Below are 57,371 nucleotides of genomic sequence, written 5' to 3'. Positions count from 1 at the left end.
TGATGGCCAAATCCAACGAGTCCGGCATGCAGACCTTCGACCAGGCACTGTATAGACTCTATGCCGAAGGGGCGATTACCTATGAAGACGCCCTGGCACATGCCGATTCGGCCAACGATCTGCGCCTGATGATCAAGCTGGGGGCCGACGCCGCCGGTTCAGACAAGCTGTCATCCACCGTCGACAAGCTGTCGATCCAAGGCGATTAAACGGTATCGGGAGGGCTGTGGTCCTCCCGATATCTTTCCTGCCGTACGCCCTGAATCAGAACATGCCGCATCCAGCGGCACTGTTATTTCACTCAAGTTGTTGTTAAAGCTAATAAATGTTCTCGCGAATGGGTCGCCTTGGCATTTGAGGCCAATCCGGCCCGATGCGTATACTCGCGGCCTCGGTGATGTGTCCGGAGTGCACCGACGCTGTGGTAATCGCCCGCCCCGCAAGGGAAGCGGTGAGTTGAGGCATGGGTCGGTCCGGCCATTTCCAAGTCCACAGGCGGAGAGATAATAATCATGCGAAACAACAATACCCTGTCACGCGCCATTCTGGCGGCAACCCTATGCGGCCCCGGAGCGGTCATGGCCGGCGGCTTTGCACTGAATGAACAAAGCGCGAGCGCGATGGGTGTGGCCAATGCCGGTACGGCGGCCAACCCTGAAAACGCCACCACGGTGTTCTTCAACCCGGCCGGTATGAGTCAGCTGTCCGGTACCAATGTGTCCTTTGGTGCGGCTGTGCTGGATATCGATGCGGAAGTGAAGGATGGCCAGGCAAGCGCCACGAACAATGTCGGAGCGCCCGTCAGCGGTAGCGACGGCGGAGATATTGCCGATCCGGCCTACCTGCCCAACATCTTTGTCACCCATGAAGTGAACGACACGGTGGATGTCGGTATTGGCCTGCACGCCCCATACGGTCTGAAAGCCGACTACGACGATGATTTCGTCGGGCGCTATTTTGCCGACAAGACCGAGCTGACCGCCATTGCCCTGAGTCCGTCCATCGCCGTCAACAACGGTGAAGGCTTCTCCATGGGGATTGGCGTCAACATCATCTACGCCAAGGGCCGGCTGACCAAGTTCCAGGACTACAGCAACTATGGTCTGCCCCAGGAAGGCTACTTCGACACGGAAGGTGATGACATCGGCGCGACCATCAGCTTTGGTCTGTTGTACGAACTGACGGACCGCACCCAGATCGGTCTGTCCGGCCAGACCGGCACCACGCTGAATCTGGAAGGCGATTCCACGCTGACCAACTTCCCGCAGGTAACCGCCAGCGGCGTTAACCTGGTCACTGCGAAGGAAGATGCCAACGTCCCGTTGGAGATTCCCGAGAGCCTGACCTTCGGTATCCGCCACAAGCTGACCGATACCGTGACCCTGCTGGCAGGAGCCACCTGGGCCAAGTGGAGCCGTTTCGAGGCGCTCGATATCGAGAGTCGTGAAGACGGTGGCACCATCTCGGCGGTCGGTGGGCCGAAATACGGCGATAACAACCTGATCGGTCACGTGTCCGAGAACTGGAACGACACCTGGCAGGTCAACGTTGGTGGTATCTGGCAGGCCACGCCGGCCTGGGCCTTCAAGGCGGGCTACGCCTACGACGAATCTCCGGTGGATGACAACTACCGGACAGCACGTATCCCGTCGAACGACCGCCAGTGGCTGACCCTGGGCACCCAGTGGAACGATGCACAGAGTGGCTGGACGGTCGACGTGGCCGCCGGCGTCCTGCTGTTTGACGATGTGGACGTGAACGAGCAGGAATACACTGTGGACGACGAGCCGGTCGGCAACGGTGCGAGCTATTCCGCGACCTACGAGCTGAGCGCCTGGAGCGCCGGCGTACAGGTCAGCAAGGCGTTCTGATCCGTCCAGCCTGACAGGAAAGCGGGCCGCATGGCCCGCTTTCTTTCCTTTCTTCCTGCTTAACCCCTTCGCGCCTGACCGCTATACTCGGGGTCCTTTCGTTGTCCGGGTGAATCGTGCGGCTTTCAAGTCTCTGGCTACCAATCCTGCTGGCTTTCAATGTGGTGCTGTTCGGCCTCGCACTCGGCTGGGGATCGGCCAGTTTCAATCCGTTGGGCGTGATCGCCGGCGATGCTCCCCAATGGCAGACCGCCATTCTCTATGACCTTCGCCTCCCGAGAGCCGTGGCGGCCTTCGTGGTGGGCGGCATGCTGGCACTGGCCGGTGTGCTGATGCAGGTGCTGTTGCGCAATCCGCTGGCGGAGCCCTACGTGCTGGGCATTTCCGGCGGGGCCGCGGTCGCGGCACTCGGCGCCATTACGCTGGGGTTGCAAGCCTGGTGGGTGTCCGGGAGTGCATTCGTGGGCAGTCTGGCCAGCATGCTGCTGGTTTTCCTGCTGGGCGGCGGTCGCGGCTACGGTCGCGGCGATCGGCTCCTGCTCACCGGCGTGGTAATTGCCGCCGGCTGGGGAGCCTGCATCAGTCTGCTGCTGGTGCTCGGGCCGGATCAGTCCCTGCGGGGGATGCTGTTCTGGCTGATGGGGGATCTCTCCCGGCCGGTGGCGCCCTGGTGGGGGCTGCCGGTCCTGGCGCTGGCGCTATTGGCGGCCTGGATGATGGCGCCGGCGCTGGATCTGCTGGCCCGTGGCGATGACCAGGCGGCGGTGCTGGGCGTGGAAATTCATCGCCTGCGGGCGGTCTGCTATATCACCGCGTCATTTCTCACCGCCTGCGCCGTGACCCTGGCCGGGCCTATCGGCTTTGTCGGTCTGGTCGTGCCTCACCTCATGCGCCAGTGGTTGGGAGCCGGGCATCGGCGGCTGGTGCCTGCCAGTCTGTTGGCCGGCGGCGCACTGCTGATGCTGGCCGATACCTTCGCGCGGACCCTGATCGCGCCTCGGCAGTTGCCCGTGGGCGTACTGACGGCAGCGGTTGGCGTGCCGTTGTTCCTGTATCTCCTGCGACGCCGGGGAGACAGCTAGATGGCTTCTTTGCAGTTGGATGGTCTGGCCTTTGGGCGGGCCGGCAAAGCCCTGGCCCAGCCGTTGGATCTGCGAGCGGAAGCCGGCGAGGTCTGGGCGGTCCTGGGGGAGAACGGTGTCGGCAAGTCGTCACTGCTGCTGACCCTCGCAGGCCTGTTGCCGGCGGTCGCGGGCCGGGTCTGCGTTGACGGTGTGGATATCCGGCGTTGCCCGCGCAAGTTGCTGGCCCGCCGCATTGGCTTGTTGTTACAGCAGGCCCGGCTGGATTTTCCGTTTACGGTCACCGAAGCGGTCAGTGCCGGACGTTACGCCCATCGGCAGGGCTGGCAGGCACTCGGGGCCTCGGATACGCCGTTTATCGGGGCGGCGATCCAGGCGTGTGGCCTGGAGACAATGGCCGACGCACGAGTGGACCAGCTGTCCGGCGGCGAACAGCGGCGAGTGGCCCTGGCGACGTTGCTGGCCCAGGACCCCGGTGTGCTGCTGCTGGACGAGCCGGCCAATCACCTGGATCTGCGTCATCAGGCGCGTCTTATGGCGCAGGTCCAGACGCTGGCCCATGTTTCAGGCCGGCTGGTGTTCATGTCGGTGCACGACATCAATCTGGCCGCCCGCCACGCCGATCGCATCCTGCTGCTCTACCCCGATGGCGGTCACGACGCCGGTCCGGCATCGGCCATGTTGACCGAGGCGCACCTGGCCCGGGTCTTCAATCACCCGGTGGAGCAGGTCGGCGAGGGGGATCGGGCGCTCTGGGTTCCCCGATCGGCCTTGTGATCCTGGCGTTATAGCGCCGGCCGGTATCAGGCCGGCACTTCCACCTTGCGGCCGCGGTAGGTGATCGTCCGCGTCCGCCCGCTGTCCTCGGTTGCCTCTTTTTCAGCCGGAGGGGCCGGTTCGGCCAGTTCCTGTCCCCGGTACATCCGGCGCGGTGTGTCGTTGTCACCGGCGTCAGGCAAGTGTTGGCGAAGTTCGTTCCAGGTTCGGGTCAGGTGATTGGAGCGTGACTTTTCGGCGTAGTCCGCCAGGCGGTCTTCCAGGTGATCGTCGGTCAGGTGAAGCTTAACGCCGAATTCCGCCAGGATCAGCTTGCGGCACTGATGGACGAGCTTGAGCAGCCCGCGGTCCAGTAACCAACTGCGTTCTGGTGCTAGTGTCATCATGGTCGTTACCTCATTCAGTGGGTGCCCGGTTTATCGGCACCGTGGCCACTACATCGTGATCAGGATCGGAAGTGTCATGGACATCTCCCGTTTTCGACAATAGGACGCAAGCTAAAATTGTGCCGGAAACTAAACGATTGATTTAAAAGGGTCGTGATCAATCCATGAAGATGCAAAATGCACCGATATAACGCGGTGTTCTTTAAAGGTGCACGCCAATAGCGAAAGGCCTCGTGCCCGACATTGACCTGAGGAGGTTCTGGGCATAGAGTGCCCGCCAGAAAGATGACAGCGTTGTCATCAAGAATGATCAGCAGGCGGTGCTCGCACGGCGAGTGAAACGGGAACCTGGTGCAAACCCAGGGCTGCCCCCGCAACGGTAAATGGTAATGACAGGTACATGGCCACTGGATTCCGAGATCCGGGAAGGCGTACCTGATCTCCAGCCAGACTGGAATGCCATGAGCCCGGAGACCGGCCGTCTGCCCAGTGTGGCGCTTCCCGTGAAGCGCGGCACGTCGCATGCGGTGTAGCGGAGGGCTTCACCGGTGGTCCCTCCAGCTCCCTGTCTGTCGGAACCGCTCCCGCCCTCTTCTCACCGGGTACTCCTGTTTTCTGTTGAGGGCGCACACCCGTGAGAATGACTTCGAACCTGACCCTGGGCCTGATGGTGGGCTGTTTGGCCCCCGGTTTGTCGGCCGAAACCCTGAATCCCATCGTCGTCACGCCGACGCGGACAGCGCAGACCGTGGACGAGACCAACGCCTCGGTGACCGTGATCAGTCGCGAGGATATCGAGCGCAGTACCGCCACATCGGTGCAGGATGTCTTGCGCTCGGTGCCGGGGGTGTCCGTTACGGATACGGGGGGCGCCGGCAAACAGTCCAGCGTCTTTATCCGCGGCTCCAACTCCGATCATGTTCTGGTGCTGGTGGACGGCATGAAGGTGGGCGGTGCGACCGCCGGTACGGCGCAGTTGGAAAACATTCCGCTGGCCCTGGTGGACCACATCGAAGTGGTTCGCGGTCCGCGCTCCAGTCTGTATGGCTCGGAAGCCATTGGTGGCGTGATCCAGATCTTCACCCGCCGCGGCACGCTGGATCCCGAAGCCATCTCCGAAGTCAGTGCTGGCAACAACGGGACGGCACGGCTGACGCAACACTTCTCGGGTATGGCCGGCGACACACGCTACAGTCTGTCGGCCTCGATGTACGATACCGACGGGGTGGATTCCCAGCCGGCGAGCAATCAGCGGGACGACGACGGTTTCAATAGCAAGTCGGTCAGTGCCAGTCTGGATCAATCGCTGACCGAGGCACTCTCGGTCGGCCTCAACCTGATGCATGCCCAAGGGGAGAACGATTACGACAGCAGCTTCGGCACCCGCGACGAGCGCTACTGGAACGACTTTGTCCAGCAGTCCGGCCGGGTGTTTGCGGATTATTCGGTCTCCGACCGGGTCAGTCTGCACGCCCAGGTGGGCTTCGGTCGCGAGACCAATGAAAACCACATCAATCTGTCGCCATACTACGACTACGAGACGAAACGTCAGCAGTACCTGCTGCAAAGCGATATCGAGCTGACGGACTACCAGTTGCTGACGCTGGGCATCGAGCGCATCGATGAGTCGGTGGATGCCTCCACCGACTACACCGAGGATTCCCGTTATAACAACGCCGCCTTCGCCCAGTGGCAGACCCTGAATCAGCCGCTGCATGTGGAAGCCTCCGCCCGTTACGACGATAACGAAGCGTATGGCGAAGAAACCACCGGGGCACTGTCTGTGGGCTATATGCTGAGCGAAGTGGTCATGCCCTATGTGAGCTACGGAACGGGCTTCAAAGCTCCGAACTTCAACGATCTGTATTCACCGTTCGGAGCTAACCCGGATCTCAAGGCCGAGACCTCGGAAACCTATGAAGTGGGTATGAAGGGCAGTGCCGGGCGTCTGAGCTACGAACTGTCGTTCTATCGCACCAATTTCGACGACCTCGTGGTGTTGGATTCCCTGTATGTGCCCTACAACGTCGGGAAGGCTACGGCAAAGGGGAGTGAGCTCAGCCTGGCCTACACTGGCATTGGCTGGTCGCTGGAAGCCGGCGCCGGCTACACCCGGGCAACCGATGATGAGACCGGGAATCCGTTAGGGCGTCGCCCCAAGTGGAATGGCCGCCTGGCGGGCAGCCATACGTTCGGCCCGACCGAAGTCAACCTGGAACTGTTGGGGCGTACCGATTCCATCGATACTGCGGCGGGGGATGCGCACGTGCCCGGTTATGTGGTGGCCAACCTCAGCCTGGGCTATGCCGCGACCGAGGCGCTCAACCTGGGCCTGAAAATCAGCAACCTGCTGGATCAGGAAGCGGTCACGGCCTACGGCTACGCCGGGCAGACCCGCCAGGTGCTGGCGAGCCTGCGTTACACCTACTAACCCCGGTTTGAACAGGGGTGAGGCCTAGTGCGCCTCATCCCAGTTATCCCCGACGCCGGCTTCCACCAGTAGCGGCACTCTCAGTTCAACCGCATTGGACATGCGTTCGGTCAGACCCTGGGTGACCTTGTCCACGGCCGACGCCTTCACTTCCAGGATCAGTTCGTCGTGGACCTGCATGACCATGCGGGCGTCCTTCGCGTGTGCCTCCAGCAGCCAGTCCTCCACAGACACCATCGCCTTCTTGATGATATCGGCAGCCGTTCCCTGCATGGGCGCGTTAATGGCGGTGCGTTCGGCCGCCTGCTGCATCTGCTTGTTCTTGGCATTGATCTCCGGCAGATAGAGACGCCGGCCAAACAGCGTCTCCACGTAGCCCTGGTCGTGAGCCTGTTTGCGGATATCGTCCATGTACTGGCGCACGCCCGGGTAGCGGTGGAAATACAGGTCGATGTATTCCTGGGCCAGCTTGCGTTCGACGCCAAGCTGTCGGGACAGGCCAAAGGCGGACATGCCGTAGATCAGGCCGAAGTTGATCGCCTTGGCGCTGCGCCGCTGGTCCGAGGTGACGTTGTCGGTGGTGGTGCCGAACACCTCGGCGGCCGTGGCCTTGTGGATGTCCTTGCCGTCGGCAAAGGCTTTGAGCAGGCCTTCGTCACCGGACAGGTGGGCCATGATGCGCAGCTCGATCTGTGAGTAGTCGGCCGCGACCAGCTTGTAGCCGTCCGGCGCCACGAACGCCTGGCGGATGCGCCGGCCTTCCTCGGTGCGGATCGGGATGTTCTGCAGGTTGGGCTCCGACGACGACAGGCGACCGGTGGCCGCGACGGCCTGGTGATAGGACGTATGCACGCGACCCGTCCGCGGGCTGACCATTTCCGGGAGCCGGTCGGTGTAGGTGGACTTGAGTTTGCTCAGGCTGCGGTGCTCCAGGATCAGGTGCGGCAGCTTGTAGTCGTGGGCCAGCTCCTGCAGGACCGGCTCCGCGGTGGACGGCGCGCCCTTGGGCGTTTTCTTGACCACCGGCAGTCCCAGCTTCTCGTAGAAAATCGCCTGCAGCTGTTTGGGGGAACCCAGGTTGAAGGTTTCGCCGGCTTCCTCGTGGGCGGCCTTTTCCAGCTCGGCCATGCGTTCGGCGAGTTGTTGGCTGTGGCGTTTGAGGGTGGCGGTGTCGATCATCACGCCGCGCTGCTCCATGCGCGAGAGGACCGGCACCAGTGGCATGTCGATCTGCGTGTACACCTCTTCCAGGCGGCCTTCCTTCGCCAGGCGCGGTCGCAGGGTCTGGTGCAGTCGCAGGGTGATGTCGGCGTCTTCGGCCGCGTAGGGTCCGGCTTGTTCCAGATCAATCTGGTTGAAGGTCAGCTGTTTCGCGCCTTTGCCGGCAATGGACTCGAACGAGATCGTCGCCTCGCCCAGATACTTCAGGGCCAGGCTGTCCATGTCGTGGCGCGACGCGGTGGAGTTGAGGACGTAGGACTCCAGCATGGTGTCCTCGGCGATGCCCTCCAGCGTGATGTCGTGGTTGGCGAGCACGTTCTTGTCGTACTTGAGGTTCTGCCCGACCTTCTTCTGTTCGGGGTCTTCCAGTAGCGGCTTGAGCGCCCCCAGTACCGTGTCACGGGGCAGCTGATCGGGGGCGCCCATATAGTCGTGGCCAAACGGCACGTAGGCGGCTTCGCCCGGTTCGATGGCAAAGGAAACGCCGACCACTTCGGCGCTGCTGTAGTTCAGGCTGGTGGTCTCGGTGTCGAAAGCAAACAGGTCGGCTTGCTTCAGGCGCTTGACCCAATCGTCGAACTCACCCTGGTCGGTGATGACGCTGTAGCGTTTTTCCGGCGCGTCCGGCGTCGAGTCGTCGTCCACCGATTCCTCGCCATCGTCACTCAGCTCGGCGATCCAGGTCTTGAATTCGTACTCCTTGAACAGGGCCAGCAGCTTTTCGCGGTCGGCGTCGTCCGGCTTGACGTCCTGGATGCCGAATTCCAGATCCACATCGGTCTTGATTGTGGCCAGCTCCTTGCTCAGGGGCAGCTGATCGAGGGCGTTGCGCAGGTTCTCGCCGATCTTGCCCTTGATCTCGTCGGCGTGCTCGATCAGGTTGTCCAGGGTGTCATACTGCTGGAGCCATTTGACGGCGGTCTTGGGGCCGCACTTGTCAACGCCCGGAATGTTGTCCACCTTGTCGCCCACCAGGGCCAGGTAGTCGATGATCTGCTCCGGTGCGATGCCGAACTTATCGGCCACGCCATCCCGGTCCATGGCGGTTTCGGTCATGGTGTTGATCAGCGTGACGTGCTCGCTGACCAGCTGGGCCATGTCCTTGTCGCCGGTGGAAATCACCACGTCCACACCCTTGTCCGTGGCCTCGTAGGCCAGGGTGCCGATCACGTCGTCCGCCTCCACGTCGGGTACGATCAGCAGCGGCAGCCCCATGGCGCGGATGATCTCGTGGATCGGCGCGATCTGGGTGGCCAGGTCTTCCGGCATGGGCGGGCGATTGGCTTTGTAGTCTTCGTAGAGATCATGGCGGAACGTCTTGCCCTTGGCGTCGAAGACCACCACCACCTTGGAGCCGGGGAAATCCTGGTCGAGCCGGCGCAGCATGCTGATGACCCCCTTTATCGCGCCAGTGGGCTGGCCCTTGCTCGTGGTGAGGGGCGGCAGTGCGTGGAAGGCGCGGAACAGGTAGGAGGATCCGTCGACGAGAACGACTGGGGGCGTCTGTTTCTGGCTCATAGGTGCGGGATTCCGGAATCTGGTTGTGAAGATCGCTGTGTTGTGCAAATCTGCTGGGGGAGCCTTGATTTCAGGGCGCCCCAAGCGTCAAGCCGTTAAGGAACATAAGGTTAACATGAAAAAACCAATCGCCCTGCTGGTGGCCGCCATGGCCGCTGTATTGAGTGCCCAGGTCCAGGCCGAGGAAGAACAGCCGCAGCAACAGGCTCCGGTCCGGGCCTCGGAATACCAGCCTTCGGCGGATGCCCCGGAAGTGGTGATCCGGCCGGGGAAAGAAGCAACGTACTACGAGTACCGCGTTAACGGAGAGCTCAAGGAAATTCGTGTGAAGCCGAAAGTCGGACCGGTCTATTACCTGGTACCGGCCGATGGGGGCGGATTTATACGCCAGGATGGGTCGCAGCTGGTGGTTCCCAAGTGGATCCTCTTCCAGTGGTAGAAAAGCGGAAGACTCTCTGACGCCGAGTATCCCGACCGGTCGACGAACCGGTCGGGATAGGGCCTTTAGATGATATTGACCGCAATGACCTGTGACGGCTGGCTTTCCAGGCCATCGGTGTCGACGGTGGACACGGAAAACTCATAGGCTCCCGGCTCAAAACCTTTCAGCGGGAAGCTGGTTTCGTCTGAGCCGCTGACTTTGATGGATTGATACGCATCCTGGTACTTCAGCTTGTAGTAGATCCGATAGCCGCTGATCTCGCCCACGTAAAGCTTTGACCCGTCCGCACGTGTGGCTGGGGCAGCCCATTGCAGATTGGACGTCGCGGCTTCACGGGGTTTGCTCAGCGCGACCGCGTTGTCGGAGGTGTTCGACGATGATTTGTAAGCTGTATCCGAGGAAGATCCGCCACCCTTACAGCCGGAGAGAAACAGGGTCGCAAAAATGAAAGACAAAAAAAGGACGTGCCGAGGCCGGCTTGGCGTTGTGTAGTTCATTGATATACCTGACGTTTCTGGAGCCTTGATTGCGCTCCTTAGCTGATAGAACATGGCCCGCTTGGGCGAGCTCTCTTTCTAGGGACGACTCACTTTTCTGCGACGACGTCCTTCGTCGCTTAATGAAAATCCCCTCAAGAGGCACTGCGGAGAAGACTCCATCCTCGTACATCCGATCGCGGTCATTATGCGGATGGTCCCCGTCGTCTCAAGTGAACATTTTGTAGGTTTTTTGAACAGGCGTTCACTTTTCGCCGGAAGTTGTTTTTACGCCAGTTGGTTAGCGGCGGTCCTCCCATTCTTCGGCTTAGTATGATTATTCTAATTTTTGTGCGTACTGTCCGTGTTGTTAACGAAATTGGCCTGGCGGGATAACAACCCGCCGCCAGTCGCAACCAAGTCGTACAAGCAATGGAGAGGCACCAAGATGGGTAAACTGAAAAGTTACCAGGAACAGATCCAGGAGATCGTGGAAAAGGGCATCAACGCGGCTGAAGAGCGCCAGAAGAAGCTGGCTTCCAAGCCGTTCGAGTATGCCGAGAAGCTGGAAGCAGAAGCGCGCGAATACAGCGTGAAGTCGCTGCGCAAGCGTTATGACGATTACAGCGGCAGCCTGTTCACTCAGCTGCGCAGTCTGAACAGCCGTTTCGGCAGCTTTGCTGCGGATCTGGTCGCGAAGATCGAGAAGGAAACAGCCGAAGGCGCTGAGTCCGTATCCGAAGCGGCGGACGAGGTCTCCAACCAGGCCAAGGCGGTGAAGAAGTCCACCACCAGCACGGCCAAGAAGACCACGACCCGCAAGACCAGCACGGCCAAGAAATCCGCGACAGCCTCAGCCTGAGGTTGACGGATCGCTCTGTAAAAAAGGGTCGCTCAAGCGACCCTTTTTTGTGTCGGGTGGTTAGTCACCCGGTGACTGGGCGTCGGTGTTGGCCGCCGTGTCGCTTGGTGTGAGCTCCAGCGAGCGCTTCTCCCCGGTCAGCGTCTCGAGCCGCTCAATCTTGTTCTCGAAGGTGCGGCGGATCCGGTCGGTTTCCATGTTCTGTTGCCGGATTTCCTGCTCGATGTCCCGTTTCTGGGATTGCAGTCGTTCGATACGGGTGGTCAGGTTGTCCGGGACGTCCCGGCCGGCGCGCTCCAGATCGGCGGCCTTGCTCTGTTGTTCTTGCAGCTGACTGTCCAGGACAGCGATGTTACCGCGCTTGAGCTGAACCAGGCTCTGTAGCTCCTGCAGCTTGCGGCGCAGGGCGCGGACAGCGTCATCCGGATGGCTGTAGGTGCGCAGTAGCTGGGCGTCCGCTTCACGCTGGCTTTCGGCGCGTTGTTCCTGCTGCTGTTGTTTGGCGCGCTTGGCGATCTCCTCGTCGGTCGGTGCCGGATCGACGGTCTTTTCAACGCGGCCCTGGGAGTTGAGGATCTGATAGCCGCGCCTGGAAGCGTCGGAAGGAACGGTATTGCTGATCACGGTCCGCCCATTATCGTCTTTATAACGATACATGGTGCCCGCCTGGGCAGTCCCCAGGGCGGTACAAAGCAGGGCGGCAATCGCGAGTTGCGGAAGGTGTTTCATAAAGGCTTGATTCACCAGTTTACTGCGCCAGTATTCCACGGGATGTCCGCAGCATAACAGACCTGTCGGCAAGCATTGTAAAAAATGGTAGCTGACCGGTTTGCAACGCTTCCGGACGACACCCGGCCGCCATCATCAGATGCCGTACTGGTCCCGGTACTCGGCCACCTTCCGCGCGTTTTCCTGGAAGTCAGGCCGGTCGGCGAGATAGCGGATGACCTGATCCAGTTGAATGATGCTGACCACCGGCAGGTTGAATTCGGCTTCGACTTCCTGGATGGCCGAGAGCTCACCCTGGCCGCGTTCCTGCCGGTCGAGGGCGATCAGAACGCCTGCCGGTTCGGCACCGGCGTCACGGATGATGTCGATGGACTCGCGAATGGCGGTGCCGGCGGTGATCACGTCGTCGATAATCAGGACTTTGCCCTTTAATGGGGCGCCGACAATGTTGCCGCCCTCTCCGTGATCTTTTTTCTCTTTGCGGTTGAACGCATAGGGCCGGTCGTCGCCGGTTTCCGCCAGCGACATGGCCGCAGCGGCGGCCAACGGAATGCCCTTATAGGCAGGCCCGAAGAGAATGTCATAATTCAGGCCGCTATTTTGCAGGGCAGACGCATAGGCACGCCCGAGCTGAAGCAAATCCGACCCCGTATTGAACAGGCCAGCGTTGAAGAAGTAGGGACTCCTGCGTCCGGACTTGAGTGTGAAGTCCCCGAAACGGAGGACGTCACGGCGGATGGCAAATTCGATGAAATCGCGTTGATAGTCGTGCATGGCAAGCATTCTGGCGGGGTGGATTCTTTCAAAACGGCGTAAAAACGGTATCATACACACAAACGTTTCAGGGAACATCTATGCGGGTAGTATCAATCAGCGTCAACGGCCTCGCGCAGGCTATTGACCGGGGTTTCTTCGACTGGCTGGCGGGTCAGGATGCAGACGTGGTCTGCGTTCAGGATCACCGCATGCGGGTCTATGAATTTGATGATCCCCGTTACGTACCCGAAGGCTATGAAGCCTATTTTATTGATGGTGAGGAAACGGAATACGGCGGCGTCGGCATCTACACCCGCCATTTTCCCAAGGCTATTATTTATGGGTTCGCCAACGAAATGGCGGATCGGGAAGGTCGGTTTATCCAGGCGGATTTCGACAAGGTCAGCGTGGCCTGTGTCCTGGCGCCCAGTGCGCTGGGTCGGGAGGAAGAGCTGATCAGTGACGAGAACGACCTGACGGTGCTCGACCACAAGGACGACTTCATGGAAGCGTTCGGCCAGCACATGCAGAAAACCCTGCGCAAACGTCGGCAGTTTATCTTCTGCGCCAACCTGCAGACGGCGCATCACGTTACCGATACCAGCCCGCGCTATCACAAACTGGATGTGTCCGGTTTCCTGCCCCATGAGCGTGCATGGCTGGACCGTCTGTTTGACGAGATGGGCTGTGTCGATGCCTTCCGCGAAGTGAACAAGGAAGGGGATCAGTTCACCTGGTGGCCGGAGTGGGCCGAGGGCTGGCGTCAGCATGCCGGCTGGCGGACGGACTACCAACTGGCGACGCCGGGCATCCGCAAGACCATTACCGCGGGCTGGATCGACGACGAGACCCGGTTTTCCGACCACGCCCCGGTCATTATCGATTACGACATTGATATCGGGTTCTGAGGGATTCACTCCCATCGGGAACGGATACAAAAAAGGCCAGCGATTGCTGGCCTTTTTGCGTTCAGGGTTTTGGTTACCCTTCCAGCGCTGCCTTCTGCAGTTCGAACAGGTGCTCGATGCTCTGCTTGGCCAGGGCCAGCATGTTGTCCAGCTCGTCCCGATCGAACGGCGCGCCTTCGGCGGTACCCTGGATTTCAATGAAGCCGCCGCGGTCAGTCATGATGACATTCATGTCGGTTTCTGCGGTTGAGTCCTCCGCGTAGTCGAGGTCCGCCACCGGCGTGCCGTCAAAGACGCCGACGGAAATCGCGCCCACCATCTGCACCAGCGGCGAGGCTTTCAGGCGACCCTTTTCCACGAGGTGGTTCAGTGCATCGACCAGGGCTACGCAGCCGCCGGTGATCGCCGCGGTGCGAGTGCCGCCATCGGCCTGGATCACATCACAGTCGATGGTAATGGTGTGCTCGCCCAGCTTGCTCAGGTCAACGGCGGCGCGCAGGGAGCGGCCGATCAGACGCTGGATCTCGACCGTGCGTCCACCCTGTTTGCCGCGGGCGGCTTCCCGACCCATGCGGCTGCCGGTGGAGCGGGGCAGCATGCCGTATTCGGCCGTAATCCAGCCTTTGCCGGCGCCTTTGAGGAAGCGGGGCACGTTGTTCTCGACCGAGGCCGTGCAGATCAGTTTGGTGTCACCGAACTCGATCAGGACCGAACCTTCCGCATGCTTGGTGTAGTTGCGGGTGATTCGGATGTCGCGCGTCTGTTCAGGGGATCGTCCACTGGGTCGCATACCGATTCCTGTGTTGGTTGAATGAAAGGATCTGGCCCGGACAGGGCGTTTGTGCCAGTTGTCGGGCATTTGAGAAGCCGGTCAGTGTACCATGACGAGGGCGTCGTCGCAGAGCGTTCGCGGTTGCTGCGAACAGGCTGCTAGAATACATCAACGTCAACGACAGTCCGGAGTTTTCATGATCCGAAGCATGACCGCCTTTGCGCGCAAAGACACCGAGGGAGAGTGGGGCTCGCTGACCTGCGAAATGCGGGCCGTGAACCATCGCTACCTGGAGCCCTCGTTCCGGCTGCCGGAAACTCTGCGGGAACTGGAGAACGGTTTTCGCGAATCCTTGCGACAGCGCCTCGGCCGCGGCAAGGTCGAGATTGGCATGCGCCTGCAGCTGGCCGAGAACGTCGCCGGCGGGCTCGAAGTCAACCTGCCGCTGGCCGAGGAAGTCAACGAAGCGGCCAACCAGATCAATCGGATCCTGGATAACCCGGCCCACATCAACGCGCTCGATATCCTCCGCTGGCCGGGCGTGCTGGAGTCGGCGCAGCAGGACATGGCGCCGGTGAAGACGGCAGCCAAGGCCCTGTTTGAGGAGACCGTCAACGAACTGGTCTCGGTCCGCGAACGCGAGGGCGAGCGCCTGCAGCCGCTGTTCGACAACCGCCTCACCGAGATGTCGGAGTCGGTGGCGGTCGTGCGTCAACGGATGCCGGAACTGCTGGAGCAGCAGGCTCAGAATCTGAAGGATCGCTTTGCGGCGGCGCAGGTGGAGCTCGATCCCGATCGCCTGTCCCAGGAAATGGTGATGCTGGCGCAGAAGTCCGACGTGGCGGAGGAGTTGGATCGCCTCGATGCCCACGTCAGCGAAGTACGCGACACCCTCAAGTCAAGCAAGCCCATCGGTCGTCGGCTCGACTTCCTGATGCAGGAGCTCAACCGGGAAGCCAATACCCTGAGCAGCAAGTCCATCGATGCCGATGTCACCCGTATCGCCGTCAACCTGAAGGTCCTGATCGAACAGATGCGGGAGCAGGTCCAGAACGTCGAATAGGGCGCGTGGTCCGTCAAAGGTGTCGAAGATCGTCAATCTCCGTATAATGCGGCGCCTCTCGTTATTCTTATTCAGTTATCTTGATTGCCGGAGTTGTATGCCATGAGCCAGGCTGCGGAAAAAGGCACCCTTTATGTGATTTCGGCACCGTCTGGTGCCGGCAAGACCAGTCTGGTGGCGGAGATGCTGACCCGGGACGCACGGCTGCGCGTCTCCGTGTCCCACACCACTCGCCCCATGCGGGAAGGCGAGCAGGATGGCGTGAATTACCATTTCGTCGGCCGGGACGAGTTCGAGTCGATGATCGGCCGCGACGAGTTTCTTGAGCACGCCAACGTGTTCGGTAATTACTACGGCACCTCCCAGGTCTGGGTCGAGGAGACCCTGTCGAAAGGTGAAGACGTTATCCTGGAAATCGACTGGCAGGGCGCCGTTCAGGTTCGCCGACTGCTACCGGATTGCGTCAGCATCTTTATCGTTCCACCGTCACCGGAAACACTGCGCCAGCGCCTGACCGGCCGCGGCCAGGATGCACCGGAAGTGATCGAGCGCCGCCTGCAGGAGGCGGCTGACGAGTGCAGCCACGCTTTGGAGTTCGACTATCTCGTGGTCAACGATGACTTCGAGGTGGCACTTGAGGAACTGCTGTCGATCGTCCGAACCCAGCGGCTGCGCGTCGAGGCCCAGGAACAGCGCCACGCGGACCTGCTGGCCGACCTGGTGGCCGGTGGTTCGGCGTATACAAATTGAGCATTTCCGTTTATACTGCGCGGTCTGCCTGAGGGCGGCTCCGGACGGCGCGACCCGTGATAACCGGGCCGGGGCAACTGTTATCCAATCACATTATTTTCGTTTTCGGGGAATTTATGGCACGAGTCACTGTTGAAGACTGTCTGGATCACGTCGATAACCGCTTTGAACTGGTTATGCTGGCAAGCAAACGGGCTCGTCAGATCGCCACCAAGGGCCATGAGCCGATGGTGCCGGAAGAAAACGACAAGCCGACGGTTCTCGCCCTGCGCGAAATTGCGGAAGGCAAGGTGGACAAGGCGCTCGTCGAGCAGGACGACGAAGAGTAAGTCCTCAGTCGCATTGAAATCTGCGCCGCTGCTCTTATAGTAGAGGCTACAGGGTCGTTATAAGTGAACGGTCCTGGCAGGGCAACGGAAGACCCGGGTGTAATGCATTCGGGTTTTTTTGTCGGAGTTTCATGCGGAATCGGCCGGTTCGAACAACGGGCATTCCCCTAACGTCTCTGGAGGCGCAGTGTCAGCAGGGGCTACGGCGATGACATCCGTCGATACGCTGGCGGATCAGCTGAGTACCTACCTCGATACACCTCGCATCAATCAGGTGCGAAGGGCCTACTATTACGCCGAACAAGCCCACGAGGGCCAGATGCGTCGTTCGGGTGAGCCCTACATCACCCATCCGCTCGCCGTTGCCAATATCCTCGCGGACATGAAGCTCGATCACCAGAGCCTGATGGCCGCCATGCTGCACGACGTGATCGAAGACACCGGTATTCCCAAGGATGCGCTTTCCGAACAGTTCGGCGAAGCCGTCGCGGATCTGGTGGATGGCGTTTCCAAGCTGACCCAGATCGAATTCCGTTCCCGCGCCGAAGCCCAGGCCGAAAACTTCCAGAAGATGACCCTCGCCATGGCCCGGGATATCCGGGTGATCCTGGTGAAGCTGGCTGACCGGCTGCACAACATGCGCACCCTCGGCCACATGTCGTTCGAGAAACGCCGGCGTATTGCCACCGAAACCCTGGACATCTACGCGCCGATCGCCAACCGGCTGGGCATGCACAGTCTGTGTACCGAGCTTGAGGATCTGGGCTTCTCGTTCCTGTATCCGATGCGTTCGCGCTACATTTCCAAGGCCGTGGAAACACTACGCGGCAGTCACCGGGAAATCATCGACGAGATTCGCGGGCGACTGGAGGAAAAGCTCAACGAGCGTGGGCTACCCGGACGCATCATGGGTCGTGAGAAGCACCTGAACAGCATCTACAACAAGATGAAGTTCAAGCACAAATCCTTCCATGAAATCATGGATGTCTACGCCTTCCGCATCATCACCGACACCACTGACGACTGTTACCGCATCCTCGGCGCCGTTCACAGCCTCTACAAACCGCTTCCCGGACGCTTCAAGGACTACATTGCCATGCCCAAGGCCAATGGCTATCAGTCCCTGCACACCACGTTATTCGGGATGCATGTGAACATCGAGATCCAGATCCGCACCGAGGAGATGGAGCACATCGCCAATAACGGGATCGCCGCCCACTGGCTCTACAAGAACGACAATTCGTCGGTGTTGGAAGTCAGCCAGCGCCGGGTGGATCGTTGGGTCAAGGGCCTGATGGAGATGCGCGAGCGTACCGATGACTCGCTGGAATTCATCGAGAACGTCAAGGTCGACCTGTTTCCGGACGAAATCTACGTCTTCACGCCCAAGGGCAAGATCCTTGAGCTGCCGGCCGGCGCCACGCCGATCGATTTTGCCTACGCCATCCACACCGATATCGGTAACGCTTGCGTGGCCTGTCGCATCAATCGCAACCTGGGCTCCCTGAGCCAGCCGCTGCAGAGCGGTCAGACGGTGGAAGTCATCACCGCACCGGGTGCGCGGCCCAATCCGGCGTGGCTTGGTTTTGTGGTGACCGGCAAGGCGCGCAGCAGCATTCGGCATTTCCTGAAATACCAGAAGAAGGCCGAGTCGCTGGAACTGGGCAAGACCCTGCTCAAGAAATCCCTGGCCGGCTTTGGTCACAAACTCGGCGATATCGGCGACGACCAGCGTCAGCGGGTCTGCGACCACAACCAGGCGTCCAGCTTTGACGATCTGCTCAGCGACATTGGCCTGGGCAATCGCATGGCCTATATCGTCGCCCGCCAACTGGTGTCCGGCACCGGCGAAGGGGCGCAGGACAGCGTTTCGGCTTCCGATCAGGGCATCGTCAGCCTGCAGCCCGACGATCATGGGCGAGGCACGATCACCATTCGCGGCACCGAGGGCATGGTTATTCGCTTTGCCAGCTGCTGCAAACCGATTCCGGGCGACCCTGTGGTGGGTGTGATGGAATCCGGCACCGGCATGGTGATCCACAGCGATACCTGCCGCAAGCTGCCCGAGAAGGGCGCCGACAGTTCTCCGCTGACCCACCTGAAATGGGCCAAGGACATCACCGATGAGTTCTCGGTGGAGCTGCGCGTGGAGCTGGAGCGCCAGCGGGGCGTGATTGCCGAGTTGGCCAGCGCGGTGTCCATGGCGGATGGCAATATCGAGCGCATCAACGTGGAAGAGCAGAATGCGCGGCTGAGCGTCGTCAGTCTGGTGGTTCACGTCAACGGCCGCCGGCACCTGGCCCGGATCATGCGCCGGGTGCGCAACATCCGCGCGGTGACCCATATCGGCCGGGTTCGCCACTGATTCCCCGGCCCCTTATCCTGACGGTTTCGCCGTGTTCACCGAAAACCCGTTACCGGTTGACAGGGACCGCGGATCCCGGTGAGGATCACTCCTTTTCCTTTGGCAAGCCCCGTTCGCCCGGGGCGATTGAGGCAAGAAAGCGATGACCAACAAATCCGTAATTCAGACAGAAAACGCACCGGAAGCCATCGGTACCTATTCCCAGGCGGTCAAGGCAGGTGACACCGTCTACCTGTCCGGCCAGATCCCGTTGGACCCGGCCACCATGGACGTGGTCAGCGGCGACATCAGTGTCAGCATCCGCCGCGTCTTCGACAACCTGGCGGCGGTCTGCGAAGCCTCCGGCGGCAAGTTGCAGGATATCGTCAAGCTCAATATCTACCTGACGGATCTGGGTAACTTCGCCACCGTCAACGAAATCATGGCGACCTATTTCCAGGAGCCGTATCCGGCTCGCGCAGCCATTGGGGTAGCAGCCCTGCCCAAGGGCGTGCCGGTGGAGATGGACGCGGTCATGGTCCTGAGCTGATCGCTCAGGACGGGCGAATCATTTCCCCATAGCCTGCCTTGTAGTCGGGATAGCGGAAGGTAAAGCCGCTGTCCCGCAGGCGGCGGTTGCTCAAACGCTTGCTGCCGCCCCGACGACTTTCCTGCGTTTCCCCTTCCGGCGCCGGGCATTTCGCCTGCGTGCGAATCCAGTCCGCAATCTCGTCAATCCGTACCGGCTCGGAATCCGTTCCCAGATAGCAGTTTTCCAGCGTGTCGCCCGCCAGCGACCGGCGAATCAGGTGGGCGGCCGCCGCCGAGGCGTCCTCTTCGTGAATACGGTTGGTGTAGGGCCCCGGTGACGTCGGGTTAAGGCGCCCTGTGAGTACCGACTGCAGGAAGCGCTGCCGGGTTGGTCCATAAATGCCGCTGTAGCGAATTACGGTCGCCGGCCAGGGGGCGTCCAATGCCATCCGCTCGCCTTCCAGAACGCGCCGGCCGTTGAAACGCTCCGGTTCGGTGGGGCTGGTTTCGTCCACCCAGCTGTCGTCATTCTGGTGATACACGCCGGAGCTGGAAACGAACAGCAGGCGATTGAGGGACTGTCCGTCTGCTTTCAGCGCCTCGATGAGATTCTGCAGGCCCAGTACGAAAGCGGCTTCATAACCGGCATCGTCGTAGCTGTTGGGCGTCAGGCAATAGACGACGGCGTCCAGCTCGGGCGGCAGCTGGCCTCGCAGGGTCGCCGGATCCTGCAGGTCCGCTTTGACCGGAAGGATGTCCCGGGTTAGCGTTTCGGTATGGCGCTTGAGGCCGAACACCACGGCGTCGCTGGCCAGGTTAATGGCGATGCGGCTCCCCAGAGCGCCACAGCCGGCCACAAGAATGCGTGGTTCACTGATTGCCATAGTCAATCTCAATCCTTATGCTGTAAGCCATTAAAGTGTTTCCTGATTCGCCCGATCGAGAGCGTCCAGATTGCCCGGAGTAATTCCATGACCCTGACCGAATTGCGCTACATTGTCACCCTGGCCCGCGAGAAGCACTTTGGCCGGGCCGCGGAACGCTGCCATGTCAGCCAGCCTACCCTGAGTGTGGCGGTGAAGAAACTCGAGGATGAGCTGGGTATTCCGCTGTTCGAGCGCAGCAAGAGCAGCATTCGGGTGACGGAGACGGGCTCTCAGATCATCGAGCAGGCCCAGCGCGTCCTGGACCAGGTCGGGGTGATCCGGGATATCGCCCAGAACGGCAAGAACCAGCTGAACTCTCCGCTCAAGGTCGGCGCCATCTACACCATCGGTCCCTACCTGTTCCCGCATCTGTTGCCGGAGTTACGGCGTGCCGCGCCGGACATGCCCCTGTTTATCGAGGAAGGCTACACCTCGGACCTGCGCAAGAAACTGCGACAGTCGGAGCTGGACGCCATCATCATTGCGCTGCCATTCGAAGAACCGGAAGTGGTGACGCTACCGCTCTACGATGAACCTTTCGTGGTTCTGCTGCCGGCGGATCACCCGTTGACCCGGGAAGAGTCCCTGACCGCCGAGCAACTGGCCAAGGAACAACTGTTGTTGCTCGGTCCGGGCCACTGTTTCCGGGACCAGGTCCTGGAATCCTGCCCGCCGCTGGAAGATGCCATGGCGGCCCGCGCCTCCGGTGCGGCGGCGCGCCCGTCCCTGGTGACCGAGGGCAGCTCGCTGGAGACCATTCGTCATATGGTGGCCTCGGGGCTCGGGATCACGGTTCTGCCCATGTCGGCGGCAACCGCCATGGAATACCGGGAGGATATCCTGACCGTGCGGCCGTTCAAGCCGCCCGTCCCCTTCCGCACCGTGGCGTTGGCCTGGCGGGTCACCTTCCCTCGGCCCAAGGCGATCGATGTGCTGTCATTGGCGGCGAGCCAGTGCCGGGTGATGGAAAAAACGGATCGGGCCCTGTCGGTCACCGCAGCCTCTGCCTGATCCCATGACGTCACTGGAAGAGATTGGCGTCACGACCCTCAAGGGTGTCGGCGCCGCGCTGGCAGGGACGCTGGCGAAACTGGGCATCCACAACCTGCAGGATCTTCTGTTCCACCTGCCGCACCGGTATGAGGACCGCACCCGCGTAATTCCCATTGGCAGTCTCCACGTCGGGGATGTCGGGGTGGTGGAAGGCGAGGTGGTCAAGACCGATCTGGTCATGGGCCGACGACGCAGCCTGCAGGTGACGATGCGCGACGATTCCGGTTTCCTGGTCCTGCGCTTTTTCCATTTCAACGCCTCCCAGAAGAACCAGCTGAGCGAAGGGGCACGGGTCCGATGCTTTGGTGAAGTGCGTCCCGGCCGTGCCGGATTCGAATTCTACCACCCCGAATACCAGATCAACCCGCCCCCCATGCCGGCCCCGGACCAGGCCACACTGACCCCGGTCTACCCACTGACCGACGGCATCCAGCAACCGCGCCTGCGCAGCCTGTGCCAGCAGGCACTGAAATACCTCGATCGCTATCCGGTCCGGGAGTGGCTCCCGGAATCCCTGCTGGCGGATTTCCAGCTGCCCGAACTCAACCAGGCGTTGCACCTGGTACACGCGCCGCCGGCAGGCGCACCGGTACCGGCGCTGGTTGAAGGGCGGCATCCGGCGCAGCAGCGTCTGGTGATGGAAGAGTTGCTGGCCCACCAGATGAGCCTGTTGCAGGTGCGCCAACAGATCCAGGCCCGGGAGGCCCTGGCGCTCTTGCCCCAAGGGGATCTCGACGACCGCTTCCGAGACCAGCTGCCATTCAAGCTGACCCCGGCCCAGGAACGGGTGCTGTCGGACATCCGACAGGATCTGAGCCAACCCCTGCCGATGCTGAGGTTGGTGCAGGGCGACGTCGGATCCGGCAAGACGGTGGTGGCGGCTCTGGCCGCGTTGCAGGCGATCGCAGCGGGGGCTCAGGTGGCATTGATGGCGCCGACCGAGATCCTGGCTGAACAGCACTACCTCAATTTCAGCGCCTGGATGGAGCCGCTGGGACTGTCGCCTGTCTGGCTGTCAGGCAAGGTGAAGGGAAAGGCGAGGCAGGCGGCTTTGGACCTCGTGGCAGGCGGCGAGGCACAGATTGTGATCGGCACCCACGCACTGTTCCAGGCCGATGTGGCATTCGAGCGCCTGGCGTTGGTGATCGTGGATGAACAGCACCGCTTCGGGGTCCACCAGCGTCTGGCCCTGCGAGAGAAAGGCGCCGAGGGCCGGCTGGCCCCACACCAGCTCATCATGACGGCGACGCCGATTCCGCGTACGCTGGCCATGAGCGCCTACGCCGATCTGGACACATCGTTGATTGATGAACTGCCGCCGGGTCGCAAACCCATCGAGACCATCGCCATCGCCGATGCTCGCCGTGACGAGGTCATCGGTCGTGTGGAAGAGGCCTGCTGGGCCGGGCGCCAGGCGTATTGGGTGTGCACCCTGATCGAGGAATCCGAGGCGTTGCAGTGCCAGGCGGCGGAGGTGACGGCGGAAGATCTGAAGTCCCGGTTGCCGGGCCTGAAAGTCGGGTTGGTCCATGGCCGGCTCAAGGCGGCCGAGAAAGCGGAGATCATGCAGCAGTTCAAGGAGGGTGTCCTGGATTTGCTGGTGGCCACGACGGTCATCGAGGTGGGGGTGGACGTGCCCAATGCCTCGCTGATTATCATCGAGAATCCGGAGCGGCTGGGTCTGGCTCAACTGCACCAGTTGCGGGGGCGAGTGGGGCGGGGTCATGAGGCCAGTTTCTGCGTGCTGATGTATCATCCCCCGCTGTCCCGCAACGGCAAGGCCCGCCTCCAGGTGCTGCGGGACAGCCAGGACGGCTTTGTGATCGCCGAAAAGGATTTGGAAATTCGTGGGCCAGGCGAAGTATTGGGTACCCGTCAGACTGGTATGATGCAGTTCCGTCTGGCGGATTTTGAACGCGACAAGGGCTGGATACCGATTATCCGGGAAGCGGCGCCGGCGCTGATGAATGAGTCTCAGCGTGTGGATGCGCTGATCCGGCGCTGGCTGGGGGAACGTATTCGTTACGGGGACGTCTAGAGGGGCAGTGTTCCTGCAACGCAGGCTCGCCTCGAACCGTTCAGTGGCTGAGACCCTATGTCGTCAAAGACCAGAAATAAGCATTATCAGGGGGTAAGCATGGAACTGCCCATCGCAGTTCGGGATGCCCTGCAGGCTGCATCGCGCAATCAGGGTACGCCACTTTTCGAGATCGTAGAGACGCCGGACGCCGCCAATACGCTGCGGATGGTGCCGCTGGAGGATTACGAAGGCAAGTTGCAGGTGATCTGCCGGCAAGGGGATATGCTGGATATCAATCGCCTCAACAAACGGCTGGGTCGGGACCTACGGGTGATCAGCCGGCGGGAGCTGCGGCGTATCCGGGAACGGTTGGATGTGCAGTTGATTCCCGCACTGCCATCCCTGACCGGCTGGCCCACTGTGGTGGACGAGGCGGTCGAGCAGCTGGAATCTGTCGCGCTGGCGTATGCCCCGGGCGGCCCCCAGGTGGAGATGCCAATCGACGCTTTCCGTCGACTGACGTCCGAGGCCCGGCGGTTATCGGTCACCGCGCCGGTGGCCTCGATTCAGGTTAACCTGTCCGAGCCCCAGCGGGATCGCGAACAGCTGCATTCCGCGCTGGAGCGCTTCACCAACCTGCGCATTCGTCAGCGTCTCGAAGACACCCTGGAACTGCCCCCGTTGCCGGAAACGGCGCAGCGGATCATTCACCTGCGGGTCAATCCCAACGCGGTGATGAACGATCTGGTGGATATTGTCGAGAGTGACCCCAGTCTGGCGGCCCAGGTGGTCAGTTGGGCGTCCTCCTCCTTCTACGCCGCGGCCGGCCAGGTTCGCTCGGTGCACGATGCGGTGTCGCGGGTGCTCGGTTTCGAGCTGGTGATGAATCTGGCCATGGGCCTGTCGCTGGGCCGCGCGCTGAAAGCGCCCGAGGACGAGCCCGACGGCTACATTGGCTACTGGCAGCAGGCCATCTGGCAGGCCCAGGCGGCCGGTGTCCTGTCGGCGATGATGCGCCGCGGCGAACGGCCGTCCTTCGGGCTGGCTTACCTCGGAGGGCTGCTCCACAATTTCGGCTACCTGTTACTCAACCAGGTCTTCCCGCCGCATTTCCGGGTGGTCTGCCGCACGCTGGAGGCCAATGCCTGCCTGGATTCCAGCGTGATCGAACAGCATATCCTGGGCATCACCCGTGAGCAGATTGGCGCTCAGTTGATGGAGAACTGGGGCATGCCGGATGAGGTGGTTGTGGCCCTGCGCAACCAGAAGAATCCGGACTTCGATGGTGAGCTGGCGGTGTACGCGCAGCTGTTGTACCTGGGGCGCACGCTGCTGATCGAGCGCGGCATCGACCTGGGCGCGCCGGCACCGCTGGATCCGGCTCTGTTCGAGCGCCTGGGGCTGGATCCGGACAAGGTGGCCGGGCAATTCGATGAACTGGTCGAAAACCGGGACAGCATCATGGCGATGGCCGGGATGATGCAGCAGTCCTGATCCTCTTACCAAGACTGCGGTTCCGGCCGCAGTCTTTCCCCGATTTCTCCTACCAATTCCTTTCCTGTGGTCTACATTGAAAATAAAGGGAACCGGTTAGCAGTCGGGATGCAATGGAGTGTGAGACGCTTGGCCTGCGCGGGGGTGTCCAATGGATCGGCTCATCTTCAACTCCGGCGGTATTTACCACCTGTACCAGCTTGAATCCCACTTCAGGCATCGTGGCGGACGCCATTACCACCTGGCCGACACCGATGAATGCCTCGAACTGCTCAGGGTGACGGCCCATTCTCCAGACCGTGTTATCCAACGCCATTTTCGGGCGTTTCTGGAACAGCTGGACCCCACACTGATCGATGCCCTGCGCCAGGAAGGTGTCGATTGGGAACAGGAGGCAAAAGACGCCGGAGAAACCGGATTCAACAGCCTGTCCTGATGGGATTCAGGCCATTCGAATACATCAGCCGTCGCCCAGGCGCCGGCCGGGAGTACTCAGGTAGATCTGCATGAGCGGGTGATTGCCGGCCTCAGGGCCGGCTTTTTTATGTGGGGTAGTTTGCGGGCCTGAGTCTGGTGAACATGGCGGGGACTTATCGGGCACCTGCGGCGCCTCAGAAACTAAAGAGGGTATGGCAAAAGCGTGGTGAGCGATAGCGAATATCGTAGGTTGGGCTGACGTAGGAAGCCCAACAAACTGAGTTTGCGGTCAGTCTCGTCCAACCTAGTGGTCGCCAAGGCGATTTTCGAGAACCCATGCTCCAAGCATGTCCGTGATAACGGGAACGTCCGGTGCCCACTTATTGTTGGGCTTCCTGCGTCAGCCCAACCTATATCCCTGGAGCTTTTAAACACCCTATACAGTACTCAAGTGAGTCTTTAATGTAGCAGACGCTTCAGCTTCGGAGCAGCCCAATAAGCTGTCTGTACCTCCCACGACTCACGGGACCGAATACCTTAAAACTGATGATAACGAATCGCCGTCGCCGCCCGACGGATCGCGTCCGCGTGGGTCTTTTCCAGCTCAAACCGCTGCTCGTCCAGTTTACGGATGAAGTGTGACGCCGTGTCCTGCCGAGCCTGATGCGTCGGCATATGCTCCAGCGCATCGTGCATCTCCTGGAAAATGCGGTAAGGCGATTGCTCCAGCAGTTCCGGCGCCAGGTGATCCAGCAGCCCCTTGAGGCGCAGGCAGGCTTCGGAATATTCCACCTGGTCCTGTTCGACGGACATCGCGAGAACCCGGACGCTTTCAATCATCTGGTCACGGCGCTGCTGCCGGAAGGCTTCGTTACGCGCTGTCTGCTGGTTCTGCTGCCGCAACAGCCGGGTCCGTTGCCAGATAAAGCGGGCCAGTAAGGCAATCACGGCCAGCCCGGCAATAATCAGGACCCATTGTATCCATTGCGGCATGCAGCGCCTCCTTCAGTGCTGGTTCAGGCCCGCTGGCGGTCTTCCGCCGGCTGACGGGCGCGGATCTGGACGGTCTGTCCATTCAATACGGACGTGCCGCTGACTGGATCGACCTGATCGTCGCAGATCACGTCATTGATGCTGGCCCCGGCGTGGGCATTGGCCACCCGCTGGGCGGTGCCCGAGCGATCATGACCCCAGCCATGGGGGATCGACACGACGCCGGGCATGATATCTTCCGTGATCTCGGCGGGGATCACAATCGAACCGACCGCCGAAGTCACTTCGGCTTCCGCGCCGTCGGTCACGCCCAGGCGCTGTGCGTCGGACGGGTGAATCATCAGAGTACAGCGGGATTTGCCTTTCACCAGTCGCTGGCTGTTGTGCATCCAGGAATTGTTGCTGCGTACGTGGCGGCGCCCGATCAATTGCATCTCGTTCCCGGGCGTAGCCATCAAAACCTCGTACAGCCGGGGCAGATCGTCCAGGTAACGCCGCGGGGCCAGGTTGACCAGGCCGTCCCGGGTGTAGAGCCGGTCGGGCAGGGAAGGGCGCAAGGGGCCGAGATCCACGCCGTGTGGCTGCTCACGCAATGTGGCCAGCGACAGGCCTTTGGGCAGATCCTGCCAGCGACGGTCCAGAGGGCTCAATCGGGTGAGATGGCGCAGGGGATGGCGCTTGGGAAGGACCGCTTCGATCAGGTCCGTGGCCGGCTGGAGTAGAGGCTGCAGACGGCCCACCGGTTGCCCATAGGGGCCCGTGCGCAGGGCCACATCCAGCAGTGTATCCGGGCCCAGTCGCTTGAAGGCCTGCCAGCCCAGCTCCTGACGAAGCCCCAGTCGGCCACCTTTTTTCAGCCGCTCCAGGCGGTGGGCGAGTTCCAACAGGATCTGCCAGTCGTGGCGGGCGTTGGCCGAGGGCTCGAACAGCGGCTCGCTGAACTTCGCCACATTGCGCACCGCCATCATATTGAAGATCAGGTCGTAGTGGCTGCGCTCCAGGGCGTGGGTGGGCGGCAGGATAATGTCGGCGTGGCGGGTGGTTTCATTCAGGTAGTAATCCACCGAGACCATGAAGTCGAGCTGATCCAGGGCCTGCTCCATGCGGGTGCCATTGGGGCTGGACAGGACGGGGTTGCCGGCGATGGTGACGAACGCCCGGATCTGGCCGTCGCCTGGAGTAAGGATTTCGTCGGCCATGGCACTGGCGGGGTATTCGCCGCCGAACTCGGGGAGTCCCTTGACCCGGCTGTGCCGGCGACCAATATGCCCGCGCTGGCCGGATAGGGCGCCCAGCGCCACCAGATCGACCGCGGGCTGTGTAAACATCAGGCCCCCGGTGGCATCCAGCTTGCCGGTCAGGGTATTCAGCAGGTAGATCAGCCAGGTGGCAACGCCGCCAAACGATTGAGTGCTGGTGCCAATCCGCCCATACAGGACCGCCCGCTGCGTGGTGGCCAGCCGGCGGGCCAGGATGCGAATCTGGGTGGCTTCAATGCCGGTATGACCGGCCACCGCTTCGGGTGCATAGGGCAGGCAGGCGAGTCGCACCAGATCCAGGTCGCGGCTCCAGTGCTCGGCGGCACCGAGGTTGACCAGGTCTTCATCGAACAGCGTGTGCAGCATGCCCATCAGTAACAGAGCATCGCTGCCGGGCCGGACGAAGTGGAACTCATCGGCTTCGCGGGCGGTCTCGGTGCGCCGCGGATCAATCACCACCAGTTGGCCACCTCGCGCCTTGAGGGCTTTCAGGCGGCCCCGGAAGTCCGGCACGCTCATCAGGCTGCCGTTGGACGCCATGGGGTTGGCGCCGATGCAGATCATCAGTTCGCTGTGGTCGATGTCCGGAATCGGGAACAGGACCTGGTGGCCAAACATTTCCAGGTTGGCCAGCATGTGGGGCAGCTGGTCGTTGGAGGTGGCGGAAAACCGGTTCTGGGTGCCCAGGGCCCGCAGGAAGGGCAGCCCGGCAATCATGGCACCGTGGTTGTGGACGTTGGGGTTGCCCTGATAGGTGCCCACGGCATTGCGGCCGTACTCGCGACGGATCTGGTAAAGACGTTCGGCGACGAAATCGAAGGCCGCGTCCCACTCCATTTCCTCCCAACCATCGGCGGTGCGGCGCAACGGCCTGGTCAGTCGATCCGGATCGTTGTGAAGATCCTGCAGCGCGACCGCCTTGGGGCAGATGTGGCCATGGCTGAACGGATCGTCCGCATCGCCCTTGACCGAGGCGATCTGCCCGTCCTTCACTTCGATGGCGACGCCGCACATGGCTTCGCAGAGGTGGCACGTGCGGTAGTGGATGCCGTTATCCATGCTGATCTCTCCCGATTTTTTATTGTCGCTGTGGTTGTCATTCTGGTTTTTTTAGGCAACCAGATTAGCAGGAATGTGGGTGGAGTTGAAAAGGCCTGCCATTGGTCATCCTTTGGGCGGTTTTGAACCTTTAGAGATGGGCGGTAAACGGTAGGTTGCTGTGGACATATTTGAATTCATACCTTGGGGCTGAAACCCATGGACACCATCGCTTCCGCCGCCCTAGAGGGCCATCCCTGGCCCGCTATTGCGGTCAAGGACGTCCGTGTCCTTTTCTCCAGCGATGGTGTCCATGGGTTTCGATCAGACCTCGTGTCATATCCGCGGGCGTGATGGATAGGTCTGCTGCTCACTCGAGCATGTAGCAGATGCTTTAGCTTCTGAGGCGCCGAAGGTGCCCCGCGAACTTCCCGTGACCATAAAAAAGGCCAGCCCGAAGGCTGGCCTTTTGGTTCGAGGCTGGTATCAGCCGTCTTCTGGAATCTCCTTGATGGGATTGGAGATGAAGTTCAGGTAAACGCCATTTTCGGGAATCACTAGTGGAATGGAAACAGCGCCAGCACTCTCGCTATCGCCCGAGTCGATAATCTGCTGACACGCGCCGAAATTACCGGTGAACAGTCCGCCAAGACAGCTGATAAAATCCACGCCGGCGTTGACGATGGCGCTCTCGCTGGAGACGACGACGTTGATTTCCGGCACGTTGTGGCTGATCTGCTCAATCTGCATGCGACCATCATCAAAGAAGGTGATGGGGCCACTCAATTCCAGCGTGAAAGGATAGCTGTACAGGTTGTGATGCAGAACCCCTTCCAACGGGACCGTCAAGTTCGGTGCGTCAAGGGTGAGCTCGGCTTCAGTCTTGAAGATCGGCTGACCATCGTCACCTTCGATAATGATGCCGGGAATCAGGCTGTTGCGAGCGCAATCGCTGGTACAGTTTGGGTCGTCCTTTGCGTAACGCATGCGCAGGATCTGTGGCCCTGTCCGCTGTTCGCCCAGCGGATCCAGATAGACGCTGGCGTTTGTCGTTGCAAGCATCGTTGGATACAGCAGAACCCGAACGCCCGTTTTCCCAGTTTCTTCATCGACTGCGGGACCGACCACTTCGGTATTCAGGCCGTAGGTCTGATAGATGAACTTGTTACGCGGGCAGTCCGCCCCGCCTGTCTCGCAGCCAACCCGGGCATTGCCCGCAATTCGAGCGCCCAGTACGGTTGCCGTTTGGTCGGTCACGAGCAGTTTCGCGGCGTTGGCCGACGGCAGGAAACCGCCAGAACCGTCAGGCTCATGGTCAAAGGGTTCCAGGCAGTCCTCACCTCCCAAACCTCCATCACAGTCGACGATGTAATTTGAGTTTACGTCGCGGATCGGCAGGTTTCGGAGTGGTGTAAACACGGACTGGCGTTTGTCTCCACCTTCGAAGTAGATGGTGAGAGGTTGGCCGCCGACATCTTCCGGATCTTCCAGAAGATCGGTCTGCAGTGCCAGGTTGTTCTCGCCACAGACGATTGTGTCACTCGTGCCGTCGGTACACGTACCATCCTGTTCCGATTCCAGTGTGTAGCGATAATAAGCGCCTTTTTCCCACGGTTTATCGGGATAGAAGCGGATGCGCTGATTGCTCTTCTCCAGTCTGCCTGTTACTTCCTCGATCAAGCTGGTGTCCTCGTTGACCTTCTCGACCTTAAACGTTTCACCAAGACGAATGGAGTCCAGATTCATGGACTGGGAGAAAACAACCACGATCGGGCGGTCAGCCGGCATTGTCGACAGCGGAAGAACGTCGCCCTGTTCGCCATCAGGCGCGTCGTCCCAGCACTGTCCATGAGTACCGGCGGCCAGATCAACACCGGTTGTCTCACACGGATAGCCCGGGTAGGTGGTCAGTGCAATAGGGGAACGCTGGGTGACCGATGGTGTCTCTGTGTCCAGGGCGGGCAACGCAAAACTCAACGTCCGAGTCGTCGCACCATTCCCCGACACATCCGTCAGCGAGCTGTTGATGTTAACCGTGTAATCCACGCCATGCTCGAGACCACCCACCGGATTCACGGCAATCGTGGTGCCATCCAGCTTGGTTCGCACATCGCTCACTTCCGATCCGTCGGCAAACAGCGTCACACCGTCTGCGACGGTATCCGGATCTAGCGGTTCATCGAAGTTCAGGACCACCGGATCCCCCGGGCGTTGCATGGCCTGACGGGTGTCGGGAATGGCGTCGTCCGGTCCCGGCATCCAGCTCACCAGTTCCGGGCCGGTTTCGTCGATCGGGCGGTCCGGTGCGGTCATCTGCTCGGAAGTATCCGCCTCGATGTGGAAGGCGATGGTGGAGTCAGTGTATTCCTGGCCCAGCAGGTTGGGCTCGACCATGCCGATGGCGTCGATGGTCAGGATGCCGTTCTTGACGATGGCGATGCCGGTCAGCTCGACCCGCAACAGGTCCTGGGACAGCGACGCGTTGGGCTGGGCCTCCTCGGTGTTCATGGATACGTCCATCCACAGACGGACGTGGCGCGGCGCCTCGTCGTCATCGCTGTAGGGGTTGGGATAAAGGTAGCCCATGGCATCCGACAGCATGGTGACCTTGATGGTGCCGGTCTCCTGCGGCTGGCCGGTTTCGGCGTTGAGGATGGGGACGCTGCCGTTGATTTTTACGTCCAGGCTGGTGCTTTGCAGGATGGTGCCCTTGGGCACGCGCAGGGGTACCGGCGTGTCGCCCGGGAAGCTGGGCGCGTAGCCCAGTTCGGCGTAAAGGGCGCCGGTCTGTTGAGACGGGCCGGCGGTGCCCTGGAGTACGGAGTTCAGCGTCACCGCGTTGACGTACTGGCCGTCGAGGATCGACTGTTCGCTGAAGTTGGAGTCGACGATCTTCTGGTACAGGATTTCGGTCGGGCCGGTTTCCTGAGGCGTGAAGGTTTTCTCGTAGGTCAGCGAGTTGCCCTTCATGTCCATCAGACCGTTGATGCTGAGCGTGTAGGTCTCATCAGGATCCAGCTGATCGTCGGCGCTGCCGCACTGGTGCGGATCGTCTACCGTGCACGGATCGACGGTCAGCTTGTTGTCCGAAACCAGCAGCGTCGCCGGGACCAGCTCACCACTGCCGTCGAGTAGGGAGACTGTAGTGCCGTAGATCGCTGAATCCGGATGGATCGGGTGGCTGGTCCGCAACCGGATGGTGGAGAAATCCATGAACTTGAAGGTGTCGCCGTCCGGCAGGGTGTCGACGACCTGGAAGTCCGCCGACAGGTTGGCCAATTGGGCCACGTCGGTGAGACCGCCCCGAGTCGTGAATTGGACGCCGTCTGCGCCCACGGCGTTGGGCGTGCCGATGGTGCGATTGCCGGCGGCGTCCAGGTTTTCCGCGAAGCTGACGGTGTATTCAGTGCCTGGTGCCAGCTCGCTGTCCGGCGAGAGGACGAGACTGTTGCCGCCGTCCACCTTTTCGACGCTGAAGGGCACGCTGGCATCGCCGCCGGCCGCTGTGATCCGGATCTTGCTGGCGGCGTCTTCATCGGTGATGGCGTTGGAAAACCGCAGGACCACATCCGCTTTGGTAGAGATGCTGGTCTGGCCGTCCGCCGGGTAGGCGTAGACGACCGAGCCCGGCATCTGGGGTTCGTTCACGGTCTGTTCTTCACCCCCGCAGGCTGCCAGCACCAATGCGGGGGCCAGAGCCAATATCTTGTTGTATTTCATGGCCTGTACCTCTTGCTCAGAATTTCAGCGTGACGGAGCCACTGAACACATCGACTTCACCGTCGGTGGTGACGACTTCGCCGTCACGGGTGCCGGGCTTGGTGCTGTCGATCGTGAAATCGCGGTCCTGCAGCATCTGGCGTTGATAGGCAATATCGAAACGCACCGGGTAGGTCAGCACGCGCGTGCGGGTGTACTCCGCGCTCAGGCCGATGCCGGCGATGTACTTGTCGTTATCGAAGTAGTTCACGTCCTGGGTGCTGTTGCTCTTGAGTGCGGACTCCTGGTACGCGAAGCCAAGGGTCAGGCCGAAGTGCTCGGCAAACTTGAACTCGGCGCCGATCCGCGGGATCAGGATGTCCTTGAAGCGGGCATTGGCCTGGTCCTTGATCGTGTCGTTGTCAAATTCATCTTCCAGGTCCGACCAGTTTTGCTGCTCGAGCGTCAGGCCCAGGCGCCAGGAATCGGTGCCGTACTGGATGCCGGCCGCGTAGATGGACGGCTGATAGGAGTCATAGGTCAGCACCGAGAAGACCAGCGGCGCGCTCTCCGGAATCAGGCCCGGAATAACGGTGTTGGCGCTGACTTCGGTGTTGGTGTTGGAACTGCTGCGATAGGCGAAGGCGGTTTCCCAGCCGTCCAGCCAGCACTCGCTGTCCGGGCAGAAGGTCTCCCCGAGATCAATGCTGGTACTGAGGATGGAGCGGATGGATGGCTTCGCGTTCACCGTCAGGGATTCGTACTGCGTGTTCCCGGCCAGGTCGGTGGTGGTCTTCAGGCTCGCGCTGGAGTGAAGCGTGATACGCGCCGAAGCGCCCACATCGATGCCACGCCAGAGCGTGGTTGCGCCCCCCAGCAGCAGGAACAGGGGCTGGCGGCCGTATTCAAGGAACTGGCCAGTCTCCGAGGTGTTGGACTCGAAGGCGAGCATTTCCTTGCCATATTTCTCAACGCCGGCCATGAAGCCAAGGTAGATCGGGTGGTCGAAACGGGTCAGCGAGGTCAGGTTGGTTTTCATGCCGATCAGGACGTGCTGACTTTCCTGATCGGAGACCACGTCACCATCTCGGTACGGTGACTTGGCACGCAGCTCCGGTTGAGCGTGCATCAGACCGGACGTCAGTTCGCCTCGGGGATCCTTGGCCAGGTACGCCGGGTTGTAGTAGGTCGCCGAGACCTGGCTGTTGAACATGGACAAGGCCTGGGCAGACGCGACATCCGTTGGCAGGATGCCGTAGGTGGTACCGATATTCCCCATACTGGCGGATGCGGTGGAGGCCATACCGGCCAGGGCAAGGGTGACAGCCGAGATCAGGAGTCGGGACGGCTGGGGCGCCTGATTTGTCATGTGGATACTCCATTATTTGTTTTCTTGTTCTGCCCGGGTTACGGGGTGCGTTCCTTCAGCGATGCATCCTGTCGGGCATTCTTAATGGGACATTTGTGCACTTATTGTTTTGTTGTGATCTTAGGCCGTAATGGGCCACGGGTGTTTGGCCTGACTGACAGTTGCTTCAGTCCGTCTAGTCATATGAGGCCGCGGCTGTGTCAAACGCCGTTAAGGTCGTTTCAGTGTAGGCCGACATAAGTCGGGTTTAGGTCATAAAAAACAGATATTTAACGGGTTTTTACATGAATTTTCGATCTGTCGCTTCGAGGGGCGTATTGAATTGTTGCGGCGTGTTCATTTTGGTTCCGGTGTGAACTGGGTCACAAAAATGGCGGGTGTGGGAGGGGGCAAACTGATCGACCGACGAGCAGGAGAGTTGACGTGATCCTGCGCCATGAGTGCATAATAGACCGGTCGTCTATAGTGGTGGGCAATGACACTTTTCCTCGCACGCTGCCCATCGGAATGTCCTTGGCGTGCACTCACGCCCCGAATGAGGGAGCCCGATCATGATCGACCTTTATTATTGGACCACCCCGAACGGCCACAAGATCAGTATCTTTCTGGAAGAAACCGGTCTGGAATACCGGACCATCCCGATCCACATCGGCCGGGGTGACCAGTTTGGTGAGGCCTTCCTGAAAATCTCTCCCAACAACAAGATCCCGGCGATCGTGGACCACAACCCGGTGGATGGCGGTGCGCCACTCTCCCTGTTTGAATCCGGCGCGATCCTGGAATACCTGGCCGAAAAAACGGGGGAGTTCCTGTCGAAGGATCTGCGCCAGCGCTGGGACACCCTGCAATGGCTGTACTGGCAGATGGGCGGTTTCGGGCCCATGTTGGGGCAGAACCATCATTTCAAACAGTACGCGCCGGAGAAAATCGACTACGCCATCGACCGTTATGTCAAAGAGAGCGAGCGGCTTTATGGTGTGCTGGACGATCTGCTGGCGGATCGCGACTACATGGCGGGCGAGTATTCCATTGCCGATATGGCGACCTACCCCTGGGCCAAGGGTTGGGAAAAACAGGGGCAGGACATCGAAACCCTGCCCAATGTGAAGCGCTGGCTGGATGCCATCGGCGAACGCCCGGCCGTGCAGCGCGCCTATGCCCTGGCCGATGAGATCAGCCAGGAGGCGGTGGTCAACGAGGACAGCAAATCCGTTCTGTTCGGTCAGGGGCGGCGCCCGAAGGATTGAGCCGTCTATTCGATGGATTCGTAGGGCAGGCCCACATAGTTCTCTGCGATCACGCGCAGGCCGGCTTTGGACTGGATGTGGTAGTCCAGTTCGGCCTGCCGCAGCCGATACTCGAACTCGTCCTGCCCCTCGAAGCGGTGCAGCATCGACGTCATCCACCAGGAAAAGCGCTCTGATTTCCAGACCCGGTTCAGGCAGGCCCGAGAATAGTTGGGAATCAGGTCGGTGCGACCGTCCTGATAAACCCTTGTCAGCAATCGATACAGGCTGTTGACGTCGCTGGCCGCCAGATTCAGTCCCTTGGCGCCGGTCGGAGGAACGATGTGCGCCGCATCGCCCACCAGGAACAGCCGACCGAACTGCATGGGTTCGGCGACGAAACTGCGCAGGGGCGCGATGCTTTTCTCCAGCGACGGGCCGGTGACCAGGTTGGCGGCGGCGTCGTCCGGAATACGGCGTTTCAGTTCGTCCCAGAAACGCTCGTCCGACCAGTCCTCCACCTTTTCGGTCAAGGGCACCTGCACGTAGTATCGGCTGCGGGTGGCTGAGCGCTGGCTGCACAGGGCAAAGCCCCGCTCGTGATGGGCGTAGATCAGTTCCTCGGAAACGGGTGGCGTATCGGACAGCAGACCCAGCCAGCCGAAGGGATACACTTTTTCAAAGGTGCGAATGCGATCCTCCGGGATGCTCTGGCGTGAGACGCCATGATAGCCATCGCAGCCCGCCACGTAGTCGCAATCCAGGCGGACCGTCTCACCGTGTTTCTCGAACGTGACGAAGGGGGCGGCCGACTCCAGATCGTGAAGCTGCACGTTGTCGGCTTCATAGATCGTCTGCCCGCCGGACGCTTCGCGGGCTTCCATCAGATCCCGGGTGACTTCGGTCTGGCCGTAGACCATCACCGACTTGCCGCCAGTCAAGCCTTTCAGGTCCACACGGACCCGGCGATTATTGACGGCTAATTCGAATCCGTCGTGGGGCAGGCCTTCCGCGTCCATCCGCTCGCTCACTCCGGCCTCGCGCAGCAGATCCACCATGCCCTGTTCCAGCACGCCGGCACGAATGCGGCTGAGCACATAGTCGCCACTGCGGCGTTCCAGGATTACGTTGTCGATGCCCTGTCGTTGTAGAAGCTGTCCCAGGAGAAGGCCGGACGGTCCGGCGCCAATGATGGCGATTGTTGTTTTCATGGGTGTACCTCGGTCGTTCTTGCTCTCGTTGTTATTTGTAGTTTTCCGGGAAATGAACGGCGATATAAGGCAAAATCTGAACAAAGAATTGGACTTTTTAGAGATCGGCTGATCGAGGAAGGCGGGAGGCAGCATGATGGGAAAAACGGTCAGAACGGCACCCGAGATGGACCGGGTTCCCGTCTTCAAACTCTATGGTGAGACCCGGCAGTGGCCGACGCCGGATCTGCTGCACTGCGAGTCCATTGCCGCCCGCAGCCGGCTCCACGACTGGCATATCCGCACCCATCGGCATGCGGATCTGGTGCATGTGCTGTACATCCAGACCGGGCAGGTCGCTTTGGAGCTGGAAGGGCTGGAACATGATCTGAAGGGTCCGCTGCTCATCGTGATCCCGGCCATGACCATTCATGGTTTTCGGTTCAGTGAAGATATCGACGGCCACATCATCACGCTCGCCCGACCATTGGCGGAGCATCTGGCCAACTGGCCGGGCGCCGCAGCGCCGGTGCTGACCCGCCCCGGCTTCTATCCGTTGCAAGCGGGAAAGGCGGCCCGGCGCATCCAGCACCTTGTGGACGAGATCGCCGAGGAATATCGCGACCCGGGCATTGGTCGGGACATGGCGCTGCATGGACTGATCCAGGCGCTGGTCAGCCAGCTGATGCGTCGGCGCGAACGGGATGTGTCTCGTAAGGGAACGTCATCGCACCGGGGTGAGCCCCGGTCGGAGCGGTCCGGCGAGCATGTGCGTCAGTTCCAGACGTTGATCGAAAGCCATTTCCTCGGCCAGCCGACCATCGAATGGTTTGCCGATTCCCTGGGCATCACGGCGGCCCATCTCAATGCCCTGTGTCGGCGTGAGACCGGCGCCAGCGCCTTGCAGTTGTTGCACGAGCGGGTGCTTCTGGAGGCCAAGCGCAACCTGACCTACACCAATCTCACTATCAGCCAGGTCTCCGACATGCTGGGGTTTTCCGAGCCGGCCTACTTCACCCGTTTCTTCAAGCGACTGACCGGGTTTACGCCCAAGGCCTTCCGGATTCGGCACAGTGGTTCGATGACCATCCCGGAATCCGGGGGCGACCTGCCCGGTACCCGCTAGATCAGCGCATTACCCCGAAGGGACACTAGAACGTCAGTTCCAGTCCCGCGTAAACCGTGCGTCCCGAGGCCGGCTCGTAATAGCGGCCGTTGCTGGCATTGATGCGCACGTTGGCGAAGTATTCCTCGTCGGTCAGGTTGCGGATGCCGGCATAGGCTTTCAAAAGGGTGTCGCGGCTGACGTACCAGCCGTCGCCGCCCCGCAGGCTCAAGAGCCAGTAGTCATCCACGTCGACGGTATTGGCGTCATCGGCTTTCATATCGCCCACGTAGCGAGCTTCAATCGCGGCGAAACGCTCACCAGAGCCTTGCCATTTCAGCTGGTTGTTCCAGGTCTGTTCCGGCAGGCCGGGAATGCGGTTGCCGTCGTAGTTGTTACCGGACGATTCATAGTCATCAAAGCGATAGCGGGCCAGCGTCAGCGCGGATTCCAGGCGCCAGGCCGGAGCGAAGCGCCAGCCGACGGCCATCTCGATGCCCTTGCGGGTGGTGTCGCCGGCGTTGCGGTAGAAGGTGCGGTCGCTGTCGCCGGCCAGTTCGTAGGGAATAAGCTCGTCACGCACGTCGACCCAGAATAGGGTCAGGTCGTAGTCGACGTCGTAGCCGAAATCCCCGCGCAGACCCAGTTCGTGGTTGACGGATTTCTGGGGCTCGACATCGGGATTGAAGCCGCCGACACCACTGGGATTGGCGAACTCCGAGAACGTGGGCGTCTCGAACGCAGTGCTGATGTTGGCGTAAGCCTGGTGATCGGGCCGGTAACGCCAGCTGAGGCCGGCCGACCCGCTCCACTGGTTGAAGGTTTTGTCGCCGCTCTGGTCGCCATCGTCGAGATAATCGTCGTCCACTTCCAGGTCGACGCGATCGAAGCGGCCACCGAGAGAGGCGGTTACGGTATCGGTCAGGTCCAGGTCGCCCTGGGCAAACAGGCCGAGTGCGGTCGCTGTTTGCGTTTCATCGGCACTGACGCCTTCGATCTCCCCTGAGAAGGCGACATTGCGACGGCCGCGGTCGTCTTCCTGGCGCCGGGCTTCAATCCCGGTGACGTAGCGGAAGGGCAGGCTTCCGAATGACAGAGACTGGTGGTACTCAGTGCTGGCGCCATAGTAGTCGCGGTCGTAGTTGATCAGGCTGTCGCCGGGATAGGGCAGTTGCTGGTCGAAATTCCGGTGCAGATAAAAGGTTTTGGCGTAGAACTCGCCCGGTCCGGCGGAAAGATCCTCGTACTGCAGGCCGACCACCTGCTGGTCGACGGTCTGGCCGGTGTCGTACTCCTCGGTGAAACGGCCGGCCTGTTGACGGTCTTCTTCCACCTGTTCGGCGGTCAGGGCGCCCGGGTCGTCTGATCGGGGATTGTCGAGCAGGTTCAGGACCAGGGTCAGCGCCCGGTCACTGCTCAGGTTTCGGCGCAGCTTGCCGTTGAGCAGGTACTTCTCCACGTGACTATGGTCCCGGTAACCGTCGAAATTCAAAGCTGAAAAACTGATGTTGTGGGACCAGGGACCATCGTGCCCGCTGTGTCCGGCTGCGAACTTGCCGTAACCGTCACTGCCGCCTTCCAGGCGCAGAGTCGTGTGATCCTCTTCGTAGCGACCGTCTGGCGTGGTGACGCTGAGCACGCCACCGGCGGCATTGCCATACAAGACGGATGCCGGACCACGAATCACCTCGATGCGTTCGGCGCTGTCCAGGTCGATGGCGTCCAGCTGGGCCTGGCCATCGGGCAGGGTGTAGGGAATGCCGTCCACCAAAACAGTGACGCCGCGCACGCCGAATGGGGCGCGAGCTCCGAACCCGCGAATAGAGAGTCGTTCGCCCTGGGCGAAGTTTTCCCGGTTCTGCAGAAACACGCCGGGCACCTGTCCCAGTGACTCGTCCAGCTTCAGGCGCTGCTGGCCGTCCTGGATCTCCGACTGGTCTACGACCGACATGGCGGCCGGTGTGTCATACAGCGAGCGTTCCAGGCGACCGGAGGTGACGGTGATGGTGTTGAGTTCCGGCGTGGCCTGGCCGAGCGCCAGGGTGGGCACGGCGCACAGGGTCAGGAAAAGCGGCGTTTGAATTCGGATATCAGGCATGGCAATCGCTTCGGCTGGGTGAATGTCCATTTCGGTAGGAGGCTAATTTTCTGCCTCCAGCCGAAACCGGTCAATTCGGGGAATAGCCTATTTTCAGCGTTTTCCCGGGCCGCTTCAGTTGCAGCTGTATCGAAAGCTGTTATCCAGGTCCAGTGGCAGCACCAGCGTGCTGAACTGGCGGTTGACGCTATCGGTGCACAGGGCCGCCCGAGCAGTGGCATCGTTGACGTACTGATCCTGGTACTCGGCATTGAGCACGGCCTTGTTGGCATCGATAAACGGCTGCAACCGATCGCACTCGCTGTACTCAAAGCACTCTTCGTTCACCGCGAAATCAAAATAATTTACCAGTGAGTCAATCTGGTTCAGATCGTTCTTTAGACCCACGGCCAGCGTTCTTTGGTGGGCCTCGTTGGCGATCCAGCGGTTGTAGGCGAGCTGGTCCGCGGCGGTGAAATCGAAGCCGGGATCGTTGGTGTAGCCGTCCATGTTATCCGGTTCGACACCATCGCAGCCCTTATCGACCGCCAGATCCAGTCGCGCCGCCATAATATCGCGCACGTTCTCGTTGCGGATATCCAGCCAGCGTTCTCCATCCCAACCATCCAGGTTGTTGCCCAGGTCGGCGGCCTCGAAGTCTCCGGCATCGTCGCGCCAGTTTTCATAGGACCCGGCTGAAAAATAGCAGATGACCTTCTTGCCAGTGGCCTGGATGGACTGGATGAGCGACACGTCCGAATCGAAGAGATCGATGTCGTAGATTTCCACGTCGTAGCCGGTGTCCACCGTGCCCTGGAGTTGCCACTGCCAGGTCACCAGTGGAACGGGTTGGTACCAATCGCCGCCGGTGATGGGATCGGAGTCCGAACTGGCCGAGGTGTTATCTGACGTGTCGCCTGAGGATGAACCACCGCAGCCGACGAGGAGGAAAGACAGAAAAAACAGCATTCCCAATGTTTTCATGGAACCATCCCTGTTCGAAGAATGGGGTCATTATAGGGGGCGGTGTGGCGAGTGGATTGCCCAATCCCGTTTGGTTACCAAATAAAACAGAAGTGGGTAAGGGCAGTGTTGCCGGGAAAACGTTGAGGGAGAGAGGCCCCGGGCCGCCGAAAGGCGGAGCCCGGGGTTGGGCGATGGATCAGTAGTGAATCACCGTCCGGATGCTCTTGCCTTCGTGCATCAGCTCGAACGCTTCGTTGATGTCTTCGAGCTTCATGTTGTGGGTGATGAAGGTGTCCAGCGGGATCTCGCCTTTTTCGGCTTTTTCCACGTAACCCGGCAGTTCGGTGCGGCCCTTAACGCCGCCGAAGGCGGAGCCTTTCCAGACGCGGCCGGTGACCAGCTGGAACGGGCGGGTGCTGATTTCCTCACCGGCGCCGGCGACGCCGATGATGATGGATTCGCCCCAGCCCTTGTGGCAGCACTCCAGCGCCGCGCGCATCAGCTTCACGTTACCGACGCACTCGAACGAGTAGTCGACGCCGCCGTCGGTCATCTCGACGATAACTTCCTGGATCGGCTTGTCGTAGTCGTTCGGGTTGACGAAGTCGGTGGCGCCCAGCTCTTCGGCGATCTTGAACTTGGCCGGGTTGATGTCGATGGCGATGATGCGGCCGGCCTTGGCCATCTTGGCGCCAATGATCGCCGCCAGGCCGATGCCACCCAGACCAAAGATGGCGACGGTGGCGCCTTCCTCAACCTTGGCCGTGTTCAGCACGGCACCGATACCGGTGGTGACGCCGCAGCCCAGCAGGCACACTTTGTCCAGGGGGGCTTCCTTGGGGATCTTGGCCAGGGAGACCTCCGGCAATACGGTGTATTCCGAGAAGGTGGACGTGCCCATGTAGTGGTACAGCGGCTCGCCCTTGTAGCTGAAGCGGCTGGTGCCGTCCGGCATCACGCCCTTGCCCTGGGTGGCCCGGACCGAGCCGCACAGGTTGGTTTTGCCGGATTTGCAGAACTTACACTCGCCGCACTCCGCGGTGTAGAGAGGAATCACGTGATCGCCCACTTCGACGGAGGTCACGCCCTCGCCGACGGCTTCGACAATGCCGCCGCCTTCATGACCGAGAATGGTCGGGAACAGGCCTTCCGGGTCGGCGCCGGACAGGGTGTAGGCGTCGGTGTGGCACACGCCGGTGGCGACGATGCGCACCAGCACCTCACCCGCCTTGGGTGGTTCCACATCCACTTCAACGATTTCCAGGGGCTGGTTGGGGCCAAAGGCAACGGCCGCGCGGGATTTCATCTGTCGGTTCTCCTCAATTTCGATGTGCCATGCAATTCGATTAGGATAATGCACACTTCCGCCGTCTGCCCGTCGAATTGCCCCGGATCAGGGACACATCGCCTGTAAATTTGGACACGGCGCGCCATCCGTCCTTCAGTGAAGAGGTTTTGCATGTCCGAACGCCAGAGACACCGCGTTGATCTGGTTATCTATCCGGGGTTCAAATCACTGGAGGCCATCGGCCCGCTGACGGTGTTCACCTATGCTAACAAGCACCTGGAAAGCCAGGGAATGCCCGCGTTTTATGACATCCGCGTAGCCGCCGCGATCGCCGGTCCGGTGACCTCTGATACGGTGATGACGCTGGAAGCCGCCCAGCGACTCGATCCGGACGATCTGCCCGATACCGCCCTGGTGGCCGGCGCCCACGATATCGAAGGCTCCATGGTCAACGCCCAGGGCGTGATCGACTGGGTGAAAACCAGTGCGCCGCGGATCAAACGGTTCGCGGCGCTGTGTACGGGCACCTTCTTCCTGGCGGAAGCCGGACTGTTGGATGGTCGGCGGGCGACGACCCACTGGCGCATGTCGAAGCGGCTGGAGCAGCGCTTTCCGGCGATCGAGGTGGACGTGGACGCGATCTTCATCCAGCAGGACAACCTCTGGACGTCGGCCGGCGTGAGTGCCGCCATCGACCTGTCGCTGGCCTTCGTGGAGCGGGACTGCGGCCACAAGCTGGCGCTGGAAGTGGCGCGGGATCTGGTGATTTTCCTCAAGCGCCCGGGCGGGCAATCCCAGTTCAGTGCGGACCTGGCCAGCCAGATGTCCCAGTCCTCCGCCGTGCGGCGCATCCAGGCCTGGATCCTGGATCACCTGGAAACGCCGTTCACCTCCAATGAGCTGGCGGATGAAGCCGCCATGAGCCTGCGCCACCTGACGCGCCTGTTCCAGAAGGAAACGGGGATGAGTCCCATGGAGTTCGTCGAGCGCTCGCGTCTGGACAAGGCGCGCCGTCTGCTGCAGGACACGGAACTGCCCCTGAAAAGCATTGCCTTTCGCTGCGGTTTCTCGTCGGACGAGCAGCTGCGCCGCACCTTCCGCAAATACCTTTCGATCCTGCCTACCGATTATCGGGCGCGCTTCTCCAGCCCCAACTGATGCCCACAAAAAAGCCCCGCCGTGCGGGGCTTTGAAGGCTTGGAGGGCAAGGCCTACAGGAACGTCAGCCCAAGGCTGATCAATACACCGGTAATGATCAGCAGCAACAGGCAGTAACCCATGATGTCCTTGGCTTTCAGACCGGCGATGGCCAGCACCGGCAGCGCCCAGAACGGTTGCAGCAGGTTGGTCCAGGCGTCGCCCCAGGCCACGGCCATGGCGACACGTGGAATATCGGCACCCAGTTGCTGGGCGGCCGGAATCATCACCGGAGCCTGTACCGCCCACTGACCGCCGCCGGACGGCACGAAGATGTTCACCACGCCGGCGCTGATGAAGCTCCAGAACGGCAGAGTGTCGGCGCTGGCGATCGAGGCGAATCCACTGGAAATAGTGCCCGCCAGTCCTGACTGGGTCATGATCGCCATGATGCCCGCGTAGAACGGAAACTGGATGACGATGCCGGCCGCGCCACTGATCGCTTCATTCAGGCTGGTGAGCAGGCGGCGTGGGGTCTGGTGCAGGATGATGGCGAGGAACAGGAACATGAAGTTCACGATGTTCAGGTTCAGCCCGCCGTCTTTGACGAAATACTGGAAGGTAAATGCCAGGCCGGCGAAACCGACCAGCCACGCCAGCAGGCGGCTGTTTTCCAGGTGTTCCGCCGGGCGGGTGATGGAGACCGCCTCATCGCTGCCGTCCTCCAGTATTTTCGGATCAACAAAGATGCTCTCGTTCTGCGGCGGCAGCATCAGGCGGTTCACGATCGGGACGAGGACAAACAACGCCACCACGATCGCCAGGTTAAAGAACGAGAAAATGGTCTCGCTGGTGCCAATCACGCCGATCATGTCCTCGGCGAAATGGCCCTCGGTGGCGATGGTCAGCGGAATGGAGCCAGCCAGACCGCCGTGCCAGACGATAAAGCCCGAGTAGGCGCTGGCGATCAGCAGCGGGTAGTGGACCTGGATACGACGGGCCAGTGCCTTCGCAAACAGTGCGCCGACCACCAGGCCGAAGCCCCAGTTGATCCAGCTGGCGGTGAGGGCCACGAACGTGACCAGGAGGATGGCCTGCCCGGGGGACCGGGCCAGACTGGCGATCCGGTCCAGGATGCCTTTGACCAGCGGCGTGTTGGCCAGCATGTAGCCGCTGATCAGCACCAGCAGCATCTGCATGGAGAACGTAAGCAGGTTCCAGAAGCCGTCACCCCACATGGTGACGACGGCTTGCGGTGACTGGCCTTCCACGCCCATGGCGGCGACGAAGACCACCAGGGTCAGCAGCAGAACGAAAATGTAAGGATCGGGCAGGTAGCGTTCGACCAGCCGGACGAAGGGTTTCGATGCGCGATTGAGCATGGAATGGATACTCCGTTTATTGTGTTTGTGACGTTTTCGGACTCGCAAAGACAGGGGTGACGAAACCAAGAAAGCCCCGCAGGCGGGGCTTGGGTGGTTCGGTCGTCTGGAAAACCGGTTATCCGGCGACGGTCATCTCCGGCACAGAGTCGGGGACCACCAGCTCGCCGCCGGTCTTCTGGATGATTTCCTCGACACTCACCCCGGGTGCCCGTTCCTTGAGGACAAATTGGCCGTTCTCGATCTCGATGTAGGCCAGATCCGTCAGCACACGCTTGATGCAACCCGCGCCGGTCAGGGGCAGGGTGCACGCCTGCAGCAATTTAGGCTCGCCGGACTTGGACGCGTGGGTCATGGTGACGATGATGTTCTCGGCGCCGGCCACCAGGTCCATGGCGCCGCCCATGCCTTTCACCAGCTTGCCGGGCACCATCCAGGAGGCGATGTTGCCCTGGACGTCCACCTCAAAGGCGCCCAGCACGGTCAGGTCGACGTGACCGCCCCGGATCATTGCGAAGGAGTCGGCGGAATCGACAATGGAAGCGCCCGGCTGGGCCGTCACGGTCTGCTTGCCGGCGTTGATCATGTCCGGATCGACCTGCTCCTCGGTGGGGAACGGGCCCATACCGAGCAGGCCGTTTTCGGACTGGAGCATCACCTCGATGCCGGCGGGGACATAATTGGCCACCAGCGTCGGGATGCCAATCCCCAAATTGACGTAGAAGCCGTCTTCCAGTTCAGCGGCGACGCGTTGCGCCATCTGTTCGCGGGTCAGTGCCATGGTCTGTTCCTCTTGTTCTGATTGGGTCGGCGGACGACGGAAGTCTCAGCCGCGGACGGTCCGCTTCTCGATCCGCTTCTCAAACGTCCCGCAGATCAGTCGGTCGACGTAGATACCGGGCGTATGAATCACGGCGGGATCCAGTTCGCCGGGAGCGACGATCTCTTCGACTTCCACGACCGTGACCTTGCCCGCCATGGCGACGAGCGGATTGAAGTTGCGAGCGGTATGGCGGTAGATGACGTTGCCGTAGGTGTCGGCTTTCCAGCCCTTCACGATGGCGAAATCGCCGGGCAGAGCCTCTTCCAGAACGTAATGGCGATCCCCGAACAGACGGGTTTCCTTGCCTTCGGCGATGCGCGTGCCGTAACCGGTGGCGGTGTAGAAAGCGGGAATGCCCGCGCCGGCAGCACGCATGCGCTCGGCCAGGTTCCCCTGCGGGGTCAGCTCGACTTCCAGGTCGCCATCCAGCAACTGCTTCTCGAACAGCGCGTTTTCGCCCACATAGGACGCAATCATCTTGCGGATCTGGCGATCTTCCAGCAGCAGGCCCAGGCCAAACCCGTCCACACCGCAGTTGTTGGAGGCGACGGTGAGGTCGCGGGTGCCCTTGCGTTTGATCTCGGCGATCAGGTTTTCGGGAATGCCGCAAAGCCCGAAGCCACCGGCCAGCAGGGTCATGCCGTCTTCCAGGCCGGCCATCGCCTCTTCATAGGAGCTCACGCGTTTATCGAAACCGGCCATAGTGCCGCCTCCTCTGTTTTATTGTTGCTGTATGACACAGAGTCTCGCGGCCCGCCGTTTATTTGTTAAGTTTGAAATATTGAAGAATTAATTGGTTTTATAAAACAAAAGGCCGGCGATACAATGAGGTCAATCAGTTAGCAGCGGGGTGATCGCATGACGGTGAAACAACTTCGGGCTTTCCTGGCGGTAGCCCAGGCCTTGAGTTTTGCCCAGGCGTGCGAACGGCTGCATCTGTCCCAGTCCGCGCTCAGCCTGTCGATCAAGGCACTGGAAGAGAGCCTCGGCGGCGCCTTGTTCAGCCGCACCACCCGGAACGTTCGTCTGACGCCGGAAGGGGAAGCGCTGTTACCCCTGGCACGCCGCCTGATGGCGGACTGGGACAACGCCCGGGACGAGATCCGCCAGCGCTTTGAGCTGGAGCTGGGCCGCGTGACCGTGGCGGCCATGCCGTCCTTTGCCGGCAACCTGCTGCCCGGCATCCTCAAGGATTTCCGGGCCCGCTATCCCAAGATCAGTGCGACCATCCAGGATGTCATCAACGAAGATGTGATCGACCTGGTTCAGATCGGCCAGGTCGAGTTGGGCGTTGCCTTCGAGCCCCCGGCGGCGTCCCGGCTGACGTTTACGCCGCTCTACGTGGACCGTTTCGTCGCCGTCGTGCCTTCGGACTCGCCCCTGGCTAACCGCTCGGACATGGCCTGGGATCATCTTCTGCAAGAGCCCTTCATCGCGCTCCAGCGCCCATCCGCCGTTCGCTATATGCTCGAAGAAACCCTGGCCGAAAGGGGCCAGTCACTGCCGGTTGAGCTTGAAAGCCACCAGCTTTCCACCGTTGGCCGAATGGTGTCCGCGGGCCTGGGCGTCAGCGCCGTGCCGGCCTTGTGCATCGGCCAGATGCAGGCGTTGGGTGCGGTGTGTCTGCCGCTGCATGATCCGGTGATCGAGCGGCCGATCGGTGTGCTGCAGTCGTCGGAGCGCGGATTGTCGGTTGCCGGTCAGGCGCTGCTGGATACGTTGATGGCGACGCCGTTTAATGCGGTTGGATTGGTGTCTACTCAGGTGTGAGCATTGATAGATGTCAGTCCCATTAGAGCTACCGTAGGGGCCTGTCTTTCAATCGACAATGCCTGGCCTGCTAAAGACGGCATCCGTCGATCTTCGCTTGTGTTCATGACCTTCCAGTTAAAGGAACGCTCCGAGTTACATCGAGATTATCGATGCCAAGCATTGTGAATATCGACTTCTGTGAAAGGCTCACCTCGTCTTACGTTTCCTTTTAGCCTGATCGGAGCAGGGCACTCGCGTTTGTCGCCGATCAGAAATGGCTCGCCAGATTCAGACCATCGCGAGCCTGTCTGTTAAGAGGAAAAAGTCATGAAATTGAACCCAACTCGACGCCTGGTTGATCTTTCCGTCACGCTGGACAACAACCCCTACACAGATCCACCTCCGTTACTCCCAAAGATCGAGTACACCGATCACCAGGAAGGCTGGCCAGAGATGGCTGCCATGTTTCCGGGGCTGACTAAGGAGCAGTTGCCGGGAGATGAGGCTTGGGCCGCTGAGCGTCTGTCGGTGACCACCCATAGCGGTACCCATATGGATGCACCCTGGCATTACGCATCGACGACGGACGGCGGCGTACCCGCCTATGGCATTGACGAGTTGCCGCTGGACTGGTGTCTGCGCCCCGGTGTAAAGCTGGATTTTCGAGGGTATCCGGATGGCCATGTCGTAACGGCCGATGAGATGGCGTCTGAATTGGCGCGGATTGAATACGACCTGCAGCCGCTGGACATTGTGCTGGTGAACACCCGAGCCGGTGCCTTGTTTGGTGAGCCCGGCTATCTGGAAGCAGGCGTGGGCATTGGGCGGGAAGCCACCCTGTTTTTGCTGGAAAAAGGGGTCCGGGTTGTGGGTACGGATGCCTGGAGCTGGGATGCCCCGTTCAAATATACGCGGGAGCGATTCGCCGCCAGTGGCGATGCCTCCATCATCTGGGAAGGGCACAAAGCGGGCCGGGATATCGGCTATGGGCAAATGGAGAAGCTCACCAACCTGGAGGCGTTACCGGCCTTTGGTTTTATGGTTTCCTGCTTTCCCTACAAGATAAAACACGCCTCCGCCGGTTTTGTCAGGGCTGTCGCCATTTTTGAGGATTAGCCCGGGAGGCCTGTCGACTCGTTCACACAAGCTTTGATGCCGTTTCCTGGAGGAGTTGGCGCATCCAGATGTGGCCTGGGTCATTTTCAAGGTGTCTGGGCCATTGCAGGCATTCGGTGAGTTTGGGGATCTCCAGGGGTACCGGAAGCAACCGAATGGGAAGGTATTCGGCACTGCGCTTGGCGAGATGCGTGTGCATTGTGGCGACGAGTGAGGTGCCGACCAGCAGTGGCGCCATCGTGCTGAAGCTGCTGGCGATAACCTCTACGCGACGCTTCATGCCGTGCTGTTTGAAAAACCATTCCTCGAAGGTGGGCTGACGGGACGCGCCGAACCGCGGGGCGATATGGCCGAGCTCGAAATACTGTTCGAGCGACAGGGTGTCGCCCACTTTGTCGTTGCCTTCCCAGACCACGCAGGTATAGCTCTCCTCGAACAGGACCGAACTGGGCTGGTCATCGACGGCCAGCTGCTGGGGAATGACGACAAAGTCAAATTCGCCGCGCCGGAGACGCACCTGGATATCGTCGTACTGGGGCATGATTTCCATCGTGGTATTCGGGGCCCGCTGCTCGCGCTCTCGGACTACCTGCGTTAAAAGCACGCTGGAGACGTAATCCGAGGCACATATTTTAAAGGCGCGTTGAGCTGTTTGGGGATCGAAACTTGAGGTGATCGCCAACGTTGACTGGATTTGCAGGATCAACTCGCGAATCGGGCCTGCCAGTTGCTGAGCCAGCAGGGTGGGCTCCATTTTTCGGCCGACCTGCACCAGCAGGTCATCGTCAAAATAGTCCCGAAGGCGGCCGAGAATGCCACTGGTTGCGGACTGGCTCAGATTCAACCGTTCGGCAGCTCGAGTTATGTTTTGCTCGGTCAGCAGGGCGTCGAGGGCGACCAACAGATTCAGGTCCAATCGGTTAAAGCGCATCGCAGTTTCCTTATTATTGTATTGCTATTCCGGATACATTCCATCAAATCAATCGATTCGTCAAATGCCTTGACGGTCGATAGCATCGAAAGTTGCAAGCCACGTCTTGATGGCTGGTCAGGCCGGATTCGGTCCTGTGGACCGTGTCGACTTTGGCCACCTCCTGACAGTCCACTCGTAAAAAAAGGCCCGATAACAATGAAACTGGCAACCCTAAAAGCAGACAACCGGGACGGTGTCCTGGTGGTGGTCTCAAAGGACCTTTCACGCGCGGTTCGGGTGCGGTCCATCGCACCGACGCTTCAGTGCGCCATTGAGAACTGGCACTCCGCTGAGCCGGAGCTGGAGGCTTGTTATCAGGCCTTGAATGCCGGGGAAATGGCCGGAGACTTTCCCTTCGTATCGCAGGAGGCTGCCGCTCCGTTGCCCCGCGCTTATCAGTGGTGCGATGCCTCGGCTTTCCTGAATCATGGCAAGTTGATGCAGCAGGCCTTCAATTTGCCGGCTCATGAGGATGCCGAAACCACACCGTTGATGTATCAGGGGGCGTCTGATGACTTCCTCGGGCCCTGTGACGATATCTGCCTGCCTGATGAAGCCGATGGCATCGACTTCGAGGGCGAGTATGGGGTTATCGTGGATGACATCCCATTAGGGTGTCCGGCGGACAAAGCCACCAGCCACATCAGGCTGCTTGTGCTCGTCAATGACGTCAGCCTGAGGGCCTTTGCGCCGCGGGAAATGAAATCCGGATTCGGTTTCCTGCATGCCAAACCCTCGTCGAGTTTTGGTCCCGTCGCAGTCACACCGGACGAGTTGGGCGAACACTGGCGCAATGGACGAATCGAGCTGCCCCTGCAGGTTTCACTCAACGGCGAATGGTTTGGAAGCCCGAACGGCCGCGAGATGAGCTTCAGCTTTGGTGAGCTGATCGCCCACGCGGCCAAGACACGCCGCCTGGGTGCCGGAACCATCGTGGGTTCCGGCACGGTGTCCAATGCCGACCGCAGCGCCGGGTCAGCCTGCATTACCGAACGGCGTACGATCGAAATTATTGACAACGGAGTGCCTTCAACACCGTTCCTCAAGTTTGGTGACTGCGTCCGAATGCAGGTGCTCGATCCGCACGGAGTGTCTGTTTTCGGCGACATCGAGCAGACGGTTCGCCCGTCCTGACGATCCCGCGTATTACTCGGGGCTCACGTCGCCCAACAGTGACGAGACGCCCCGCGTACAAACGACAAAACGCCTTCGATGAACCTCACCGAAGGCGGTTTTATAGGGCGGTGTGGTGTATCAAAAACGCTCCAGATCGTGGGCCACCCTGATCTCACCGTCGAATGCTGTCCTGGCCTGTTCAATCAGTTTGGGCGCTATTTGGGGTGTCGGACCGGCGATGACGAGGTGAGTAAAAACCAGTTCGGACACACCGGCCTCCTGTGCGAGTTCGCCGGCTTGCTCGGGCGACAGGTGATGCTCCCTCAGATGCTGGATCATCGCCTTTTTGACGGCGGTTGGAAGCTTTGTCTGCGGACTGTTGATAATGGCTGCGATAGCCGGGAGATCAATCACTTCGCTGACGAGCAGATCCACACCCCCGAAGAAACCGGGCAGTCGTTTGTCCGGCCCTGTGTCGCCGGTGACCCCCACGCTGTAACCCGCATGGTCAAAGCGGTAGGACAGTGACGACGACCCGTTGTCGACAGGGTGCCCGGGTGGGTTGTCGAAATGGCTGTTCCGTTGGGCGCTCACATGCACGCCGTGAAAATCGAGGCGGCTCCCGTCTTTCAACTCAACCACATTGACCGACTTGGCGACGGGATGATTGCTCTTCCCTGCGGCGAGTCCAAGGCCAATACGTTGGGTCGGTTGCAACGCGTCGACCAGGCCGGCGACAAGCGCCCGGGTACCGGGCGGGCCGTAAATCGTGAGAGGCTGCCTGGCGTGTGTCATCCAGCGAAGTCCGATCAGCCCCTGAAGGCCTCCAATGTGGTCCATGTGGAGGTGGGTGATGAACAGCGTGTTGACGTTCTCGGGCTGGAGCCCTGTGGCGGCCAGTTGTTCGCCGCAGCCATCGCCGCAATCGATCAGCCAGTGCTCGTCGTTGATCGATAGCAGGTTGGCGGGTTGGGAGCGGCTGGGAATAAGCACGGGACCGCCAGCAGTGCCCAACGTTGTCCAACTCATGGGAGGGTGCGACTTCTGCGTGCCCGCGTTAACGAGGCCAGAGATCGTCAGGAAAATTACGCAGAGCAATCCTGACAGCGTGTGAAGATGGGGAGTGAAACGCATAGATGTCCTCAAAGCATGGCCCCCGGCAGGTATGCGCGGGGGCTCGGCGGATGTGACGTTTTTACAGGGCGGATGAGGGTTAGATGGCCTGGCTGAATCGTCTGCGGCGGGCGAGTGCCCATTGCAGGCAGCACAGGACCGCCAATACGCCACAGACTTCGGCGATGATTGAAATCGTCGCCGTGAGGCCGACGCTCAGGGCGGCCCCCACGCCGAACACGACAATGGGACTCATGAATTCACCCAGGTAAAAGCTGGCCATAAATCCGCCCGAACCCCGGCCGCGCTGCTCAATTGACAGGCCATCGAGAGCCCAGGAAGCCAGGGTCGGTATCATGAGGCCAATGCCATAGCCGTTAATCAGGATGGCCATCACCACTTGGGTATAACTCTGGGAAATGGACAGCATGAACAGACCGGCGCCCATCAGCGTGAAACCGCCAACGCCCATCAGGCCGGGTGCCACACGCGTTGTCATGCGGGTGGTCAGCGCGCCCAGGAACAGGGCCAGATGGGATGAGGCGATGGCCAAGCCAATAAGCTTGGGTGAATCGATGCCAATGCCATCCAGGAGAAAGCCGAGTTGCACCGCCACCACGAACATGGTGGCGCCGGTCGCCCAGGCCAGTCCAAACACCGGTAGATGGCCCAGCCAGGGGAAGCGGGCAATCTTGTGGTCCTTTTCCGGGGCACCGGTAGCGGTGTCACGGAGCGGTTCCCAGACCACAGCCGCCGCCCAGGGCAGCATCAGAAAACCGACGGTGTATAGCCAGAACGGTACGCGCCATCCCAGCTCGCCAAGCATGCCGCCGAGCGCAAAGAACAGGGACGCCGACAGCGAGCTGGCAACGGTTTGCAGGGCCAGGGTTTTCTTGCGCGCCTCGCCCTCGAAATAGTCGCCGATCAGGGCGGTACAGGCGGTGATGATGCCCGTTTCCGCTAGGCCGAGCCCCAGTCGGCTCATGAGGATGAAGGTCAGATCGTCAATCCACAGTGGCGCGGTGCCCACAACGCTATACAACCCCAGCGACCACAGCAGTAGTCGTCGCCGACCGAAACGGTCGGCGACGGATCCGGCAAAGGGGCCGATCAGCCCGATCATCAGAGCCGGCATGGTCAGTACCATGGGCACCAGCACCTCGGCATGATCCGCCTGCTCAAAATGCTTTTGCATTTCGGGGAGTAGCGGCGCCAGTAGAACGGCGCCGAGAATGGGAAGGCAGCTTCCTACCAGCAGCAGGAGCGTGCAGGAAAGACCCGGTTTGCGGTCGTCCGGCTTCTGAGTATCTGTCTGTTTCATGATGGTCTTCATGTTGTGTTGTGATTGTTATCAGTGGGTTAGAACTTGATAAACGGGTTGATCCAAAGTTGGTTACCATTCGATGCGTTACGCGCATAGACCTCATGGGTAAAGGAGACATAGACGCCGGCATTTGGGGTGCCGTAGCCGATCTTGGGACCGATCGTGAATTCCCGGATCCGGTTGCCGTTTTCTCCGACCGATTCTCCGTTGACCTCGTCGTCGGTGAGCTGTTGGTGCCAATAGCCGCCAACACCGACAAACCAGTTGTTCCGGAAGTGGAAGTTGATGCCATAGTCCATGACGGTTTCGGCACCGGACTTGTAGTTAGTGTCATGGTTTTCAAAGTTATAGATGCCCTTAAACAGAGCGCTCAGCTCCAGCGGGCCCATAAAGTGGGTGATGCCATAACTGAGCTGCAGGGCGGTGTAGTTTCGTCCCACGTTGACCTGGTTGTCCTCGTCGTAGGTGCCCGACGGCAGGGTGACCAGGAATACGGCCTGCTGGTGTGTCTTGGCTCCGTGCCAGCCCAACGACGGCCCGATCGTGAGGTCACCGATGCCACTGGCGTTGGCATCGATGTCCAGATAAGGCGGTTGGTAGGCTTCAAGGGAAACGTCCGTGTAAGCTGCCGCCGCCTCGAATCCAACGTTCGCACCGGCGAAGTCGATACCTTCGAAGATGTGCAGATAGCGCAGGGCGTGGGCTTCGACATCCAGCTCCGCGTTCGGTAGCGAGGAGTGCCCGTCATTGTCGTTCAGCGCGTTGGAATGGACCCAGGTGTTGTAGCTCAGCAGATAATTGCCGGGACTGAACATAACCCCGGGCATCACGGTTTGAACCCCCAGTGGGTAAACACTGCCGCCCGATTCGGTGGCGTTCACGTTACCGGCGAAAAGAAGTCCGCCGATGACGGTGGCGGCAACGGAATGGCGTAATGCTTTGTTCATGGTCTACCTCGTTTGTCATCTTGTTTTTGTCTTGTCTGTATGACGATAACGACGAGTATGTATCTTTAGAAACGGTAAATACGGATTGCAGGTATCGGGAACAGGGATACCTTAGGGCGTACGGAGGCTAGGCAAAATATTATATTAAAATTATGATTTTATTGATTATTTTTTTGATTCGCGTGGTGGTTGAGCCGGGTGTGCCGGCAACACAGGATGTCAGGAGGGAAGCGTCGATGACTTGCGGGTAGACGGTACACTGCCGCGCCCCAGGAAGGCACGCGGCAGTCCGGACAGGGGCTTAGATGGGCTGAGTCAGCGCTTCCATACTGGAGCGCATCAGTTGGGCATGTTCGGCTTTGTCGCCGCCATTGATTTCAATCTCTGCGAGCCGGGCGGAATTCTCAACCACCATGCGGCAGCGGTCCCAGCGTCGTCGCTCGAACCGGCCCAATGCGTCATCAACAGTGGAGGCTGCCTGGAGCTCTTCGGCCAGTGCCAGAGCGCTTTCAATACCGATGCCGGCGCCGGAGGCCAGGTGCGGCGTCGTGGCATGAACGGTGTCACCGATCAGAATAACGCGTCCCCGACGCCAGGGTTGTGGGACCAGCAGATTCAGCAGGGACCGGAAGTCCACACGCGCGCTGTCTTCGAGAAGCTGAGGCGCCGCCTGTTGAAGCCGTTCGGCTGGAAAGCCGGTGCGCAGAGCCTCAGACATGAGTGTCGGCCAATCGGACCGATCCACATACTCGTTCGTCGGGCGATTCTCCGTCATGAACATGTACATCTGGTCGTCCGATACCGGGTTCACACCCACTTTCAGGGACTGACCCACCCACATGGTAGGCCGGATAATATCCGCCGGGCGAGGAAGGATGGCGCGCCATACCGCCTGACCAATGTATTGGGGTTTCGGGGCGTCCGGGAACAGCGTTTCCCGTACTTTTGAATGGAGGCCATCGGCACCGATGACCAGGTCGTAGCGCTGACGCGTGCCATCGGTGAAGGTGACATCCGCGCCATCGTCCAATGGTTCAATCCGGGTAAAAGTGGTGCCGAGCCTGACATTGACGCCAACGGCCACAGTTGCATCGGCCAGGATCCGGGCCAGCACGGGGCGCATGATGGCGCCACCGCCTTCAACATTCGCCCCGGCCGGCGGTGGTGTCGGCACACTGGTGATAAGGTCACCGGTTGCGGTGTATACGTCCAGCCCCGTGGACAGGTACCCCCGTGCTTTCACCTCGTGATAGACGCCAATGGTCATCAGAGCACGGAGCGTGGCTCCGCTGATACTGATGCCGGCACCTTCCGGGCGCCAGCTTGGGTCGATTTCCACCAGATCCACATCGATGCCTGCTTTGCGCAGCTCAATGCCCGCTGACATGCCGGTAAAGCCGCCGCCAATAATCAGAACTCGCGTTAGGCTGGCCATGATTCTCTCCTCTGCTACCTTGTTGTTATCCATGCAAATACACGCCCTGTGGCGGTATCAATGTCCAGTGGAACCGACGTCAGCCTCTGGCCCGGACACGGCCCGCCGGCGCACATGCCCGTCTCTGGGTCGAACCGGGCGCCGTGGGCAAAACAGACAATCTCCGTCCCATCGGTCGACAGGTAGGCGTTCTTGCGCCACGCCATCGGCGATCCCGGGACGTGGGGGCAGCTGTTTCTGTAGGCAAACAGCCCCTGTTCCGTCGCCACCACGAACATGGAGTCCTGCCCGTTGCCTGCCGTGTCGAACCCGCGAGAGGTTCCTGTCGGGATATCCTCCCGCTGGCAAAGATAGAGCCGTTGATGGTTGGGCTCAGGCATAGTCGCCGTTCTTCGGCGCGCCGGGACCGGGGAACCATTTTTTCCGGTGCTGGGTCAGGAACGCCTGGGAGGCGTCAGCGCTGATGTTTGCTGACCGGGGAGACCAGTTCTCATCGTGCAGGTCCATGTCAGCGTCCATTTCGATGTGACATCCGAACGGGCTGTTGAAGTACCAGAACCAGTTGGACCCAAACACGTGCCGGCCCGGTCCCCAGAACGCCTGATACCCCTTCTCCACAAACCGTGAACCGTTCTGAAGAACCTCCGTCGGTCCAGCAAAGTGGAAGGTGAAATGTTCGACGCCCTGAATCTGCGGCGGCGCGCTGATGAAGAAGTGGGTGTGGTGGTCCAGGGTGCCTGCGGGCTGCATAAAGGGACCGACATCCGCGAAGCGATCGGTGCAACGAAAACCCAGTCGTTCGGCGTAGAAAGCTTCGGCTTTCGCCACATCCGGCACAAAGTAAACGACGTGGGAGAGTGTCTTGGGTTTGATGTCGGCTTCGATGTTCACGGCCGTATGGTTCACCGGGCGTTGGTATGCCGCACCCGGAGCATTGGCCAATTCACCCACTACTTCGATCGGTCGGCGGACGCTGATCTGGAAGCCGATGACAAATCCGCAATCGTCGATACTCTCAATCGAGCCATCCTGCAGGCGCTTCACGTCCCGATCTTTCGACAGTTCATTCGCCACGGCGTCAAGGTCGTCATGGGAGGCGACGGCCATGACCGTTTTGCGCAGCTGGCAGTTTGGCAAAGTCTTCTCGGGCAGGGCCGGATCGTCTTGGTGTGCAATAACGACGGCTGTGCCATCAAGCGCCTCGAAACGACCGCCGGCATCGGTCACGTCGACCGGCGTCAGGCCGTAATCGGTCAAAAACTGCGTACAACCGGCCACGTCCTCGACGCCGAAGACCAGTTCGTCCAGTCCAATGATGTTCATGGGTATTCCTCCAATGATGAAAACGGGCTCAGGCCCTGTGGCCGCCAAGGTGCTCGGCCACCCAGTCGGCGATGTACGCCCCGGCGTTAGCGCTGTTATCGAAGCTTGAGTGCTGCACACCGCTTTCACGCTCGGTGAAAATCTTGAGTTCACGCTCGGGGCTGTTAACCAACTGCTCGTAGGTGCGCTGGGCCCATTTCAGGGGAATCTGCGAGTCCTTTTCGCCGTGGGTGACGAGGAAAGGCACGCGGATCCGGTCCAGTACACCATCGAGGTGGACTTTTTCGGCGATATCCATGAATTCATCGATGTCCTCGGCGCCCCAGACCCAGCACACATGGTTCCAGTAGTGAGGAACGGGGAAGTCTCCCTCGCGCTCAAGACGTTTCTTCTGAACGTCGCGCCAGTCATGATTCGCGCCCCAGACCACGCCCATTGCAAAACGGGGTTCGAAAGCGACTGCGCGGGGGCAGTAATACCCTCCGAGGGAAACGCCCTCCATACCGATTCGTTTGGGATCGATATCACTGCGTGTTTCCAGGTAATCGACGATTTTGCTGGCCCAGACTTCGGAGTTATAGACCGCCTTCAAGTCATGCAGACGGATGGCCTCGCCGGTACCTGGCTGGTCGATGATCAGGGAGGCAATACCCCGCTGCGCGAGCCATTTGGGCAGACCCACGAAGTATTTCATTTCTTTGGTGCTATCCAGTCCATTCACCTGGACCAGCACCGGCTGGGGGCCCTCAACGTTCTCGGCGGGGACGAACAGGGCGGAGAGATGCGAATCGCCATACGGGATTTCGACGCGCTCGCATGGGGCGTGTGACAGCTTGATTCCGCGTCTGAATGCCCTCTGGAACTGGTCATACAGTGCTTTACGCGTCGGGTCGCCATGACCCAGCATCCGCTCTGCCGTTAGTAGATAAATGGAGGCACGCTGCAGTTTGTCGCCGGCCGAAATGAGCCGACCTTTTGTCTCGTCTTCATCGGCCAGTTCGCACAGCTTGTGACCCATCTTGACCCAGCTTTCACGAAAGGTCGTGACGCCGGGACCATCCGGTTGTTTGGATGCATCGAGTAAAGGGCCGCACATTTCTTCGATTTCGCCCATACGGGCGCCCATCTCGATAGCCAGATCGACGGACAGGTTCCAGACATAGTTGGTCGGAAAATACTTGAACACGATTGAAACTCCCTGCGGGCAACAACAGACGGTGTTGCCACGATCGACGGAACATTGTTGTCAGTTCCGACGAAGATACTGGGAGCTTTCGTATCTTAAAAATCGATTATTTGGATCTTATGTATTTTGAAAGGCGATGGTTTCAAGTGGTACTGCTTGCGGCTCCCGCTTTCTGTTACGGTCATGCGCGGCAAGGTGTCGGGTTCCGGAAGCGGCATGCCGGTCTTTTACGGGAATGGGGGCAAGTATGTAGTCGCCCCTGCAAAAACGCCGTTTTCAGACAGCCAGCAATTTACCGGTCTCTGCCGATTCATCCGGCAACGCCGGGATTGACCATAAAATAGCCAATATCAGGCGTAAATGCCGTCCGTTTTCA

The 57,371-nt window shown here is 60.5% G+C and carries 49 protein-coding genes and 1 riboswitch (1 of these 50 running past the window's edge); of the genes, 23 read left to right on the top strand and 26 right to left on the bottom strand.

Annotated features, from left to right (window positions below; all coding sequences use genetic code 11):
• From J3364_RS16230 to J3364_RS16215, 4 genes are all read left to right on the top strand, one after another.
• Positions 1–209 carry the 3' portion of a PilT/PilU family type 4a pilus ATPase gene (locus tag J3364_RS16230; RefSeq protein ID WP_349559301.1) on the top strand. 913 nt of this gene lie to the left of the window's left edge, so only the last 209 of its 1,122 coding nucleotides appear in the window; the start codon falls outside the window, past its left edge; it ends in the stop codon at positions 207–209.
• A gap of 303 nt (positions 210–512) precedes the next feature.
• The gene (locus J3364_RS16225; protein WP_349559300.1) at positions 513–1,871 is read left to right on the top strand and encodes an OmpP1/FadL family transporter; all 1,359 of its coding nucleotides are present in this window, start codon (positions 513–515) and stop codon (positions 1,869–1,871) included.
• 116 nt (positions 1,872–1,987) lie between these two features.
• Positions 1,988–2,953: a FecCD family ABC transporter permease gene (locus J3364_RS16220; RefSeq protein WP_349559299.1), complete on the top strand. Its 966-nt coding sequence runs from the start codon at positions 1,988–1,990 to the stop codon at positions 2,951–2,953.
• Positions 2,954–3,730: an ABC transporter ATP-binding protein gene (locus J3364_RS16215; protein WP_349559298.1), complete on the top strand. Its 777-nt coding sequence runs from the start codon at positions 2,954–2,956 to the stop codon at positions 3,728–3,730.
• A gap of 26 nt (positions 3,731–3,756) precedes the next feature.
• On the opposite strand, the gene J3364_RS16210 is transcribed toward J3364_RS16215, so the two are convergent.
• Positions 3,757–4,116, bottom strand: coding sequence for a hypothetical protein (locus J3364_RS16210; RefSeq protein ID WP_349559297.1), 360 nt, complete (start codon positions 4,114–4,116; stop codon positions 3,757–3,759).
• Positions 4,117–4,417: 301 nt separating this feature from the next.
• Positions 4,418–4,613, top strand: a riboswitch (cobalamin riboswitch).
• Positions 4,614–4,756: 143 nt separating this feature from the next.
• Here J3364_RS16210 and J3364_RS16205 point away from each other — a divergent pair.
• The gene (locus J3364_RS16205) at positions 4,757–6,547 is read left to right on the top strand and encodes a TonB-dependent receptor domain-containing protein (RefSeq protein WP_349559373.1); all 1,791 of its coding nucleotides are present in this window, start codon (positions 4,757–4,759) and stop codon (positions 6,545–6,547) included.
• Positions 6,548–6,571: 24 nt separating this feature from the next.
• Here J3364_RS16205 and polA read toward each other — a convergent pair whose 3' ends face one another.
• A complete protein-coding gene (polA, locus tag J3364_RS16200) occupies positions 6,572–9,286 on the bottom strand; it encodes a DNA polymerase I (RefSeq protein ID WP_349559296.1) in 2,715 nt (904 codons plus the stop codon).
• A gap of 115 nt (positions 9,287–9,401) precedes the next feature.
• On the opposite strand from polA, the gene J3364_RS16195 reads away from it, so the two are divergent.
• Entirely contained in the window at positions 9,402–9,725 is a 324-nt protein-coding gene (locus tag J3364_RS16195) for a DUF2782 domain-containing protein (protein WP_123636700.1), read from the top strand.
• A gap of 65 nt (positions 9,726–9,790) precedes the next feature.
• Here the strand turns inward: J3364_RS16195 and J3364_RS16190 are convergent, their stop codons facing one another.
• Positions 9,791–10,225 (bottom strand): fibronectin type III domain-containing protein, encoded by a 435-nt coding sequence (locus J3364_RS16190; protein ID WP_349559295.1) that lies wholly within the window; start codon positions 10,223–10,225, stop codon positions 9,791–9,793.
• Positions 10,226–10,652: 427 nt separating this feature from the next.
• Here J3364_RS16190 and J3364_RS16185 point away from each other — a divergent pair, with 427 nt between their 5' ends.
• Complete coding sequence (locus J3364_RS16185) at positions 10,653–11,066, top strand: hypothetical protein (protein WP_349559294.1); 414 nt, start codon at positions 10,653–10,655, stop codon at positions 11,064–11,066.
• A 60-nt stretch (positions 11,067–11,126) separates the two neighbouring features.
• On the opposite strand, the gene J3364_RS16180 is transcribed toward J3364_RS16185, so the two are convergent.
• Positions 11,127–11,795 (bottom strand): DUF4124 domain-containing protein, encoded by a 669-nt coding sequence (locus J3364_RS16180; protein ID WP_349559293.1) that lies wholly within the window; start codon positions 11,793–11,795, stop codon positions 11,127–11,129.
• A gap of 135 nt (positions 11,796–11,930) precedes the next feature.
• Positions 11,931–12,569, bottom strand: a complete 639-nt coding sequence (gene pyrE, locus J3364_RS16175; protein WP_349559292.1) for an orotate phosphoribosyltransferase — start codon at positions 12,567–12,569, stop codon at positions 11,931–11,933.
• An 80-nt stretch (positions 12,570–12,649) separates the two neighbouring features.
• Here pyrE and J3364_RS16170 point away from each other — a divergent pair, with 80 nt between their 5' ends.
• A complete protein-coding gene (locus tag J3364_RS16170) occupies positions 12,650–13,459 on the top strand; it encodes an exodeoxyribonuclease III (RefSeq protein ID WP_203143533.1) in 810 nt (269 codons plus the stop codon).
• 73 nt (positions 13,460–13,532) lie between these two features.
• Here J3364_RS16170 and rph read toward each other — a convergent pair whose 3' ends face one another.
• Positions 13,533–14,249 carry a ribonuclease PH gene (gene rph, locus J3364_RS16165; RefSeq protein ID WP_349559291.1) on the bottom strand — a complete coding sequence of 239 codons (717 nt, stop codon included), beginning with the start codon at positions 14,247–14,249 and terminating at the stop codon, positions 13,533–13,535.
• Between the two features lie 178 nt (positions 14,250–14,427).
• Here rph and J3364_RS16160 point away from each other — a divergent pair, with 178 nt between their 5' ends.
• The 5 genes from J3364_RS16160 to ridA all read left to right on the top strand — a co-directional run bounded on the left by J3364_RS16160 (position 14,428) and on the right by ridA (position 19,267).
• On the top strand, positions 14,428–15,294 hold the full coding sequence (locus tag J3364_RS16160) for a YicC/YloC family endoribonuclease (protein WP_349559290.1): 867 nt from the start codon (positions 14,428–14,430) through the stop codon (positions 15,292–15,294).
• 102 nt (positions 15,295–15,396) lie between these two features.
• Positions 15,397–16,044: a guanylate kinase gene (gene gmk / locus J3364_RS16155; protein WP_349559289.1), complete on the top strand. Its 648-nt coding sequence runs from the start codon at positions 15,397–15,399 to the stop codon at positions 16,042–16,044.
• A 116-nt stretch (positions 16,045–16,160) separates the two neighbouring features.
• Complete coding sequence (gene rpoZ, locus J3364_RS16150; RefSeq protein ID WP_123636709.1) at positions 16,161–16,373, top strand: DNA-directed RNA polymerase subunit omega; 213 nt, start codon at positions 16,161–16,163, stop codon at positions 16,371–16,373.
• A gap of 208 nt (positions 16,374–16,581) precedes the next feature.
• Complete coding sequence (locus tag J3364_RS16145; RefSeq protein ID WP_349559288.1) at positions 16,582–18,738, top strand: RelA/SpoT family protein; 2,157 nt, start codon at positions 16,582–16,584, stop codon at positions 18,736–18,738.
• Between the two features lie 142 nt (positions 18,739–18,880).
• Positions 18,881–19,267: a deaminase RidA gene (ridA, locus tag J3364_RS16140; RefSeq protein WP_131482972.1), complete on the top strand. Its 387-nt coding sequence runs from the start codon at positions 18,881–18,883 to the stop codon at positions 19,265–19,267.
• Positions 19,268–19,271: 4 nt separating this feature from the next.
• Here the strand turns inward: ridA and J3364_RS16135 are convergent, their stop codons facing one another.
• Complete coding sequence (locus J3364_RS16135) at positions 19,272–20,132, bottom strand: NAD-dependent epimerase/dehydratase family protein (RefSeq protein WP_349559287.1); 861 nt, start codon at positions 20,130–20,132, stop codon at positions 19,272–19,274.
• An 87-nt stretch (positions 20,133–20,219) separates the two neighbouring features.
• Here J3364_RS16135 and J3364_RS16130 point away from each other — a divergent pair, with 87 nt between their 5' ends.
• The 4 genes from J3364_RS16130 (at position 20,220) to J3364_RS16115 (ending at position 25,177) form a co-directional block, all read left to right on the top strand.
• Positions 20,220–21,185, top strand: a complete 966-nt coding sequence (locus tag J3364_RS16130) for a hydrogen peroxide-inducible genes activator (RefSeq protein WP_349559286.1) — start codon at positions 20,220–20,222, stop codon at positions 21,183–21,185.
• Between the two features lie 4 nt (positions 21,186–21,189).
• Complete coding sequence (recG, locus tag J3364_RS16125) at positions 21,190–23,265, top strand: ATP-dependent DNA helicase RecG (protein WP_349559285.1); 2,076 nt, start codon at positions 21,190–21,192, stop codon at positions 23,263–23,265.
• 99 nt (positions 23,266–23,364) lie between these two features.
• Entirely contained in the window at positions 23,365–24,741 is a 1,377-nt protein-coding gene (locus J3364_RS16120) for an aminoacyl-tRNA deacylase and HDOD domain-containing protein (protein WP_123636715.1), read from the top strand.
• A gap of 151 nt (positions 24,742–24,892) precedes the next feature.
• Positions 24,893–25,177: a hypothetical protein gene (locus J3364_RS16115; protein ID WP_349559284.1), complete on the top strand. Its 285-nt coding sequence runs from the start codon at positions 24,893–24,895 to the stop codon at positions 25,175–25,177.
• 518 nt (positions 25,178–25,695) lie between these two features.
• Here J3364_RS16115 and J3364_RS16110 read toward each other — a convergent pair.
• The 4 genes from J3364_RS16110 to J3364_RS16095 all read right to left on the bottom strand — a co-directional run bounded on the left by J3364_RS16110 (position 25,696) and on the right by J3364_RS16095 (position 33,516).
• Entirely contained in the window at positions 25,696–26,151 is a 456-nt protein-coding gene (locus J3364_RS16110; protein ID WP_123636225.1) for a DUF2489 domain-containing protein, read from the bottom strand.
• A gap of 23 nt (positions 26,152–26,174) precedes the next feature.
• The gene (locus tag J3364_RS16105; RefSeq protein ID WP_349559283.1) at positions 26,175–28,469 is read right to left on the bottom strand and encodes a molybdopterin oxidoreductase family protein; all 2,295 of its coding nucleotides are present in this window, start codon (positions 28,467–28,469) and stop codon (positions 26,175–26,177) included.
• A 465-nt stretch (positions 28,470–28,934) separates the two neighbouring features.
• The gene (locus J3364_RS16100) at positions 28,935–32,168 is read right to left on the bottom strand and encodes an Ig-like domain-containing domain (protein ID WP_349559282.1); all 3,234 of its coding nucleotides are present in this window, start codon (positions 32,166–32,168) and stop codon (positions 28,935–28,937) included.
• 16 nt (positions 32,169–32,184) lie between these two features.
• Positions 32,185–33,516: an aromatic hydrocarbon degradation protein gene (locus tag J3364_RS16095; RefSeq protein WP_349559281.1), complete on the bottom strand. Its 1,332-nt coding sequence runs from the start codon at positions 33,514–33,516 to the stop codon at positions 32,185–32,187.
• A 551-nt stretch (positions 33,517–34,067) separates the two neighbouring features.
• Between J3364_RS16095 and J3364_RS16090 the strand changes: the two genes are divergently transcribed.
• Positions 34,068–34,763, top strand: a complete 696-nt coding sequence (locus J3364_RS16090) for a glutathione S-transferase N-terminal domain-containing protein (RefSeq protein WP_349559280.1) — start codon at positions 34,068–34,070, stop codon at positions 34,761–34,763.
• Positions 34,764–34,768: 5 nt separating this feature from the next.
• Here the strand turns inward: J3364_RS16090 and pobA are convergent, their stop codons facing one another.
• Positions 34,769–35,953, bottom strand: a complete 1,185-nt coding sequence (pobA, locus tag J3364_RS16085; RefSeq protein WP_349559279.1) for a 4-hydroxybenzoate 3-monooxygenase — start codon at positions 35,951–35,953, stop codon at positions 34,769–34,771.
• A gap of 133 nt (positions 35,954–36,086) precedes the next feature.
• Between pobA and J3364_RS16080 the strand changes: the two genes are divergently transcribed.
• Positions 36,087–37,058, top strand: coding sequence for a helix-turn-helix domain-containing protein (locus J3364_RS16080; protein WP_349559278.1), 972 nt, complete (start codon positions 36,087–36,089; stop codon positions 37,056–37,058).
• A gap of 25 nt (positions 37,059–37,083) precedes the next feature.
• Here J3364_RS16080 and J3364_RS16075 read toward each other — a convergent pair whose 3' ends face one another.
• From J3364_RS16075 to J3364_RS16065, 3 genes are all read right to left on the bottom strand, one after another.
• Entirely contained in the window at positions 37,084–39,135 is a 2,052-nt protein-coding gene (locus J3364_RS16075; protein WP_349559277.1) for a TonB-dependent receptor family protein, read from the bottom strand.
• Between the two features lie 114 nt (positions 39,136–39,249).
• On the bottom strand, positions 39,250–40,098 hold the full coding sequence (locus J3364_RS16070) for an endo alpha-1,4 polygalactosaminidase (RefSeq protein ID WP_349559276.1): 849 nt from the start codon (positions 40,096–40,098) through the stop codon (positions 39,250–39,252).
• Between the two features lie 178 nt (positions 40,099–40,276).
• A complete protein-coding gene (locus J3364_RS16065) occupies positions 40,277–41,386 on the bottom strand; it encodes an S-(hydroxymethyl)glutathione dehydrogenase/class III alcohol dehydrogenase (RefSeq protein ID WP_349559275.1) in 1,110 nt (369 codons plus the stop codon).
• Between the two features lie 153 nt (positions 41,387–41,539).
• On the opposite strand from J3364_RS16065, the gene J3364_RS16060 reads away from it, so the two are divergent.
• Positions 41,540–42,526: a GlxA family transcriptional regulator gene (locus J3364_RS16060; protein WP_349559274.1), complete on the top strand. Its 987-nt coding sequence runs from the start codon at positions 41,540–41,542 to the stop codon at positions 42,524–42,526.
• A gap of 53 nt (positions 42,527–42,579) precedes the next feature.
• On the opposite strand, the gene J3364_RS16055 is transcribed toward J3364_RS16060, so the two are convergent.
• From J3364_RS16055 to J3364_RS16045, 3 genes are all read right to left on the bottom strand, one after another.
• The gene (locus tag J3364_RS16055) at positions 42,580–43,887 is read right to left on the bottom strand and encodes a short-chain fatty acid transporter (protein ID WP_349559273.1); all 1,308 of its coding nucleotides are present in this window, start codon (positions 43,885–43,887) and stop codon (positions 42,580–42,582) included.
• 118 nt (positions 43,888–44,005) lie between these two features.
• Complete coding sequence (locus J3364_RS16050) at positions 44,006–44,668, bottom strand: CoA transferase subunit B (RefSeq protein WP_349559272.1); 663 nt, start codon at positions 44,666–44,668, stop codon at positions 44,006–44,008.
• Positions 44,669–44,713: 45 nt separating this feature from the next.
• Positions 44,714–45,412 (bottom strand): CoA transferase subunit A, encoded by a 699-nt coding sequence (locus J3364_RS16045; protein ID WP_349559271.1) that lies wholly within the window; start codon positions 45,410–45,412, stop codon positions 44,714–44,716.
• A gap of 156 nt (positions 45,413–45,568) precedes the next feature.
• Between J3364_RS16045 and J3364_RS16040 the strand changes: the two genes are divergently transcribed.
• Together J3364_RS16040 and J3364_RS16035 are read left to right on the top strand one after the other, a co-directional pair.
• Positions 45,569–46,480, top strand: coding sequence for a LysR family transcriptional regulator (locus tag J3364_RS16040; protein WP_349559270.1), 912 nt, complete (start codon positions 45,569–45,571; stop codon positions 46,478–46,480).
• 309 nt (positions 46,481–46,789) lie between these two features.
• Positions 46,790–47,578 (top strand): cyclase family protein, encoded by a 789-nt coding sequence (locus J3364_RS16035; RefSeq protein WP_349559269.1) that lies wholly within the window; start codon positions 46,790–46,792, stop codon positions 47,576–47,578.
• Between the two features lie 22 nt (positions 47,579–47,600).
• Here the strand turns inward: J3364_RS16035 and J3364_RS16030 are convergent, their stop codons facing one another.
• Positions 47,601–48,509 (bottom strand): LysR substrate-binding domain-containing protein, encoded by a 909-nt coding sequence (locus tag J3364_RS16030; protein WP_349559268.1) that lies wholly within the window; start codon positions 48,507–48,509, stop codon positions 47,601–47,603.
• 198 nt (positions 48,510–48,707) lie between these two features.
• On the opposite strand from J3364_RS16030, the gene J3364_RS16025 reads away from it, so the two are divergent.
• Positions 48,708–49,685, top strand: coding sequence for a fumarylacetoacetate hydrolase family protein (locus J3364_RS16025; protein ID WP_349559267.1), 978 nt, complete (start codon positions 48,708–48,710; stop codon positions 49,683–49,685).
• Between the two features lie 120 nt (positions 49,686–49,805).
• Here J3364_RS16025 and J3364_RS16020 read toward each other — a convergent pair whose 3' ends face one another.
• From J3364_RS16020 to J3364_RS15990, 7 genes are all read right to left on the bottom strand, one after another.
• Entirely contained in the window at positions 49,806–50,801 is a 996-nt protein-coding gene (locus J3364_RS16020) for an MBL fold metallo-hydrolase (RefSeq protein WP_349559266.1), read from the bottom strand.
• Between the two features lie 79 nt (positions 50,802–50,880).
• Positions 50,881–52,101 carry an MFS transporter gene (locus J3364_RS16015; RefSeq protein WP_349559265.1) on the bottom strand — a complete coding sequence of 407 codons (1,221 nt, stop codon included), beginning with the start codon at positions 52,099–52,101 and terminating at the stop codon, positions 50,881–50,883.
• Positions 52,102–52,139: 38 nt separating this feature from the next.
• Positions 52,140–53,051, bottom strand: coding sequence for a SphA family protein (locus J3364_RS16010; RefSeq protein ID WP_349559264.1), 912 nt, complete (start codon positions 53,049–53,051; stop codon positions 52,140–52,142).
• 301 nt (positions 53,052–53,352) lie between these two features.
• Positions 53,353–54,486, bottom strand: coding sequence for an FAD-dependent oxidoreductase (locus tag J3364_RS16005; protein ID WP_349559263.1), 1,134 nt, complete (start codon positions 54,484–54,486; stop codon positions 53,353–53,355).
• A 14-nt stretch (positions 54,487–54,500) separates the two neighbouring features.
• Positions 54,501–54,866, bottom strand: a complete 366-nt coding sequence (locus tag J3364_RS16000) for a Rieske (2Fe-2S) protein (protein ID WP_349559262.1) — start codon at positions 54,864–54,866, stop codon at positions 54,501–54,503.
• On the bottom strand, positions 54,859–55,809 hold the full coding sequence (locus J3364_RS15995; protein ID WP_349559261.1) for a VOC family protein: 951 nt from the start codon (positions 55,807–55,809) through the stop codon (positions 54,859–54,861). The genes J3364_RS16000 and J3364_RS15995 overlap by 8 nt, the downstream gene beginning before the upstream one ends.
• A gap of 28 nt (positions 55,810–55,837) precedes the next feature.
• Positions 55,838–56,995 (bottom strand): alpha/beta hydrolase family protein, encoded by a 1,158-nt coding sequence (locus J3364_RS15990; protein ID WP_349559260.1) that lies wholly within the window; start codon positions 56,993–56,995, stop codon positions 55,838–55,840.
• Positions 56,996–57,371 lie beyond the last annotated feature (376 nt).

Origin of the sequence: Marinobacter sp. NFXS9 (genome assembly GCF_040148665.1) — a bacterium.
In the GTDB taxonomy this organism is placed as follows: domain Bacteria; phylum Pseudomonadota; class Gammaproteobacteria; order Pseudomonadales; family Oleiphilaceae; genus Marinobacter_A; species Marinobacter_A mangrovi.
This window is presented reverse-complemented; position numbering and strand designations above follow the sequence as displayed.

Bases quoted from the DNA above. Each gene is read 5' to 3' on its own strand.
- J3364_RS16215 (WP_349559298.1), top strand. From the start codon at position 2,954: ATGGCTTCTTTGCAGTTGGATGGTCTGGCCTTTGGGCGGGCCGGCAAA.
- J3364_RS16050 (WP_349559272.1), bottom strand. From the start codon at position 44,668: ATGGCACTGACCCGCGAACAGATGGCGCAACGCGTCGCCGCTGAACTG.
- J3364_RS16060 (WP_349559274.1), top strand. From the start codon at position 41,540: ATGTCCGAACGCCAGAGACACCGCGTTGATCTGGTTATCTATCCGGGG.
- J3364_RS16195 (WP_123636700.1), top strand. From the start codon at position 9,402: ATGAAAAAACCAATCGCCCTGCTGGTGGCCGCCATGGCCGCTGTATTG.
- rpoZ (WP_123636709.1), top strand. From the start codon at position 16,161: ATGGCACGAGTCACTGTTGAAGACTGTCTGGATCACGTCGATAACCGC.
- J3364_RS16105 (WP_349559283.1), bottom strand. From the start codon at position 28,469: ATGGATAACGGCATCCACTACCGCACGTGCCACCTCTGCGAAGCCATG.
- J3364_RS16160 (WP_349559290.1), top strand. From the start codon at position 14,428: ATGATCCGAAGCATGACCGCCTTTGCGCGCAAAGACACCGAGGGAGAG.
- J3364_RS16180 (WP_349559293.1), bottom strand. From the start codon at position 11,795: ATGAAACACCTTCCGCAACTCGCGATTGCCGCCCTGCTTTGTACCGCC.
- J3364_RS16190 (WP_349559295.1), bottom strand. From the start codon at position 10,225: ATGAACTACACAACGCCAAGCCGGCCTCGGCACGTCCTTTTTTTGTCT.
- J3364_RS16000 (WP_349559262.1), bottom strand. From the start codon at position 54,866: ATGCCTGAGCCCAACCATCAACGGCTCTATCTTTGCCAGCGGGAGGAT.
- J3364_RS16065 (WP_349559275.1), bottom strand. From the start codon at position 41,386: ATGAAATCCCGCGCGGCCGTTGCCTTTGGCCCCAACCAGCCCCTGGAA.
- J3364_RS16120 (WP_123636715.1), top strand. From the start codon at position 23,365: ATGGAACTGCCCATCGCAGTTCGGGATGCCCTGCAGGCTGCATCGCGC.
- J3364_RS16055 (WP_349559273.1), bottom strand. From the start codon at position 43,887: ATGCTCAATCGCGCATCGAAACCCTTCGTCCGGCTGGTCGAACGCTAC.
- J3364_RS16100 (WP_349559282.1), bottom strand. From the start codon at position 32,168: ATGAAATACAACAAGATATTGGCTCTGGCCCCCGCATTGGTGCTGGCA.
- J3364_RS16110 (WP_123636225.1), bottom strand. From the start codon at position 26,151: ATGCCGCAATGGATACAATGGGTCCTGATTATTGCCGGGCTGGCCGTG.
- J3364_RS16075 (WP_349559277.1), bottom strand. From the start codon at position 39,135: ATGCCTGATATCCGAATTCAAACGCCGCTTTTCCTGACCCTGTGCGCC.
- J3364_RS15995 (WP_349559261.1), bottom strand. From the start codon at position 55,809: ATGAACATCATTGGACTGGACGAACTGGTCTTCGGCGTCGAGGACGTG.
- J3364_RS16020 (WP_349559266.1), bottom strand. From the start codon at position 50,801: ATGCGTTTCACTCCCCATCTTCACACGCTGTCAGGATTGCTCTGCGTA.
- J3364_RS16170 (WP_203143533.1), top strand. From the start codon at position 12,650: ATGCGGGTAGTATCAATCAGCGTCAACGGCCTCGCGCAGGCTATTGAC.
- pobA (WP_349559279.1), bottom strand. From the start codon at position 35,953: ATGAAAACAACAATCGCCATCATTGGCGCCGGACCGTCCGGCCTTCTC.
- J3364_RS16135 (WP_349559287.1), bottom strand. From the start codon at position 20,132: ATGGCAATCAGTGAACCACGCATTCTTGTGGCCGGCTGTGGCGCTCTG.
- J3364_RS16045 (WP_349559271.1), bottom strand. From the start codon at position 45,412: ATGGCCGGTTTCGATAAACGCGTGAGCTCCTATGAAGAGGCGATGGCC.
- recG (WP_349559285.1), top strand. From the start codon at position 21,190: ATGACGTCACTGGAAGAGATTGGCGTCACGACCCTCAAGGGTGTCGGC.
- rph (WP_349559291.1), bottom strand. From the start codon at position 14,249: ATGCGACCCAGTGGACGATCCCCTGAACAGACGCGCGACATCCGAATC.
- J3364_RS16035 (WP_349559269.1), top strand. From the start codon at position 46,790: ATGAAATTGAACCCAACTCGACGCCTGGTTGATCTTTCCGTCACGCTG.
- J3364_RS16115 (WP_349559284.1), top strand. From the start codon at position 24,893: ATGGATCGGCTCATCTTCAACTCCGGCGGTATTTACCACCTGTACCAG.
- polA (WP_349559296.1), bottom strand. From the start codon at position 9,286: ATGAGCCAGAAACAGACGCCCCCAGTCGTTCTCGTCGACGGATCCTCC.
- J3364_RS16185 (WP_349559294.1), top strand. From the start codon at position 10,653: ATGGGTAAACTGAAAAGTTACCAGGAACAGATCCAGGAGATCGTGGAA.
- J3364_RS16030 (WP_349559268.1), bottom strand. From the start codon at position 48,509: ATGCGCTTTAACCGATTGGACCTGAATCTGTTGGTCGCCCTCGACGCC.
- J3364_RS16225 (WP_349559300.1), top strand. From the start codon at position 513: ATGCGAAACAACAATACCCTGTCACGCGCCATTCTGGCGGCAACCCTA.
- J3364_RS16070 (WP_349559276.1), bottom strand. From the start codon at position 40,098: ATGAAAACATTGGGAATGCTGTTTTTTCTGTCTTTCCTCCTCGTCGGC.
- J3364_RS16130 (WP_349559286.1), top strand. From the start codon at position 20,220: ATGACCCTGACCGAATTGCGCTACATTGTCACCCTGGCCCGCGAGAAG.
- J3364_RS16145 (WP_349559288.1), top strand. From the start codon at position 16,582: ATGACATCCGTCGATACGCTGGCGGATCAGCTGAGTACCTACCTCGAT.
- J3364_RS16025 (WP_349559267.1), top strand. From the start codon at position 48,708: ATGAAACTGGCAACCCTAAAAGCAGACAACCGGGACGGTGTCCTGGTG.
- J3364_RS16005 (WP_349559263.1), bottom strand. From the start codon at position 54,486: ATGGCCAGCCTAACGCGAGTTCTGATTATTGGCGGCGGCTTTACCGGC.
- J3364_RS16015 (WP_349559265.1), bottom strand. From the start codon at position 52,101: ATGAAACAGACAGATACTCAGAAGCCGGACGACCGCAAACCGGGTCTT.
- pyrE (WP_349559292.1), bottom strand. From the start codon at position 12,569: ATGCACGACTATCAACGCGATTTCATCGAATTTGCCATCCGCCGTGAC.
- J3364_RS16010 (WP_349559264.1), bottom strand. From the start codon at position 53,051: ATGAACAAAGCATTACGCCATTCCGTTGCCGCCACCGTCATCGGCGGA.
- J3364_RS16210 (WP_349559297.1), bottom strand. From the start codon at position 4,116: ATGATGACACTAGCACCAGAACGCAGTTGGTTACTGGACCGCGGGCTG.
- ridA (WP_131482972.1), top strand. From the start codon at position 18,881: ATGACCAACAAATCCGTAATTCAGACAGAAAACGCACCGGAAGCCATC.
- J3364_RS16095 (WP_349559281.1), bottom strand. From the start codon at position 33,516: ATGACAAATCAGGCGCCCCAGCCGTCCCGACTCCTGATCTCGGCTGTC.
- J3364_RS16040 (WP_349559270.1), top strand. From the start codon at position 45,569: ATGACGGTGAAACAACTTCGGGCTTTCCTGGCGGTAGCCCAGGCCTTG.
- J3364_RS16205 (WP_349559373.1), top strand. From the start codon at position 4,757: ATGACTTCGAACCTGACCCTGGGCCTGATGGTGGGCTGTTTGGCCCCC.
- J3364_RS16090 (WP_349559280.1), top strand. From the start codon at position 34,068: ATGATCGACCTTTATTATTGGACCACCCCGAACGGCCACAAGATCAGT.
- gmk (WP_349559289.1), top strand. From the start codon at position 15,397: ATGAGCCAGGCTGCGGAAAAAGGCACCCTTTATGTGATTTCGGCACCG.
- J3364_RS16080 (WP_349559278.1), top strand. From the start codon at position 36,087: ATGATGGGAAAAACGGTCAGAACGGCACCCGAGATGGACCGGGTTCCC.